The organism is Nocardia sp. NPDC051052, from assembly GCF_044456045.1.
In the GTDB taxonomy this organism is placed as follows: domain Bacteria; phylum Actinomycetota; class Actinomycetes; order Mycobacteriales; family Mycobacteriaceae; genus Nocardia.
Genome location: NZ_JBITFL010000001.1, coordinates 1078957 through 1119704, shown reverse-complemented (window position 1 = coordinate 1119704; position 40748 = coordinate 1078957). Strand labels below are relative to the sequence as shown.

Here is a 40748-nt window from a genome sequence, read left to right as displayed (position 1 = left end):
CACCTGCCCTACGACGAACACATCGCCTGGGCACACCGCGACACAACCGCAATCCGCGAAGCCGCTTGACAAGTTAGGGACCTGGGATGTCTACATGGCGGCGGGCCGCACCCTCGCACGCCGCCGCGACCGCACGTACAGCCATTGCAGTACGCCGGTGCCGATCACCCCGGCGGCCAGGGCGGCGATACCGATCTTCCATCCCGGCGGACGCCAGGTCAGCACCAGTTCGGCGTTCTGGGTACCGGCGGGGATATCCACGGCGACAAACGATTTCGCCACCGTGGTGATCGGAATCCGGTTGCCGTCGATGGTGACGCGGTAGCCGGGCCAGCCGAGCCGGGCGAACACCACGCGGCCACCGCTCGGCGAGCTGACCCGCACCCGGCTGGTGGTGCCGGTCTCGGAGATCGACGCGGCCGTCACGTTCTTCGTCGCCGCGACCCGGCCGTTCACCGTCGAGATCGGCCCGTCCACCCGTTCCAGCACCGAGATGTACTTCTCGTGACCGGGGTAGTCGACCCACTTCCAGCCGTCCGGCGCGGGCTGGTTGCGGGCGTCCGGGAACAGTGCCCGCTGCAACACCACCCGATCCAGCTTCATCAGATCGACGAGGGTGCGCTCGGTGGTCTTCTCCGGGGTGAACATGCGCCGGAACGCGTCCGGGCAGACGCTGCTGTCCCAGCGCATGCACAGCAGCTCACCGAAGTAGAAGTGACCCGTCGGGGTGTAGCCGTTGACGTAGCTCAGTTCGAGCGACTTGGCGTAGTTGCCGAAAACCAGCGAACCGTAGGCGCCTTGCAGGCTCTTGTCCTCCGGCTGGACCAGCCCGCGCTCGGCGAGTTGCAGTGTGGTGCCGGGGAAGTCGGGGAAGGCGGCTTTGGCATCGGATCGGTTGGTCGGCAGGTTCCACGTCATCGGGGTCGGCTGCGCGGACCGCACCTGGAAGAACACGATCGGGAACATCGCGACGATCACCAGCACACACGCCGCGGCGATGCCCTTGATCCGATCCAGCCACAGCACCGCGGCACCGAGCGCGACGACCGCCACCGCTGCGAGCACATGCCAGATCACGTCGTGCGGATCGGCGGAGAACGAGCGCACCCAGAGCAGCAGGATCAGCACCCCCGCCGCGATCCCGCGATTCTTCAGATCACGAGTCGTGCCGTAGCGCGCGAGCAACACGCACACCAGCACCAGCAGCCCGATGGCCAGCATCGGCAGCACCCGCACGGGCCAGCGCAGCGGACCGATAGATCCCGGCCCCGCCGCCCACATCAGCATCATGACCGCGAAGAACGCGACCGCGAACAGGTCTCGCCAACTGTCCTTGGCCCGCCGCCAATCGATGAACGCCAGCGCCGGAATCAGGAACCACGCGATGTAGGTGACCGGCATCGGCTGCACATACCCCCACCAGGAGGTGAACGCGGGATGGGTGCTGGGCAGGCTGGCGTTCAACGATTCCGACCACGGCACCGTCAGGAACTGGTCGTTGATGATCTCCATGGTGCCGCGCCAGGTCACCTTGGCCGACAGCATGCTCGGCAGGAAGGTCAGCAGGCCCGCGAGCCCGGCACAGCCGCCGACGATCGCCAGCCGCGCCACCGGCCACCATTTGCGCTGGTAGATGACCTCACCGACCGCGACCGCGAGCAGCATCAGTGCCGCCTCGACCGCCGGAAAGATGTACTGGGTGGAGATGGTCAGATAGAGATAGACGAAAACCGGAATCGGCCCGCAGTGCCCGATGCGGCGTCCGCTCTGCCCTACATGGTTACGCAAGCTGCCGCCTACGGGCTGACCGCTCCCGCCTGGCCCACGCGTGTAACGCACCGACGAGGCCCACGCGTGCACCAGCCACGCGGTGCCGGTGAGCGCGGTCATCCAGCTGGCCTCATCGAAGAACAGGAAGAAGCCCGACAGCGGGAACGCCACGCCGGCCACCGCCGACCAGGCCGGCTTGCCGCCGTAGGCGAGGCAGATCCGGTAGACGCCCAGTGCGGCGATGATCGCGAAGATCAGTTTGACGACGGTCGCGTACAAGGCCATGTTGTCGACGGACGGCGCGATCAGATCGATCAGCAGCTGCGGCGGGTTGAACAGGCCCGCGTCGTCCATCGTGTTGTTGCCCGACATCCATCGCTCGGGCACCAGCACCGGGAAGGTGCCGTCGCGTAACGCATGACCGAGGCCGACCCACAATCCCGTGTACTGGGATTCGGTGTCGTCGGTGTAGAAATGCCTGGCGTTGGCGAGCAGCACCGCGACGTAACCGAGGATCACGCCGACGGCGGTGATCAGCCCCCAGAGGTAGACGTTGCGGCGCGCGGCGGTGTCGAGATGGTCCGGCCCGGCAGCGTCGGCCCGCGCGGGCGCGGTGGTTCCGGCCGGAACTTCCGCCGCGGCCGGGTCACCCCCCGTGACCTCGGCGGACCCTGAGCGCGTCACCCTCGACACTGCACTATCCGTCACGAGTTCCAAACCCTACACAGCAGTGTGGCGCTTGGCATCCGGCCGCCGACGCGTTGATGATGGGGGCATGCGCACGACGGCAGCGGCAGCTCGGGTAACGACGGCGGCCACAGGGAAACGGCCCCGGATCCGAAACCCGCACCATGCTAGAGTTCTGGGCGGCTCGGGCCCTGCTGTCCAGCGGGAAATACCGGCACGCACCGTCATCGAAAGTCGATCCAGCTGATGCCGATTCCCGCACGCACGCCCCGCCCCGCCGCGGTCACCCCGAACGGCAGGCCGTCCCGGCCACACGCCGTGTCCGTTGTGGTGCCGATCTACCGTGGCGAGGACACCATCGGCGGCCTCGTCGCCGAACTGCACGAGCTGACCCGTCCCACCCAGACCCCCGGCGGCACCACCTTCCAGATCGACGAGATCATCCTGGTGCACGACCGCGGCCCGGACCGCTCCGACGTGGTGCTGCAGGAACTGGAGCTGACCTACCCCGAGGTGCGCACCATCTGGCTCAGCCGCAACTTCGGCCAGGACGCCGCGACCATCGCGGGCATGTCGGCCGCGGGCGGCGACTGGATCGTCACCATGGACGAGGACGGTCAGCACGATCCCCGCTTCATCGGCGCCTTCCTCGACGCCGCGCTGACCGAGCGCGCCGAGCTCGTCTACTCCAAGCCGAGCAACACCCGCCCGCACGGCTTCCTGCGCAACATCACCTCGCGCGGCGCGAAGCTGGTGCTCGCGACGTTGTTCGCGTTCCCCGACTCCACCCGATTCGAAAGCTACCGGCTGATCCGCGGCGCCATCGGCCGCCAGCTCGCCGACGTCGCCTCCAACGGCGTGTATCTCGATGTCGCGCTGACCTGGGTGGTCGGCACCGTCGCGCAGGTACCGGTGCAGCTGCGCGCCGAGGGCCGCGAGGAATCCGGCTACAACTACCGCCGCCTGTTCTCGCTGTTCTGGAAGATGGTGCTGTGCAGCGGAACTCGCGGCCTGCGCCTGGTCAGCCTGCTCGGCGTGACGCTCGGTCTCGGCGGCGGCGTGATGGCCGGCGTGATCGTCTACGAGGCGCTCACCACCGACAACTGGGCGCCCGAAGGCTGGGCCTCGATGATCGTGGTGCTGCTGCTGGTCTCCGGGGCGATCCTGTTCTCGCTCGGCCTCATCGCCGAATACCTCGGGGTGGCATTGCATATCCTCGTCGGTAAGCCGCTCTATCTGACCGTCGATTCACCGACGCCACGGCCGGTAGCGGCGACCAACGACTACCCAGCCAGGGAACTGACCACGACCACCGCGAACAAGGGGAACGACCGGGTTGAGCACTGACCGCATCATCTTCAGCCGCCCGTTCCGGGCTCGCCGCGAACTGGCCAACCTCGAGACGGTGCTCGGCTCCGACCAGAGCCACGGCGACGGGCCGTTCACCGCGACGGCGACCGAGAAGCTGAAGGTCATCACCGGGGCACCGCACGCGCTGCTGACCACCTCGTGCACCTCCGCGCTGGAGATGGCAGGCCTGCTGCTGCAACTGGGCCCCGACGATGAAGTGATCGTGCCGAGCTTCGCGTTCACCTCGACCGCGACCGCGATGGCGTTGCGCGGGGCCACCTGTGTGTTCGCCGACATCGATCTGGACACCGGCAACCTGGACCCGGAGTCGGTCGCGGCCGCGGTCACCGAGCGGACCAAGGCCGTGGTGGTCATCCATTACGGTGGCGTCGCCGCCGACATGGCACGGCTGCTCGCGCTGGCCAATACGCACGGCTTCGCCATCGTGGAGGACAACGCGCACGGACTCGGCGGCCGCTGGCAGGGGCGCCCGCTCGGCACCCTCGGCAGCCTGGGCACGCTCAGCTTCCACGACACCAAGAACGTGCACTGCGGCGAGGGCGGCGCGCTGCTGCTCACCGACGAGATCCTGATGGCGCGCGCGGAGATCATCCGGGAGAAGGGCACCGACCGGGCCCGGTTCCTGCGCGGCGCGGTGGACAAGTACTCCTGGCAGGACATCGGCTCCAGCTACCTGCCCAGCGAGCTCAACGCCGCGGTGCTCGACGCACAACTCGACGAGTTCGACACCATCCAGGCCGGACGGCACCGCGTGTGGGACGCCTATGCCGCCGCACTCCCGGAGTGGGCCGCCCGCAACGACATTCATCTCATGACGGTGCCCGCCGACCGCGAACACACCGCCCACCTGTACTACCTGCGCACACCCACCGAGGAACGCCGCGACGACCTGATCGCCCACCTGCGCGCCCGCGGCATCGTCGCCCCGTTCCACTACGTGCCCCTGGACTCCAGCCCCGCAGGCCTCAAACTCGGCCGCACCCCGCACCCCTGCGTCCGCAGCGCCAAGTTCTCGGGAACCGTTGTCCGCCTACCACTCTGGCCCGACCTCACCGACGAGCAGGTCGGCCGCGTCATCGAGGGCGTCACCGAATTCACCGTCTGACGGTCCGCTCTATCCCGCACATCGTCGGGTGCGCTATCGGAATCAGGGACGGCTCCGGTCTGCGTACGCACGCTCATGCCGGATCGGGTGCCCTGGATTTCCTTCCGGGAAGGTGGGCCGGAACATTTGTCCAATCCACCGGCACCAAGCGGCAGCGATAGTGCATGCATGACTATTTCCAACAACGAGTTACCCGAGGATCCCACCGCGCACCGCCGCGCCGCTGCCGGCCTTCGCCGCGAAACACGCTGCCGCCGAGCCCAACTGAAGCGGACGGAGATTCTTGAATGACGCAAGCCGAACTGTCCGGGGTGCCCGAGACCGCGTTGTGGACGCTGCGTAACCGGGCCGAGGAGGCGCTGCGGCCGGATTCCGGTTACGTGGATACCGAGGCGGTCCGGCTCTACCGGGCGCTGGCCGGGGAGGACTTCGAGCGGTTCGGGCCGCCGAGCCAGGTGCACTCCATCCGGGCGACGGTGATCGACAAGATCATCGTCGACTTTCTCGCCACCCACCCCGCCGGGCCGGTGGTCGCGCTCGGGGAGGGGCTGCAAACGACCTACTGGCGCTTGGGCGAACCGGAGGTCGCCTGGTTCTCGGTCGACCTGCCGGAGATGATCGACGCGCAGCAGCGGCTGCTACCGCCGGCCCCGGGAATCACCCGGCTGGCTTACTCGGCACTGGACCGATCCTGGTTCGGGCACGTACCTTCCGGGCCTGCGGTGATCACCGCCGAAGGCCTGTTCATGTACCTGCCGCCCGGCCAGATCCGCGTGCTGATCGCGGACCTGGCCAGGCACTTCCCCGGCGGCATCCTCCTCTATGACTCCATCCCGCGCGTGTTCAGCGCGCTGACGATGAAGGGGAGGGTACGGCTCAGCGACCGGTACATCGCTCCGCCGATGCCGACCAGCCAGTCCATTCGCCAGGCGCGTCGGCTGCCCGGACGAATCCCGGGAGTTGTTGCCTCCGAAGACCTGATCCCGCCGCGTGGACGGGGCCGATGGGCTTCCCCGGTGCTGCGCTGGGTCGCGAATGCCCCCGTCGCCCGCGCGCTGCGGCCCTCGCTCACCCTGCTCCGTTTCGGCGAGTGATATCTCCAGCTCGAGTCCCGATAGGCCGGTATCACACAGGCGAGAAGGTGTGTGGCGGTTAACTGTTGGCGTTGAGGACGTAGAGCTTTTCGCGGCCGCCTGCGATCAGTTCCTGTCGCACGACCCGCGCGACATAGGGGCGGAAGAACTCGTCGAGGGTGGTTTCGGTGAATCGGTGGGCTTGGGCGCCGTCGCCTGCGTTGGTGAAACGCTGACCGATGGCGGCGAGCACGCGGTTGTTGCTGCTGGACATGTTGCGCACGGGTTCGGCGATGATCACCTGCTTGCGGGCGGCGGACAGCATGCGGTCGAGGACGGGGGTGGCCTGCGGCAGGAAGTGGTAGAGGCTGGCCTGCATCACGACGTAGTCGGCTTCGGGCAGCGGGGCGTCGGAGGTCAGGTTCCAGACCTTGCCCTGGCCGCCTGCCTTGATGAGGGTGGTGACGAACCTTTTGTTGCGGTCGAGACCCGTATAGTCGACCGACTTCTGCCGCAGATAGCGGGTGTAGAGCGTCGCGGGTCCGCAGCACAGATCGACCACACTGGCGCCCACCGGCACTAGCCCCTCGACCGCGCGGTACCGATCCGGGTAGTACCGGCCGTACAGCGCACGGATCAGCAGCTCATAGACGGTGGCGTTGCGATAGATAAGGCTCGTACTCACCAAGTACTCCTGACAAATCGGACAGCAACGTCAGCGTGGGATGGTACGGCGCGAGCCGCCTGCGAGCGCGACCGGGTCGAGCCGCCGAACTGGTGAATCCGGCAGCTCGACAATTCGATTCGCGTCAGCTGTCGCCGAGGATCTTGGGTGCGTCGTCCTCGGTGAGGATCTCGTAGGCGTCGGAAGCCCGGTTATACCACCAGGTGTCGGGTCCGGGCGCCGGACGTCCCGCCGCCTGCACCGCGCGGGTGGACGGCCGGTAGGAGGAGCTGCGCGGGATCTCGTCCACCACGTAGACCAGATCGGGCCGCTGGTCGGGCTCGAGCGCGCGCAGCGCCTCGGTCACGTCCTTCGGCTCCAGCCGGAAACCCTTGCGCACGGAAACCGCGGCCACGGCAATGCAGCGTTTATCCGCCCCATCGGCTGCCGTCCCCCGGGGCTCGCCCACCGCCAACCCGTAGGCGACCTCCATGTCGACCGCGGTGATGTCGTTGAGGACATCCACGATCGGCTGCCCGTACACCGGCCCACGCGAGGTGCGGATCACCGTGTCCTTGCGGTCGATCAGCCAGTAGTCGCCGTCGCTGTCGCGGCGGAACAGATTCTCCGTCGGCATCCACGAGTCGCCGGGCGCGAACACGCCGCGCAGCCCGCCCGCGGAGATGTCCACCCCGTCGGAGGCCTTGCCGAGCATCAACCCGACCTCGTTGTCCGCGCAACGCCGGGCGTAACCCGAACCGTCGACCAGGATCTCCTCGGCGATCGGGTCGTAGGCGACCAGTTCCACCCTGGCGGTGCCCGGCACCGGCCTGCCCTTGCAGCCGCGCTTGACGCCCTTCACGTTGGCCAGCACCACGTCGCCTTCGATGGAGGCGTAGAACTCGAGCACCCGGGCCGGGTCGAACTGCTCGGCGGTGCGCCGCCACAGACCCGCAGGCATCCCGGAACCGATGAACAGCCGGATCGGATGACGATGCCCCTTCGGGAACACCTCGGCGTCGAGGATGTCACGCAGCATCGTCCAGGTGTAGGTGACGACGGTGACGCCGTAGCGGTGCACCTCCTCGGCGAACTGCGCCGGATCCAGCGAACGCGCCAGCGCGATCCGGCTGCCACCCGCGATCGCGCCGCCGAGACTCACCAGCAGTCCGGACGAATGATGCAGCGGCGCAAGGCAATACACCGTGTCCCTGCGGTCGAGGTCGGCGGTGGTCGCGGTGCCGAAGGCGGACAGCGCCCAGCGATGGTTGCTGATGTACTTGGTCTCCAGCCGGTCGCCGGTGCCGGTGACGAGCACGAACGCCAGCTCACGCGCCAACCCGGGATCGGCCCGATACCAAGCGGGCAGCCGCACCTGCGCCGGATCGATCTGCTCGAGGTCGATCACCCTGTCGCTCAACGGAATACCGAGCTGACGGGAATCACCACCACCGAGCACCAGCACGCGCGCGCCGGTACCAACGGCCTGCCGCAGGTTCTCCGGATCCGTGACAACCGTATCGACGCCGGTGATTTCGAGCGCGCGGACGAGCTCGCTACCCGGGGCGAGCAGCACCGCCACCGCGCCGAGCCGGGACAGCGCGGCGATCGTCGCCAACGCACTGGGCCGGGTCTCCATGATCACGCCGACCCGCATCGCGGGCCGGATGCCGACCGAGACCAGCCCACGCACCACATTGTCGATGCGGACGTTGACCGCGGCGTTGGTGTGCACCCGATCCTCGAACAGGAACAGGTCTTTCAGCGGTGCGCGCCTGCCCTGCTCGGCGATCAGCCGCCCCAGCGAGATGCGGGTGTGCGGCTGGATCATGCCGAGCCTGGTCAGTCGCGGCAGCGCCCGCGCGGCCTCACCGGCCAGCTCGACCGAACCGCGGACGGTGTTGCTCGCGATGCCTTCCAGCGCCTTGCCGACGCCCGCACCCGCCTCGGCCAGCGTCGCGGCGGTGTGCACCATCCGGGTGGCCGCCGAGCGCGGCCGATTCGAGTCGACGTGCTCGGCCATCGGATGGATCTCCGGCGGCAGCGTCTTGTCGCGTTCGAGCCAGTCGATCCACTGCCGCACCAGCGGCCAGGTGTGGTTGGTCGCCGTGCTGCCCGCCACCAGGCCGAAATGCCCGGCGACCAGATTGGCCTCGTACACCTCCGCGTTCGGCGCGGCCCGCACGATGCCGCGCACCGCCGCGGGCTGGCCGATGTCGTCGACCTCGCCGACGAACGCGAGGATCGGGCACTTCAGCTCGGCCAGCGACACCGGCTGATCGCGAATCACGAAGCCGCCCAGCATCAACCGGTTGTGCGCGACGAACTGCTTGAGCAGATCCGCGGCGGCCGGACCGGCGTAGCCGACCCAGCCGTCATTGTTCAGGAACCGGCGCTGGCGCTCCTTGGGCAGCAGCGCCTCCCGGTCGTGCAGCTGCCGCAGGAAGTCGATCCTGGCCTTGGCCGTCTTCATCGGGTCGAGCAGCTGGAAGCCGATGCGCACCATGGAATCGGTGATCGGCAGCCGGGTGACCACATGGTCGGCCAGGAAGTCGGCGACGTCGGACACCATCCCGTAGGGCAGCCCGAACGGCATGCCCGCGACCACGTCGACGGGACTGCCGAACGTCACGATGCTCTGCACGCCCTTGCCGTACCGGTAGGCGGCGACCTGGTAGGCGAACATGCCGCCCTGCGAGTAACCCATCAGGTGCACGGCGCTGCCGGTCGCCTCGGTCACCGCGTCGATCGCGCTGCTGACCGCGAGGACGTGGTCGGCGAGGTCACGCTGCCAGCCGCCCTCCTCGCTGGCGGGTGAGCCGAAATCGACCACCCAGCAGTCGATTCCGCCGCGCTGCAGGATGCCGACGGCACCGTCCTCGACGTTCACGTCCCAGATGTCGGCGTTCACCATCAGCGGCGGCACCAGCAGCGCCACAGGTCGGCCCGGGGTGGTGTCGTCGGGGAAGTAGTGCCGCAGCCGGTACATCCGCCTTCTCTCGACCACCTCGAACGGGGACGACTCGACATCGTGGGTCAGCCCGCCGAAGCGGATGACCTCGAGGCCGTTCTGCGCGGTTGCCATCAACCGCTGCACCGATCCGACCAAATCCTTCGCACTGAACTTCAAGATCGCTCCTGGCCCTACCCTAGAACGTGACCCTCATCATCCGCATCCGCGTACACCACCGAAGGGATTCCCTTCGGCCCCCCCTGGAAGTGCGCTGTGATGTGTTCTGACGAGCTTCCCATACCGCGTGTCCATTATGTGGCCGCTGTGACACGATCCATGCGCGTTATGCGGGGTCAGTAGCCGATTACCACCAGATTCACCGGCGGCGAAAGCGGCGGATCGGTGTCGGCGGGCCGTTCTTCCGGCACCAATCCCGATACCGCGCCGGTGCGGTCGGCGCACACGGTAGCTATCCGACGGCGATCTGTCCGCGATTCCCGCATTCCGCCCGCGGAAGTTATGCCCCGGCTATTCGATCGGCAGCGTGTCGTTACCATCCGCCACGGCATCCGCCATTTCCCTGCGTGCGACCCGGCCACCGGCCTACGATCGATGCCGACTGGAACACACTGTCGCGTAAGCCATTTCGCTTGAGTAACGGATTTCACGGGCCGCATTGCCCGCCTGTTCGCTGTGTCGAAATAGCCGTCTCTTGGACAACCATCGCCACGTGTCGCGCCTGATCGGGTCTGGGGCGATCACCTGCCGAGGTGAGGACAACGCATGACCATCCAGATGCCGGTCCACACGGAAAACAACGTACGCAAAAGCCTCAGCACCGCCGCCGCCGCCAAGCTCGCGCACACCACCAAATCCGAACCACAGATGCAGGGCATCAGCTCCCGCTGGCTCACCCGCATGCTGCCGTGGACGCAGGTCGAAGGCGGTGTTTATCGGGTGAACCGGCGGCTCACCCATACCCTCGGCAACGGCGAGGTGGAATTCGACGTCGACGGACCGCAAGCGCGCGTGATTCCCGCGGAGCTACGGGAACTGCCCGCATTGCGCGACTTCGACGACGACGAGATATTGGCCGCCCTCGCGCAGCGATTCCAGCAGCGCGATCTGGAGCAGGGCAGCATAGTCGCCGAATTCGGCACACCGATGCATCAGGTCGTGCTCGTCGTGCACGGCAAGCTGAGCAAAATCGGCGCAGGCGAATACAACGAGCACACCATGCTCGGCATTCTGGCCGGCGGCAACTATTTCGGCGATCAGGCACTCACCGACCCCGAAGCCATCTGGCCGGTCACCGTCAAAGCCGTCACCAAGACAACCCTTCTGGTCCTCCCCCGCCAAGCCCTCGACGATGTACTCGGCAACGCCCCACGGTTACGCGAGCAACTGTCCAGACTGGCCGACACACCGACGTGCCCGCAGAACACCAAGGGCGAGGCCGCCATCGAGATCGCCTCCGGCCATCATGGCGAACCACTACTCACCGGAACATTCGTCGACTACGACGCCGCGCCACGCGAATACGAGCTCAGCCTCGCGCAGAGCGTGCTCCGAGTGCACACGCGCGTTGCCGATCTGTTCAACGACCCGATGGATCAGATCGAACAACAGCTGCGGCTCACCGTCGAGGCGCTCTACGAACGCCGCGAGCACGACCTGGTCAACAGCCCCGAGTTCGGGCTGCTGCACAACTGCGACCTCAAGCAGCGCATCTCGACCGAGTCGGGCCCGCCAACCCCCGACGATATGGACGAGCTGCTCAGCATGCGGCGCAGCACCAAACTCTTTCTGGCACACCCGAAAGCGATCGCCGCGTTCGGTCGCGAATGCAGCAGGCGCGGCCTGTATCCGGATCCCGTCGACGTCGACGGCCACCGAGTACCCGCCTGGCGCGGCGTGCCGATCTTCCCGTGCGGCAAGCTCGCGGTCAGTCCGACCCAGACCACCTCGATCCTCGCCATGCGCACCGGCGAGCAGGACCAGGGGGTGATCGGCCTGCATCAGACCGGCATTCCGGACGAGTACGAGCCGAGCCTCAACGTCCGCTTCAAGGGCATCGATGACCAGTCGATCATTTCTTACCTGGTCAGCTGCTATTACTCGGCCGCCGTGCTGGTGCCGGACGCACTCGGCGCGCTCGACAATGTCTTGGTCGCTCGGCAAACCGACTGATGGAGGGACGAGCCATGTCCATGCTTTCCCGCACCCTGGCGTTGCCCGCTACGCACGAGGTCGCCACCGCGGTCGCCGCACTCCTATCCGACCTCGGTGGTGGAGCACCAATAGCGTTGGCGCACACCGATTTATTCTCACCGGATGGAACACCTGCGCCGGACCGGCCAGAGACTCCCCCGTCGGCCGGGCCCGAGGCGCCCGCACCGGGAAGGCCCGGAGCACCCGCACCAGACGGGCCCGCGATACCCACGCCGGGCGGGCACGCAATCCCCACGGCGCAAGCGGCCGCAATACCCACAGCGGAAGCACTCGGGACACCCGCGCCTAGCGGGCACGCAGCACCCACGGCGCAAGCGCCTGAGACACCCGCGCCCGACCGGAAGCGAATCCTCGGCCCGACCGGACTCGGCACCGCGACGTTACTGATCACGCCGCCCATCGCTACGCCCGGATCGGTTGTCCCGCCGGTCATCTCGACCACGGCATCGGCACCACCGCGCGTGACCACCTCGGCCCCCGCCATCGGCGAGCGAGGGGCCACCTCAACTGAACGCCGCATCCCCACCGGCCCAACCGGATTGGGCACCGCATCGACCCGCCGCAGCAGCTCCGATACCTCGATCCCCGCGCTCTACTGCCCGCCACCGATGCGCGACGACCCGGTGCTCGCCGCCACCGTCAACGAGCTAATCCTCGCCTGGGCCAGCTCGATCGGCCTCTACGAGGGCAAGATGGACGATCTGCGAGACGCCGACTTCGGCCGGTTGATCATGCTCGCCCACCCCGACTGCGACGACCCGGACCGGCTGCTCGCGGCGGCGAAATGCGCGGTCACCGAGTGGGCGATCGACGACTACTACTGTGACGCCGATGCCGACGACACCGCACCCGACGGCACACCGTCGACCGCTGCGGCCGAACTCGGCCCGAGGCTCGAACTAGCCGCTGCCGCAATAGATCCCGTCCATCTCCCGGCCCGTTACGCCGCACGCCTCGAACAAGCGATGGAAGCGGACCCGATCCTGCGCGCGTTCCGCAGCGGCTTCGCGCACGTGGCCGAGTACGCCACACCCGCACAGGTGGCCCGGCTGCGCACGGAGATCGCGGGCTGGTTCATCGCGCTCGGCGCCGAAGCGGGCTGGCGGCAGGCCGGCCGGAAGCCGCAGGCCTGGGAGTACCTCACCAACCGGCAGCCGCACAGCTTCCTGCCGTGCATGGCACCCATCGATGTGGTCGGTGGCTACGAACTACAGCCCGCCGAATACACCGACCCCCGGGTGCGCCGGGTGATCACCACGGCCGCCCTCGCCAGCCAGCTGGTGAACGACCTCTACTCGATGGCCCGCGAAGATCTTTCCGACGGCAGGGAATTCAACCTCCCGACGGTCCTGGTCGCCGAGGAAGGCTGCACCCGGCGCGAAGCGGTGCTGCGCACGGCCGAACTGCACGACGAACTGATGCACCGGTTCGAGCTGGAGGCGGCGCCGCTGGCCGCCTCGGGATCCGCCGAACTAAGCCGGCATCTCACCGGTGTGTGGGCGTGGCTCGGCGGCAGCCGCGCCTGGCACGCCGACAGCAAGCGCTACACGTAGCAACACCTCGAAAGCTGTGACACCGCTAGGGAAATAACCAGTGCTGCAACGAGAGAGGGTGAATTGGCATGACCATTCTCAACCCCGACACCGACGCCGTGCTCCAGACCAGCTACCAGAAATCCGTTGCCGCGTACTGGAACAACAACCCCAACGACGACCGGGTCAACACGAAACTCGGTGAGGTGGACGGTCTTTACCACCACCACTACGGCATCGGCGCACCCGATCTCTCGGTACTGAGCGGGCCCGAGGACACTCGGCAGGACCGAATCGTCCAGGAACTGCACCGCTTGGAGACCGCGCAGGCCCACCTACTCCTCGACCACCTCGGCACGGTGCACCCGGACCAGCACCTGATGGACGGCGGATCCGGCCGTGGCGGAACGAGTTTCATGGCCAATCAGCGATTCGGCTGCCAGGTCGACGGCGTCACCATCTCCGAGTACCAGGTCCGCTTCGCCAACGAGCAGGCCACCCAGCGCGGGGTGGCCGACAAGGTGCGGTTCCATTTCCGGAACATGCTGGAGACCGGCTTCGAGCCGTGGTCCATGCGCGGCATCTGGACCAACGAGACCACCATGTACGTCGACCTGTCCGACCTGTTCCACGAATTCTCCCGGCTGCTCGAGCCCGGTGGCCGCTACGTGTGCATCACCGGCTGCTCCAACGACGTCACCGGCGGCCGCTCGTCCTCGGTCAGCTGGATCGACGCGCACTACGGCTGCATGATCCATCCGCGCAGCGAATACTTCCGCGCCATGGCCGAGAACAACCTGGTCCCGATCGATGTGATCGACCTCACCGCGGCCACCATCCCCTACTGGGAGCTGCGCACGAAATCCGAGCTCGCGACGGGTGTCGAGCGGCCGTTCCTCACCGCCTACCAGGAGGGCAGCTTCCAATACCTGCTGATCGCCGCCGATAAGGTGGGCAGGTGACCGAGACCTACCCCCAGGCGATTACCGACCGCGAGGCCCTGCCCGTCGAGCTCGTCGACGACGCGGGGCACGCGATCGGTACCTGCCCGGTGTCGCAGGCACATCAGGCGCCGGGGCGGCTGCATCGCGCGTTCTCGGTGCTGCTGTTCGATGACGCGGGGCGGGTGCTGCTGCAGCGGCGGGCCGCGGTGAAGACCCGCTTCCCGTCGCAGTGGGCCAACACCTGCTGCGGCCACCCCGCGCCGGGCGAACCCGTCGCGGCGGCCGCGGCGGTACGCCTGGCCGAGGAGATGGGCCTCACCACCTCGTTCACCGAGGTGGGCGTTTATCGCTACCGCGCCGAGGACCCGTCGACCGGCCGCGTCGAGTTCGAGTGGGACCACGTGCTGCTCGGCGAGCTCACCGCCGGTGTGCCGCGGCCCGACCCGGCCGAGGTCGCCGACTACGCCTGGGTCGAGCGCGGCGCGCTGCGCGACGCGATGGCCGCCGATCCGGCGGCCTACACACCGTGGCTGGCCGGCGTGCTCGAGCTCGCCGAGCGGGCGCTCACTGAAACGTGGCAGCGCTGAGCCGGCCGACACCGGTGCGCACCCCCGGACCGAGGCAGCCGCCGACCATCGCGGGCGTCATCATCTCGTAGTCGGCGGTGATCCGAACCTTGCTGCCCTGACCGAGCCCGTCGACGACGTCCAGGGTGCCGATCGTCGGCTGCTGCATGGTCACCGGCCACGGCCCCCACAGCTTGCTCGTCTCGCCGTTCGACCAGAGCACGTCGACGGTGATCGGGCCGTCCGCCGGACGCATGCAGTCCGACGTCGCGATGTGGGTGCCGGTGAAGGTGCCGCCGGTGATGCCATCGGGCCCGCCGGTGCAGTCGCGCAGCACGCCGACGGAGGTGAAGGTGAGCGCGTGCGGTGTCATGTCGATCGCGCCGTCCGCAGCCGTCCAGCGGAAATCGCCGTTCGCGCAGCTGCCCGCGGGCGGCAGCGCGGAGGCGGCAGGAATATCGAACGGGGCGAGCAATGCCGTGGCTACGACAGCGCTGGTGGCGATCTTCCCGAGCATCGACAACCTCTTCTCGCGGGCGGCGGACCTGCCGAAACGGGCGGAGCACGAGCACGGTGAGACTCCCATACCGTCCGTGCTGTTCTAGTCCGACACACTCGGGACCGAGCCTGGATAGATTCAGCCGAGCACATCGGTAAATGCGCATATCTAAGTAAGACAATGTGATAAACCCTGAGAGAAATCATAGGAAGGGCACAGGCTATGACCAGGTCGGCCTTGCATTGTGGGATGCGTTGGAGTTGTCCGCGAAGTGAGGTGTGCGATGGTCGAAATCGAGGTCACGGGTACGACCGTGACGATCCAGGTGGTCGGCGGGCATCAGGTACTCGCCCTGCGTGAGCACATCAGCTTCGACCTAGCGAACATCACCGCGGTCACCAAGGCCGAGGTCGATCGGCGCCCACCGTGGGTGCGTGCGCCGGGCACCTTCTTCCCCGGCGTGATCGCGGCGGGCACGTTCCGAGGCAAGGGCCGTAAAGAGTTCTGGGACACCAGATTCGACGGACGCGCACTGCGCTTCGAGCTGGCCGGGGCCCCCTTCACCCGGATCGTCGTCGATGTCGATGACCCGGATGCGGCGCTGCGGGACCTGCAGACCGCCGTCGCGGCTTGAGTTTTCGGAGTTACCGGCTCCGCGCGCTCCCCCAACCAGCCAGTCCCGTGGGAGGGCATTGTCGTTGGTGTGTCCCGTCCGTGTAATTCTGTTCGGACACGTGACGACAGAGAGTTTCCGATGACGGTTTCGGCAGCACAGTTCGTAGATCGCCGGTTCGCGACCCTGGTCGCCGAGTTCGACCGGCTTTTCCGGCGACCCACCGACGGTGGCGGGGCCCTCGCGGTCTACCTGCACGGCGAACCGGTGGTGGACGTCTGGGCCGGGTACGCGCGACCGGAGGTGCCGTGGGAACGGGACACCGTGGCCATGGCGTATTCGACCGGCAAGGGTGTGGCGAGCACGATGCTGCATCGGCTCGCCGAGCGCGACCGGGTTGCCTACGACGAGCCCGTCGCGACGTACTGGCCCGAGTTCGGTGCCGCGGGCAAGCAGCGCATCACCGTGCGCGAATTGCTCAGTCACCGAGCGGGTTTGCATCGGCTGCGCGGGCTGCTGCCCGGTCCATACGACCGATTCTTCGATGACGCGGCGGTCACGGCGGCACTCGCCGCGGCGGCGCCGGATCCGCGACACCTGGTCACCAGCGGCTATCACGGAATCACCTTCGGGCACTTGGTCGCCGAGCTGGTGCGTCAGATCACCGGCACCGAGTTCACCGAGGTGCTGCGCACCGAGATCGCCGAACCGCTTGCCGCCGAAGAGCTCTGGTTCCGGATGCCGGATAGCGAGCGCCATCGCATCGCGACCAACTTTCCCCGGCTGACGGTCGCGGGCATGAGCTGGGAGAACAGCTCCCGGTTGCTCGGCCGCACCAGGTTCTCGGCCGCCATGGACACCACCCCGACGGGTTTCGCCGATCTGGTTTCCGATCCGCGCCTGCATGATTCGGTGATGCCAGGCCTCAACGGCGTGTTCTCCGCCCGTTCCCTCGCCCGCGTCTACGGCGCGCTCGCCAACGGCGGCGAACTCGACGGATATCAGCTGTTGCGCCCGGAAACCATCGAGCTGATCACCCGACGCCAGGTCTTCACCCCGGATTACGTTCTCGCCCTGCGCGTTCCGTGGGCGCTCGGTTACCACGCCGTCCCGATGAAGCCGTCGAAGGCCGATCCGATCTCCGCCTTCGGACACTTCGGCCTCGGCGGTTCCGGTGCGTTCGCCGACCCGGCCACCGGCATGTCCCTCGGCTTCGTCACCAACCGGCTGGGCGGCCGCCTGACTCCCCTGGGCGACGCCCGCCTGGCCCGCCTCGGCGCGGTCGCCCACAATCTCGCGAAAGCCGCCTGACCCCCGCAACCGAAGGCCCCCTTCAGTCGTCAAGACACGATGAAGGGCCCTCAGTCTGGGGCCGGCGCCGACCGAAGGCGGCCTTCAGTCTGTGTGACGGGACGAAGGGCGCCTTCGGTCAGTCTGGGGGACGAGACACCCGCTGGGGAATCGTCGGACGTTTCGGTCGCGGGGTGGCAGCATGTGCGGCATGGAGTTGGTCGGGATGGAACGAATCACCGCTGCTGCGGAGTTGCTGGCGCCGGTGATTCGGAAGACGCCCATCGTGGCGTCGCGGGTGCTGTCCGAGCGCGCGGGCGCCGAGGTCTGGTTGAAGTGCGAGAACCTGCAGCGGACCGGGTCGTTCAAGCCGCGCGGCGCCTACAACCGGATTGCCAATCTGCCCGCCGCGGATCGTGCGCGCGGAGTGGTTGCGGCGAGCGCCGGTAATCACGCGCAAGGGGTCGCCTGGGCGGCCACCTCGCTGGGCATCACCTCGACGGTTTTCATGCCGGTGGGTGCCTCGCTGCCCAAGCTGGCGGCCACCAAGGCCTACGGCGCCGAGGTGCGGCAGGTCGGTGAGACCATCGAGGACGCGTTGGACGCGGCCATGGAACTCGCCGACCGCACGGGTGCGACGCTGATCCATCCGTTCGACCACCCGGACATCGTGGCCGGGCAGGCGACGGTGGCACTGGAGATCCTGGAACAGATCCCCGACGTGGGCACGGTGCTGGTGCCGACCGGTGGCGGCGGGCTGCTGGCCGGCATCGCGGTGGCGCTGCATCAGCTGGCACCGCGGGTGCGGGTGATCGGAGTGCAGGCGAAGGAGGCGGCGGCCTGGCCGGGTTCGCTGGCGGCGGGCAAGCCGGTGCGGGTCGGACGGATGTCGACGATGGCCGACGGTATCGCCGTCGGGCAGCCGGGGCAGGTGCCGTTCGCGCATGTGGCCGAGCACGTTTCGACGATGCTGACCGTCGACGAGGACTCGCTGTCCAAGGCGCTGCTGCTGTGCCTGGAGCGGGCCAAGCTGATCGTCGAGCCCGCGGGTGCGGCGGCGGTCGCGGCGTTGATGAGTTGTGCCGCAGCGGATCTCGCCCTCGAGGGCCCGGTGTGCGCGGTCCTGTCCGGCGGCAATATCGACCCGCTGCTGCTCACCCGGCTGATCGGCCATGGACTCAGTGCGGCGGGACGCTACCTCGCTGTGCGCGTGACGATTTCGGATCGACCGGGCGGCCTGAGCACGCTACTCGGGGTGGTCGGTAAGACCGGCGCCAGCGTGGTCGACGTTTCGCACGCACGCACCGGCGCCCGGCTCGCGCTCGACGAGGTCGAGGTCTCGCTCACTTTGGAAACCCGCGGCCCCAACCACCGCGACGACGTCCTGAACGCCCTCGCCAACGCGGAATACGCCGTCCGAGTCGAGGACTGACGACGACCTCGCCCTGGCCGGATCCAGGGACAACCCGGTCCAACCATGACGAGGCCGGTCGAATGACTTGCCGCACAGGCGATCTCACATCCCAGCTGGATGGATAACCGCCGGGCGACGCTAACTGCCGAAGAACATGAATGGGCTGACGATGGCTGCCATCGGGATCAGCGCCATGTCCATGATCGAGCCGCCGATCGGAATAGCGATGGCCAGGAAAACGGCCGTCAACATTGCGAGGCTGTTGCCCACGATCGATCCAATCATTCCCTCTGCTCCTTCTGTTCGATACTTCCGGTAGCTGTCGAGTTTCACGAAGACTCGAAGTGCCATAAAGCAGTGAACTGGGTAGAGGCCACCTCGCCATGGGGCCGAGGTGCACGGACGCCTATCGGACGGGCGCCGCGGATCATAATAATGCACAGCTGGTCCGTTTTGGGTGTTTCCAGAAGTTTGCTGATGACCCCCGAACCGGCGCGGAGCCGGGGTCGCACCCGTGCCGACCGGACGCGGTGGCGTCCGGTCGGCCCCTCATCGGGTGGCTGTCAGCACTTGCGCTTGTAGAAGTACTTCGAGTTGGCGTCCATGTCCGCCTGGGTGATCGCGATCATGTCGGTCTGAATATTGCGGGTGACCGGCTTGCCCTCGATGGCCGCGGCCGCCTGGTCGACGCCCTTGGCGCCGATGCCCGCCGGGTCCTGGGCGATCAGCGCTTGCACGGTACCGGCTTTCAGGTCCTCGACCTGCTTGGGGCTCGCGTCGAAGCCGACCACCTTGACCTGACCGAGCTTGTTCGCGTTACGCAGGCCGGTGGCCGCGCCCTCGGCCGAGCTCAGGTTGGTGGCGAAGATACCGGCGAGATCGGGGTGCGCGGCCAGCGTCGCGGTGACGATCGACGCCGCCTGGGCGGCTTCGTTGTTGTTGTACTGCACGCCAAGCGAGGTGATGCCCGGGAAGCTCTTCACCGCGTCCTCGAAGCCCTGCGCTCGCGCGTCGGTGGTGGAGGTGCCCGCCTTGGTGTTGATCACCAGCACCGGGCCCTTGTCCCCCACCAGTTTCGCCAGGGTCTGCGCCGCGAGGGCGCCGCCCTTCTTGTTGTCCGACGAAATCGAGGACAGCGCAACGGAAGTGTCGTCGAGCGCGGTGTCGACCTCGACGATCTTGATGCCGGCGTCCTTGGCCTGCTTGATCGGATTGGCCATGGCGGTGGCGTGCGTCGGGGCGATCAGGATGCCGCCTGGCTTGTTCGCCACCACACCGGTCAGCACCGGGGTCTGGGAGCCCGCGTCGAACTTGGTTGGCGCCTGCGTGTCCAGCTTGTAGCCGAGCTTCGTGGCTTCGTCCTGTGCGCCGCACTGCATCGAGATGTAGAACGGCTCGTCGGCGACACCCGGAATCAGCACCAGCTTCTTGCTGTCCGTGCTGCCCGAATTGCTCACCTGCCCACTACAAGACACCAGCAGCGCGCCGACCGACACCATCGCGCCGATCACCACCGCTGTCCGCTTGGCCACCCTCATTGGCTTACCTCCACCGTATTTGTGTTGTTGCACTATCGAATTCCTATTTCCGATCGCGGGCCCTGCGGCGGAGCTGGTCGAACCAGACCGCCGCGACGAGCACCACGCTCACCGCGATCGGCTGCCAGAACACCGGCACCTGCGCGATGACGAACCCCTTCTTCAGCACCGACGGAATGAACACGCCGATCACGGTGCCGACGATCGAGCCGACACCACCGAAAAGGCTGGTGCCGCCGATCACTACGCCCGCGATGGCATCCAGGTTGTCGGTGGTGTGCCCGCCGATGGTGGTGGTGCCGAAGTAGGCCAGATTCATGAAGCCCGCCAGACCGGCGAGCACGCCGGTGAGCAGGTACACCGTCACCAGATGCCGGGTGACCGCGATGCCGGACCGCCGGGCGGCCTCCTCGTTGGAGCCGATGGCGTAGGTGTAGCGGCCGAACCGGGTGGTGTGCAGCACCCAGGCGGCGAGCACCGTCACCACGGTGGCGACCAGCACCAGGTTCGGTATCCCGCCCAGCGTGGTGCCGAAACCGAGTGTGTCACGCAGATTTTCGGGCACCGTCCGGGTGTCGACGCCGCCGGTGATCAGCTGGGCCGCGCCGAGCGCGGCGCCGAACGAGCCCAGGGTGACGATCAGCGGCGGAATCTTGGCCTTGGCCACCAGCAATCCGTTGATCAGCCCCCAAAGACCGCCGCCCGCAATGGAAAGCAGGAAACCTACGCCGATGATGCCCCAGCCCGCGCCGGTGGCGTCCTGGTCCGGGCTCAGCCACTCCATCGATTTCGCGCCGATCACGCCGGAGAAGATCAGCACCATGCCGACCGACAGGTCGATGCCGGAGGTGATGATCACGAACGTCATCCCCACCGAAAGGACAAGCAGCACCGAGGTTTCGATGAGCAGCGTCTGGAAGGTGAACCGGGTCGGGAACGCGTCGGGCCGCAGCACGCTGAACACGATGCACAACGCGACAAGCACCACGCCGATCCACACCGTGCTCGCACCCATCAGTCGCTGCAGGACAGTGCGTTCCGGTAACCCGGCGCCACCGTTGCCGTTCCCGTCGACATCGACGGACTTGACCTCACTCATGCGACATCCTCGCGAGACATGGAGCACTGGCGTCTCACGCCGCACCCTCCTGTGACAGCGCGCCGGTCATGGCGCCGACCAATTGCTCGAGCGTGGCCTCGGCCGCGGTGAACCGCGCCACCCGCCTGCCGAGCCGGAGTACTTCGATGCGGTCTGCGACCGCCAAGACCTCCGGCATGTTGTGACTGATCAGCACCACCGCGATGCCCTCGCCTGCGACGCGCCGGATCACCTCCAGGACCCGCTCGCGCTGCACCACGCCGAGCGCGGCGGTCGGCTCGTCCATGAACACCACCTTGCTGGCCCACATCACCGCCCTGGCCACCGCGACGCTCTGCCGCTGCCCGCCGGACAGCGAGCCGATCGGCACGTCCGAGCTCTGCAGAGTGACGCCGAGGCGCCGGAAGTGTTCGACCGCTTGGGCTCTCATGGCGGTACGATCCAGCATGCCGAGCTTGCCCGGCAGCCCCTTGCGCACCAGTTCGCGGCCGAGGAAGAGGTTCGCGGCCGGGTCCAGATCGGGCGCCACCGCGAGATCCTGATACACCGTCTCCACGCCGAGTTTGCGCGCGGCCGTCGGAGTATTCAGCACCACCGGCTTGCCGTCCAGCAAAATCCGCCCGGAATCCGGCTGCTCGGCGCCGGAAAGGCATTTCACGAGCGTCGATTTACCCGCGCCGTTGTCGCCGATCAAGGCGACGACTTCACCGGCGCTCACCGCGAAGTTCGCGCCACGTAACGCCTCGACCCCGCCATAGCGCTTCACCAACCCCTCGGCTTGCAGCACGACGGCGGAAGCACCTGCGGTTTCGGCCGGTTTCGCGGCATCGTCCGAGGTCATCGGCCACATCCGTGCGCGCACAGCTGAGCAAACGTCCAGTCCATCGCCCGATGCTACGTTCGCCCCTCATCTCGTGGGACGTATTCGGGAAAATGCGGAAGGCGCAACGGAACTCGGTTTCCGGGCGAGAAAACAATGCACGGAATGCCCACGTTGGCAGGTTCCTCGGGTAAGGCGCGCCAATGCTGCAGTTTCAGCGCTGAAAGTCGAGGAGATTTCCCGGGAACCAACTGGCTGCGTCGCACGTCAAAGAAAATGCACAACAGTCCTGTCGTCGAGTAGAAGGAGTTGCCAATGGACCGTGGACGCCCGCGACCGGACCCGGGCCCCGGATGAGCCCGCGCACCGCAGCGCGACATCTGCTGGCGGACGACCAGCAGACCGAACCCGCGCCACCCAGTTACCCTGGGGATATGAGCAGCATGGACGCCGATGTGACCCTCGCCGAGTTCGAGGTACTGGAGCGCGCATCGTCCGAGGAGGTCGACGTCGAGCTGATCAATGGAAGGATCTACGTGGTTCCGGTTCCGGATGGCGAGCATGACGAGTACGCCAGCACAATCGGCGATCAGATTCGCGACCATTGCCCAGAGCTGCGATTACTGCACGAGCGGGGTCTGCGCATCCCCTCTTATCGCGCGAGCCGCGCTCGCGTCGATGGGGCGGTTGCACCCCGTGGGTACTTCCGTGACCAGCCGCCATGGTCGGATCCCGCCGGAGTCGTGATGATCGTTGAAATCACCTCGGGTCGGGAACGTGACGCCGACGTCGATCGCATCGAGAAGCGCGACGCCTACGCACAGGCCGAGATCCCGACCTATCTGCTCGTCGACCGTCACCGTGGCGAAGTACTGATCTACTGGGAGCCAGCCGACAACGAATACCGGCGTAACGCCACCGCGAAATTCGGTGCGCCGCTACGACTGCCGGCACCGTTCAACTTCGACCTGGATACAAAAGAGTTCCTCTGATCGACACCAGGTTCGGGGTGCCGATCGTTCTCGATGACGGTCGGCACACCCGCTAGTTCAGTGTTCACCACCGAGTTCGAGGGCGAGGACGCCGATAATGACGAGGCCGATGCCGCCGACTTGGATCAGGGTCAGGCGCTCGTCGAGGAAGAGCACGCCGATGAGGGCGATGGCGGCCACGCCGACGGCGGACCAGATGCCGTAGGCGACGCCGATTTGCATACCGCGCTTCAGCGCCAGTGAGAGAAACCAGAAGGCGCTGCCGTAGCCGAGCACAACCAGGATCGACGGAATGAGCTTGGTGAATCCGTCGGAGACCTTCAGCGAGACGGTGGCGGTCACCTCGGACGCAATGGCGATGGCCAGCAGCAACAGGGTCATGGCGGCAGCGTATCGAGTGCCGCAGAATAGCGGGGCGGCGCGCTGCCGAATGTGCAGTGGGCGGGGCGAACTCGGTGATCGTGGCAGCCGCGGGGTGGCTCGGCGATCGAACGATGGGGAGGTGGAGATCGGATGAATTCGGTCGTGCTGTTTATCGGGCTGGGCGTGGTGCTGATGGTCGGGCTGCTGATCGTCTTTGCCGTGCTGTCGATTCATGCCGAGCGACAGCGCCGGAATCGATTGCAAGCGTGGACAACAGCAAACGGATGGAGCTTTACCCAGCATGCCCGCGCGGACTGGACGGCCAGACTGCCCGGCCGCAACAAGGGTGGTCTCGGGGCGATGCTGACCGGGCCGATGGGCGGGCGGTGGGTGACCGTGGCGGACTATCACTACACGACAACGTCCACCAGCTACTCATCGGACAACAGCAGCACGACATCGACTACCAAACACCACTACATCGCCGTCGTCGTGCAGCTGCACCGACCATACCTACCGATCGCGGTCGAACCGCGCGGTCTGCTCTCGCAGCTCGGCCGCTCACTGTTCGGCGACAAACCCACCGCGACCGGCAACGCGGCGTTCGACGCCCGCTTGCGCATCCGCACCAGCGACCCCAACTACGCCCGCTGGCTGATCAGCAAGCCGTTGATCGACGCTCACGTGGCCAACGTCGCACCACCCTGGAGCCTCGCCGGACAGGACTTACTCTCCTACCGGACGGGCCGCCTGCAGAACCCCGAGCAGATCCCAGCCCTCGCAGCTCCGCTCCTCCACATAGCGGACCTACTCCCGCGCTGAGCTGACCCAACAGCCGCACCCGCACTCAGGATCTGGATGCGCCGGCGGTCAGCCCAGCCAGGTGCGGAGTTGGGCTGTGGTGGTGGCGATTTCGTTGAGTTGGACGGTTACCTGGGTGGCCGCGGTGCCGCCGCGGGCGTCGCGGGAGGCGATGGAGCCTTGGACGGTGAGGACCTCGCGGACCTTCGGGGTGAGGGCCGGGTCGATGGCGGCGAACTCCGCATCGGTGAGTTCGTCGAGGCCGACGCCGCGGGATTCGGCGGCGCGGACGCAGGCGCCCGCCGCCTCGTGCGCGACGCGGAACGGAACACCCTGGCGGACCAGCCATTCGGCGATGTCGGTGGCGAGAGTGAAACCGGCGGGGGCAAGTTCGGCCATCCGGTCGGTGTGGAAGGTGAGCGTCGAGACCAGACCCGCGATGGCGGGGAGCAGCAGCTCCAGTTGGGCGACCGAGTCGAACAGCGGTTCCTTGTCCTCCTGCAAGTCTCGGTTGTAGGCCAGCGGCTGCGCCTTCAGCGTGGCGAGCAACCCGGTCAGGTTGCCGATGAGCCTGCCCGCCTTACCCCGGGTGAGTTCGGAGACGTCCGGGTTCTTCTTCTGCGGCATGATCGAGGACCCGGTGGACCAGGCGTCGGCGAGCGTGATGTAGCCGAATTCCGGTGTGCTCCAGAGGATCACCTCTTCGGCCATCCGACTCAGGTCGACGCCGATCATGGCGAGCACGAACGCGGCCTCGGCGGCGAAATCACGCGAGGAGGTGGCGTCGATCGAATTGGCGGCGGACGCATCGAAATCCAGTTCGGCGGCGATCGCCTCGGGATCGAGGCCGAGCGACGAACCGGCCAGCGCGCCGGAACCGTACGGCGACACCGCCGCTCGCTTGTCGAAGTCGCGCAGCCGATCGATGTCGCGCAGCAGCGGATGCGCGTGCGCGAGCAGGTGATGCGCGAGCAGCACGGGCTGCGCGGCCTGCAGGTGCGTCTTGCCCGGCATCACGGCGTCGGGATGCGCGTCCGCCTGCGTCACCAGCGCGTCGACCACGTCGAGCACGCCGACCGCGACCCGGCGCACGCCGTCGCGCAGCCACATCCGAAACAGCGTGGCCACCTGGTCGTTTCGGGAGCGCCCGGCCCGCAGCCGCCCGCCGAGCTCGGTGCCGACCCGGTCGATCAGCCCGCGCTCCAGCGCGCCGTGCACGTCCTCGTCGGAGTCGGCGGGGGCGAACGCGCCCGAATCCACTTCCGCGGCAAGCTGATCCAGCCCGGCGAGCATCCCGGCGAGGTCGCTCTCGGAGAGCAGTCCGGCCTTGTGCAGCACCCGCGCGTGCGCCTTGGACGCGCGAATATCGTACGGCGCCAGGACCCAGTCGAAGTGGGTCGACTTGCTCAGCGCCGCCATCGCCTCGGCCGGTCCGGACGCGAAGCGCCCGCCCCAGAGCGCACCGGTGTTCGTGCTGCCGCTCTGCGTCATGGTGTGCTGTCTCCTCCGGGTCGGGTTGCGGTCATCAGTAGGTGGGTGCGCATATCCGCGGCGACGTCGTCGGGCACGTCGCGGCCGCGATCGATCAGTACTCGCGCCGGGTCCGCGCGGGTTGCTGTCCAGCCGTGCGCGGTGAACCACTGCACCGGGTCGCTGCGGCCTTCGGTGGGATACCACAGCCGGTCGACGTCGACCTCGATGTCGAGCGCGGCGAGTACCTGCTGCCTGGCGGCGTCGGTTCGGCGCAGGCCCGGCGCCCGCTCCGCCGTCGTCATGTTGACCGCGACCCGGCTGCCCGGCGCGCTCAGCGTGACAATGTGCTCGAACAGCCGGTCCTGCGCGTCGACCGGCAGGTAACGCAGCAGCCCTTCGGCCAGCCACGCGGTCGGCTTGTGCTGGTCGAAACCGTTGTCCCGCAACGCCGCAGGCCAATCCCCGCGTAGATCGACGGGCACCTCGCGGCGCTCGACGGCGGCCGTGACGCCCTGCTCGGCGAAGGCGGATGACTTGAACTGCAACACCTTCGGCAGGTCGAGCTCGAAAACCGTGGTGCCCGCGGGCCAGTCGAGCCGGTGCGCCCTGGCATCGAGCCCGGCCGCCAGGATGACGATCTGCCGGATGCCCGCGCCGGCGGCCGCCTCGAAATAGCTGTCGAAATAGCAGGTACGGGCGACCAAGAGATCACCGAGCGAACCGTAGGATCGCATAGCCGACACCTCGAGGTCACCCGCGCCTGCGCTGAGCCGAGTCCACACGGGCGAGCCGACCGCCATCACCAGCAACCCGGCGTACGGGTCGTGGAACAGCGCGTCCGCCCGCCGGGTTTCGCCGGCGCGCAGCACCGCGACACCGAGTGCCGTCGCACCCACACTGCTCACGATGTCCCAGCTGTCACCCTCGGTCCGCATCGTCGCTCCCTTCGAATCGAGCCGACGCATCGGCCGACCCCGACACTACGGGCGATTCCTGAGTGATCGGCTCGGCGGCCGAGCTCGCGCCTACTTCTGGTTCAGGTCCCGCCGCGCGGCGACCTTGGAGGACAGTCCGTGGATCTGCACGAAGCCCTTGGCCAGCGACTGGTCGAAGGTGTCGCCCTCGTCGTAGGTGGCCAGGTTGAAGTCGTAGAGCGACTGCTCCGAGCGCCGTCCGTTGACGACCGCGTTGCCGCCGTGCAGCACCATCCGGATGTCGCCGGAGACGTGCTCCTGGGTTTCGCCGACGAACGCGTCCAGCGCGCGCTTGAGCGGGGAGAACCACAGGCCGTCGTAGACCAGCTCGCCCCAGCGCTGCTCGACCTGCCGCTTGTACCGGCCGAGCTCGCGCTCGACGGTGACGGCCTCGAGCTCCTGGTGCGCGGTGATCAGCGCGATGGCGCCGGGCGCCTCGTAGATCTCCCGGCTCTTGATGCCGACGAGCCGGTCCTCGACCATGTCGAGCCGGCCGACGCCCTGGCGGCCCGCCCGGTGGTTCAGCTCGACGATGGCCTCGAGCACGCTGACCGCGCGGCCGTCGATGGCGACCGGGATGCCCTTCTCGAAGGTGATGATGAGCTCGTCGGGCGCCTCGAAGTTGACCGTGGCGTCGGCGGTGTAGTCGTAGACGTCCTTGGTGGGCGCGTTCCAGAGGTCCTCGAGGAAGCCGGTTTCCACCGCGCGACCCCACACGTTCTGGTCGATCGAGAACGGGGACTTCTTGGTGACGTTGATCGGCAGCGAGTTCTCCTCGGCGAAGGCGATGGCCTTCTCCCTGGTCCACGCGTAGTCCCGGACCGGGGCGATCACGTTCAGGTCCGGCGCGAGCGCGCCGATGCCGACCTCGAAGCGCACCTGGTCGTTGCCCTTGCCGGTGCAGCCGTGCGCGACGGTGCTGGCACCGTGGAACTTGGCGGCCTCGACGAGGTGCTTGACGATGAGCGGGCGGCTGATCGCCGACACCAGCGGGTAGCGGCCCATGTACATGGCGTTCGCCTGGATGGTCGGCAGGCAGTAGTCGTTGGCGAACTCGTCGCGCGCGTCCACCACGATGGCCTCGACCGCGCCGCAGTCCAGCGCTCGCTGGCGCACCACGTTCATGTCCTCGCCGCCCTGGCCGAGGTCGATGGCCACGGCCACCACCTCGGAACCGGTCTCCTTGGCAATCCAGCTGATCGCCACGGAGGTGTCCAGCCCACCTGAGTAGGCGAGTACGACGCGTTCGGACATGGTCTGTGTGCTCCTCGGTTTCGATGCTTGTCTTCGAAAGTACGGACCGGCTTCCCGCCGCAGCGGCCCGCACGTCCTACAAATGATTATGCACGATGATGCAAGCCCATTCACCACGGGGGTCCGGTGCGCTCCCCCGCCGCCCCGGATCGTTCGCGAAAGTCACTGCCCATCAAGCGAATTACCCCCTTGGCGAGCCCTGCCCCGTGTGCGACCCTGAAGAGCGGAAACCTCGAGCGGGTAGAAGGACGGACGCAATGCTGCACCTCATCGCGCAAGAATTCAGCACCCTCGGCAACGATGTCCTCAACATCGGACGGGCCGTCGTCGACCTCGTCCAGGACATCATCAACGCGGGCACACCGGGCAAAGGGCCGGGTGGCGGCGGCAACGGCCAGTACCCGTTCTCCTGACCGCCGTCAGGCGATCTCCTCGATCTTCGCGGCCAGTTCGGCCCCGGTCAGTGGCTCACGGGCGATGACCGCGATGGTGTCGTCGCCCGCGATGGTGCCGACGATGTACGGCAGTGCCGCGCGATCCAGCGCGCTGGCCAGGTAGTGCGCGGCACCGGGTGGGGTGCGCAAAACCGCGATGTTGCCGCTGTGGTCGGTGGAGACCAGTAGATCGCCGAGCAGCTTCGCGAGGCGATCGGTGCCGCCGATGACGCCGCGGATGGGATTGCCGTCCTCGGGGACCACATAGACGCCCGCACCACCGTCAGCGGCGCGCAGTTTCACCGCGCCGAGCTCGTCGAGATCACGCGAGAGGGTGGCCTGGGTGGTCTCGATGCCCTCGGCGGAGAGCAGCGCCGCCAGTTCGGTCTGGCTGCGTACCGCGTGCGCGGTCAGCAGTTCGACGATGCGGGACTGGCGCCCGGCCCGGGTGCGAGCGATCTCCGGGCCCGTCTTACCCGGTTCCGGATGCGCGACACTCACGACCGCACCTCGATGCTCGATCGCCGACCGTCCGCCACCTCGCAGGCACTCGGCTCCGTCGTGCGCGAACGCACGCCGTGTCCTCGGTTCGCTCGCGCGTACTCGCTCACGCCGCACCGTCACTTCGCTTGGCCAGCAACCACACCAGCAGCGCCTTCTGCGCGTGCAGCCGGTTCTCCGCCTCGTCCCACACCACGCTGTGCGGACCGTCGAGGACCTCGTCGGTGACCTCCTCGCCGCGATGGGCGGGTAGGCAGTGCAGCACCACGGCATCCGGCTGTGCCCGCGCGAGCAGATCGCTGTTCACCTGGAACGGGCGGAACGGCCCGACGCGGTCCAGACCGTCGTTCTCCTGACCCATCGAGGTCCAGGCGTCGGTCACCAGCGCGTCGGCGCCGTCGGCCGCGGCGATCGGGTCGCCGGTCAGCGTGATGGTGGCGCCGGTCTCGGCGGCCCGCTTGCGCGCGGCCTCCAGGATCCACGGCAGCGGCTCGAAACCCGTTGGCGCGGCGATGGTTACGTTCAGCCCGGCGGTGACGCCACCCAGCAGCAGGGAGTGCGCCATGTTGTTCGCGCCGTCGCCGAAGTAAGTGAGGTTGCGGCTCGCGAGGCCGCCCTTGCGCTCGGCGAGCGTCTGCAGGTCGGCGAGCACCTGGCACGGGTGGAACTCGTTGGACAGCGCGTTCACCACGGGAACCGTTGCGGTCGCGGCCATTTCGTCGAGCCGAGACTGCTCGAAGGTGCGCCACACGATCGCGTCCACGTAACGTGAGAGCACCGTCCCGGTGTCGCCGAGGGTTTCCTCCCGGCCGAGCTGGGTGTCGCGCCCGTCCACCACCACCGCGTGCCCGCCGAGCTGGGCGATGCCCACCTCGAAGGAGAACCGGGTGCGGGTGGAGTTCTTCTCGAAGATCACCCCGACGCCGCGCGGGCCTTCCAGCGGACGCTGGGAGAACGGCGCGTGCTTGAGTTCGGCCGCGAGGGTGAGGATTTCGGCCTGCTCGGCCGGGCTCACATCGTCGTCGCGGAGGAAGTGCCGTACCGCGTGCTGTGCTGAAGTCATTGCGCCGCAGCCTCCTTCGCATCTTGGGTCGCCGCGTCCAGAATTTCCGGCAGATCGGCGACGAAATTGTCGGCCTGGGTCTCGGTGAGGATCAGCGGCGGCGCGAGCCGAATCACGTTGGGCTTGGCCGGGTTCACCAGATATCCGGCCGCCCGGGCACGCGCCTCGACGTGGGCGGAGACATCGTCGGTGAGCACGATGCCGAGCAGCAGCCCGGCGCCACGCACGTGCGCGACCAACGGATGCTCCAGCAGTTCGATGCCGTCGACGAGCCGCTTGCCGATCGACTCCACGTGCGCGAGCAGGTCTTCTTCGTCGATGGTGCGCAGCACCGCGAGTGCGGCCGCCGCGCAGACCGGATTGCCGCCGAAGGTGGTGCCGTGCAGGCCGGGCGTGAACAGTTCGGCGGCCGGGCCGGTGGCCAGCACCGCGCCGATCGGCAGCCCGCCGCCGAGTCCCTTGGCGAGGGTGATCACGTCGGGCACGATGCCAACGGCCTGATGCGCGTAGAACTTTCCGGTCCGGCCGATGCCGGTCTGCACCTCGTCGAGGATAAGCAGCGCGCCGTGCCTGCTGGTGATCTCGCGAGCCTTGGCCAGATAATCGATCGGCGGAACGACGACGCCGCTCTCCCCCATCATCGGCTCCAGGAACACCGCGGCGGTGTCCGCGTCGACGACGGCCGCCAGCGCCGCGGCGTCACCGTAGGGCACGTGCACGACACCGGCGGGCATCGGCTCGAACGGTGTCCGCTTGGCCGCCTGCCCGGTGAGCGCGAGCGCGCCCATGGTCCGGCCGTGGAACGCCTCCTCGCACGCGATCATCTTGCGCCGCCCGGTCAACCTGGCGATCTTGAATGCCGCCTCGTTGGCCTCGGTGCCCGAGTTGCAGAAGAAGGCGCGGCCGCTGTGTCCCGCTTCCGAGGAACCGTCGCCGAAGTGCGCGAGCAACCGCTCAGCCAATTCGACAACCGGTTCGTTCACATAGAGATTCGAGGTGTGCCCGAGCGTGCCGAGCTGCTCGGTGACCGCGGCCAGGATGGCCGGGTGCGCATGACCGAGGCTGTTGACCGCGATGCCGCCGAGGAAGTCGACATAGCGGTTGCCGTCGGCGTCGTAGACCACCGCGCCCGCCCCGCGCACCAGCGCGAGCTTCGGGGTGCCGTAGTTGTTCATCATCGCGGCGGTCCACCGCGTCTGGAGGTCTTGGTCTGTACTCATTTTTTCGTTCCGTCCAGCGAGCCGACCCCGTTCGAGGACGGGGCGAGCGTCACCATCGTTCCGATTCCTTCTCCGGTGAACAGTTCCAGCAGCATGGCGTGCGGGACGCGACCGTCGATGACGTGCGCGCTCGGCACCCCGCCCCGCACAGCGCGCAGGCAGGCTTCCATCTTCGGCACCATGCCCGCGTCCAGGCGGGGCAGCAACTCCGCGAGCGCGGCCGTATCGATGCGGGTGATCAGCGAGTTGCGGTCGGGCCAGTCGGTGTAGAGGCCCTCGACGTCGGTCAGCACCACCAGCTTCTCGGCGCCGATGCCCTGGGCCAGCGCGGCGGCGGCGGTGTCGGCGTTGATGTTGTGCACCACGCCGTCCGCGTCCGGCGCGATGGTGGAGACCACCGGGATGCGGCCCGCGCCGATGAGGTCGAGCACCGCGTCCGGGTTGACCGAGGTGACGTCACCGACCAGGCCGATGTCGGTCGGTACGCCGTCGACCTCGACGGTGCGGCGGGTCGCGGTGAACAGATTCGCGTCCTCGCCCGAGATGCCGACCGCGTACGGGCCGTGCGCGTTGATCAGCCCGACCAGTTCGCGACCGACCTGACCGAACAGCACCATCCGCACGACCTCCATCACCTCCGGGGTGGTTACCCGGAAGCCGCCGCGGAATTCGCCCGCCAGCCCCAGCTTTTTCAGCATCGCGCTGATCTGCGGGCCGCCGCCGTGCACCACCACCGGGTGCACACCGACGGTGCGCAGGAAGGCCATGTCGGCGGCGAAGGCCCGCTCGAGTTCCGGGTCGACCATGGCGTTGCCGCCGAACTTCACGACGACGATTTTGTCCCGGAACTTCTGCAGCCAGGGCAGCGCGTCGGCCAGGACGTGTGCCTTGTCCAGCGCCGAAAGGTCCTCGTGGAGTTGGCCCGTCATGAGCTGTAGGCCGAATTCTCTTCGACATAGCCGTGCGAGAGGTCGGTGGTGCGGATGGTGGCCTGCGCGGCACCGACATTCAGGTCGATGCGGACCTCGATGTCCATCCCGGACAGGTCGACGTCGCGGGCGCCGGGCGCGCCGACGCCGTCGATACAGACCGGATTTCCGTTGAACGACACCGAGATCCGGTTCGGGTCGAGGGTGATGGGCGCCATGCCGACCGCGGCGAGCACCCGGCCCCAGTTCGGGTCGGAGCCGAAAAGCGCTGTCTTGACCAGACTGTCGCGCGCGACGGTGCGGGCGGCGGCCACCGCCTCGTCCTCGCTGACCGCGCTCGCGACCGTGACCAGCACCCGCTTGGTGACGCCCTCGGCGTCGCCCATCAGCTGGGCGGCCAGGTCGTCGCAGACCGCGAGGACGGCGGCGTCGAGGTCGGCCTGGCTCGGGGTGACCTCGCTGGCACCGTTGGCCAGCAGCAGCACGGTGTCGTTGGTGGAGCAGGAGCCGTCGACGTCGAGCCGGTCGAAGGTGCGCGTGGTCGCGTTGCGCAACGCCTGGTCCAGCTGGTCGGCGGTGACGGCGGCGTCGGTGGTCAGCACCACCAGCATGGTGGCCAGCGAGGGGGCGAGCATGCCCGCGCCCTTGGCCATGCCGCCGACGTTCCACTTGTCGCGATGATGGAAGGCGGCTTCCTTCGGCACCGTATCGGTGGTCATGATGGCGTGCGCCGCGTCGAGGCCGCCGGACAGGCCGCCGCCCATCTCGTGCACGATCTCGGTGATCGCGGGCAGCAGCTTGTTCATCGGCAGCCGGTCACCAATCAAGCCGGTGGAGCAGACGGCGATTTCGCCGGCGCCGGTCTCGGAGCCCCAATTGCTCAGTGCGGCAGCGAGTTCCTCGGCGGTCTTGTGCGTGTCCTGGAAGCCGCCCGGCCCGGTGCACGCGTTGGCGCCGCCGGAATTGAGGATCACCGCGCGCAAGCGGCCACCGGACAGCACCTGCTGGGACCACAGCACCGGGGCGGCCTTCACCTTGTTGCGGGTGAAGACGCCCGCCGCGGCGTATTCCGGGCCCTCATTGAAAACCAGGGCCAGGTCCGGCTTTCCGCTCGCCTTGATGCCTGCCGCGATACCGGCCGCGCGGAAGCCGAGCGGCCCCGTCACGCCCTGGTTCCGCACCAGCTTGCCGGTCGATGTCGCGGCGGATGTCGTCACGGTGCCACTCCTACGGTGGAAAGTCCTGCGGTCTCGTCGAATCCGACGGCCAGGTTCATGGATTGCACCGCGGCGCCCGCGGTGCCCTTGGTCAAGTTGTCGATCGCGCCGATCACCACGAGCAAGCCCGCGTCGGCATCCACCGCCACCTGCAGGGTGACGGCGTTGGAGCCCAGCACCGAACCGGTCTGCGGCAAGACACCTTCCGGCAGCAGGTGCACGAAAGGTTCGTCGCCATAGGCTTTTTCGTAGACGGCACGCGCCTGCGCGACGTCCACCGAGGTCGGCGCGGTGCAGGTCGCCAGGATGCCGCGCGGCATCGGCGCGAGCACCGGCGTGAACGACACGGCGACGTCGATACCGGCTGCCGCGGACAGGTTCTGGATGATCTCGGGGGTGTGCCGGTGCGCGCCCGCGATGCCGTAGGCCCGCGCCGAACCCATCACCTCGGAGCCGAGCAGCCCGACGTCGAGCTTGCGTCCGGCGCCCGAGGTTCCGCTCACCGCGACGACATGCACCCTCGGCTCGATGATCCCCGCCGCAACGGCGGGTGCGAGCGCGAGGCTGGCCACCGTCGGATAGCAGCCGGGCACCGCGATCCGGCTCGCGCCGCGCAGTTTCTCGCGGCCACCGGGCAGCTCGGGCAGGCCATAGGGCCAGCTGCCCGCGTGCTTGCTTCCGTAGTACTTCTCCCACGCCCGCGCGTCGGTCAGCCGGAAATCGGCCCCGCAATCGATGATCACCGTCGATGCGGGCAGCTGCTCCGCGATGGCCGCGGACTGTCCGTGCGGCAGCCCGAGGAACACCACATCGTGCCCGGCCAGCTCGTCGACGCTGGTCGGCGCGAGCAGGCGATCCGCAAGCGGCAGCAAATGCGGCTGCAGCGCCCCGAGCGGGCTCCCGGCGTTCGCGCCCGCCGTCAGCGCCCCGATCTGCAGGCGCCCGGCTCGATACGCCGGATGCCCCAGCAGCAGCCGCAACACTTCCCCGCCCGCGTACCCACTCGCCCCGGCCACCGCGACCCGCAACGCGGGCGCGCCTGGCTCCGGCGCGTGCACCGAATCAACCATGTGATGATTATGCACGACTATGCAATCTCATTCACGAGGTGGGGTAGTGAGCCAGCCCTCGATGGTCGCCCGGGCCAGGCTGCGCATCCGTTCGCCGTAGGCCGGATACCCGTCGCCGACGTAGCCACCGGAGCCGTCGGCGAGGTCGTGGACGCTCAGCGCGAAGCGGCCGGGGAAGGCCGACCGCGGCAGCGCCACATACGGCTGCAGCGGCGTCATATCGAATCCGCGCTTGGCCTTTCCATTGCGGGCGACCTGATGCCGAGCGAACCAGCCGGTCGCGTCGACCCCTTTGTCGACATAGAACTGGATTATCCGAAACTGCACGTCGGCATGCGGTGCCAGGAAGTGCGAACGATGTTGCAGCACGAAGGCGCACACCAAGGGCAGGTGCCATGGGTACATCGCCGCATCTTCCTGTTCGGCCTCGAGCACCTCGTGCCAGACCTCCAGGCACGGCGCCGCCGCACCGCACTCACACGCCTCTGCCGCTGCCACGTTTCGAGCGTAGCCAAGCCGACGACTTCGTAGCTTCCCACCGTCTGCCGCATCGGCCTTCGTCGCCGAGAACACGCGCCCGCCGACGACTGGGGAACCGTCGTGCGCACAAGTTGTTAGCATCATCGCCGGGAGTAATCCCATTGAACCAGTGGGCATTTCGGACCCCATGCGGACAGGCCCACAGCGCAGGAACGAACCCGCCATTCGGCGTGAAGAGCTAGTTCATGATCGGCCCCGTTGCCGCGCGTCAACTCCCGACTCGACGCCCCCGAGGCTCCCGCGCGGTCAAATGACAGTACGTATCTTTCACGTATTCCACTGTGGCACAACAGATTTGATCGATTTCCCCAGTGCGAATCTTGCTACCATCGGTGCCGTCGACGTCGACTGGCCAGGCCAAGACAAAGCCCCGGCGCGACCCACAAGGTGCCCGGGAGCGACCACGTTTCACGAGATACGTGGGTGAAGGCTCTACGAAAGGCAGATCATGAAACACATCGGAGGCGCTCTCGCCGCGGCCGGCGCGGTTCTCGCATTGGCTCTCGGCGGAGCTACCACTGCTCATGCCGATCCCGATCCGGGCACCCTGGAGGCGAAGGGCACGTTCATCTACACCCACCACGGCGACCACAAGCGGCTCGAAGACCCCAAGAACAACAAGTGCTACCGCATCGAAGGCAAGGGCTTCGCCGAGAACAAGACCAATCGCGTCGCCGAACTCTTCCGCGGCGACGACTGCGACGGCAGGGTCGTGAACGCGATGGGCCCCGGCGAGCGTGAGCGCGATGTCGAGTTCCGCTCAGTGAGATTCATCAAGTAACCCCGACGCAGCACCAGTCCACCCCCGACACCCGCGCAAGTGGAGGGGGTGGACGTCTCGGCGTCATTCGTTAAACTCGCAGTGTCGGCAAGTCTCCCCGGTGCATTCGAACGCCCGGGTCGAGTACGACTCGTTCGCGGCTCCCACGGCAAGTCAGATGCGCTGTAGCGCACGCCATCGGCAACGCCGACCGCGTCGACATCGTCTGGCCAATCATCTTCGGCCACAAACAAACCCGCCACAAGGAGGCAACCATGACTACCCCTGCCCGAATCACCGCCGGACCCGAGCGGACGCTGCTGGAGAACACCCTCGATCGCGGCAGGGCCGCACTCGTCGAGAAGGTGCGGGAACTCTCGGCCGAACAGTCCCGCCGTCGGCTCGTCGCCTCCGCGACAACGCCGATCGGACTGATCAAGCACGCGGCCGCGGCGGAACGGATCTGGTTCCAGCACTATCTGGCCGGCCTGCCCGAAGCCGAATGCGACGGTTACGCAACGCCAGGAGCCGGCAGTTTCGCCGTCTCCGACGACGAGACGCTCAACGACGTGATCGCGGAGTTCGAACGGGCCAGCCGCAGATCCGCGACGATCGTGGCACCTTACGACCTGGCGCACACCGTGCACCATCCGCGCGCCGGAATCGTCAGTGTCCGTTGGATTTACCTGTTCCTGATCGCGGAATACGGGCGGCACACCGGCCACGCCGACATTCTGGTAGAGCAGATCAACGACCCGATCACAGCGTGAACCCGGACATGGCTCGACCCCGGGATTTGTTTCCGCTGATACGCGGACCCCGGGGCCGTTGCCTTTAGCGGTGTCAGGCCGCGACGTCGTGCCGGATGATGATGTTGCCGAACGAATTTCGCGCGTACACCTGCACGGTGTCGACCGTGTCCGAACCGGCGACCGGTGCCATCAGGTTCTGCACGGTGCCGGACACGGCGTTGGTTTCCAGCCGCACCGCGCTGCCCGGTCGGATACCTACCGCCAACTCGCCCATCGAGGTCTCCAGCCGGAGCACCCCGCGCGACGCGTCACCGATGCGGATATCGCCCTTGGCTACCTTTGCCGTCACCGCACCGCGCGGGCTCTCGACCGCGATGTCACCGGCGGCGATCGCCAGCACGGACTCGACGAATTCGCCGGTGGCCAGCAGTTGGCCAACGCCCGCAGTGGCTTTCAGCCGGGAGCCGGTCGGCACCTCGATGAGCACCTCGATCGAGGGGTTGCCACCCAGCGGCGAGTAGGTCCGCCACCCGCTCGGCGTCCGCACAGTCAGGACGCCTGCGGCGAAATCGACCTTGGTCTGCGCGGCGACGCGCACATCGGCCTTCTTGGCCGCGTCGGTCGGCCGGACCTCGACGTAGGTGTCGGTGCGGTCCGAGGCGATCACCTGGACGTTGCCTGCGGGCACCTCGACGGTGACGGTGATCGGTTCCGGGGTCTGGAAAGTAGGCATGGCTGTACTCCTCGAGTGGGTGAAATGTATTGGGGGTCTAGTAAGTTCGATCAGGCCTGGTCGCCGAACACCGCGTTGACGAGCCGCTGCCGCACCTGCAGGAACGTCGCGGACATTTCGGCGAAGTCGACCTTCGCGTCGCCGGTGGTGATCGAGGCGGTCATGGTCTTGCTGCCGTCGGGCGTGCTGTACATCAGTGCCGCCCAGCCGAAGAAGCCGCCGTTGTGCGTGTAGAGGATGTCGCCGCCGTCGGTTTCCTCGACGAAAAGCCCGAGGCCGTACTCGTTCTTCGGCAGACCCGTCGCACGCGGGGTGCGCATCTCGGCCAGCAGCGGAGCAGGCAGAAGCTTGCCGCTCATCAGCGCGGAAATGAACGTCTGCAGGTCCGCGGTGGTGGAGATCATGTCACCGCCCGCGGAGATCCAGGACGGGTTCATGCTGCTGGTGTCGACCACCTTCCACGCATCGCCGTCCTGGTACGCGTAGTAGCCGTGCGCGTGTGGCTCGGGGATCTCCGTCTGGAAGTCCGGCACCACGGTGCCGGTCAGTCCGAGCGGACCCAGGATCAGCCGGTGCATTTCCTCGGCCAACGACCGGCCGGTGACGCTCTCGATCACCAGTCTGGCCAGCACGTAGTTGGTGTTCGAGTAGCTCCAGTCGGTGCCGGGCTCGAACCGGGCGGGCTTGGACAAGGCCAGCCGCACCAGCTCCGCGGGCGGGTAGCTGTGGAACAGGTTGTCCACCCATTCCTGGCCCTGCCAGGGGATTCCCGGCACGATCGTCCCGTCCGGGAAGTACTCGCCGGTGAAGTTGAACACGCCGCTGGTGTGCTGCAACAGCATTCGCACGGTGATCCGCGGGTCCAGCTCGAACTGGGGCAGGTAGTCGGCCGCCGGGGTGTCCAGCCCGATCTTGCCCTCGGCCACCAGTTGCAGAACAACGGTCGCGACGAAGGTCTTGGTGTTGCTGCCGATCCGGAACAGCCCGTTCGTCGCCGGTTTCGCGTCCTCGCCCAGCTTGCTCACTCCGGCGCTGCCGACCCACTCGCCCTGCTCGTCGCGCACCCGCAGCTGCACTCCGGCGTAACCGGCCTCGACGGCCTCCTGGATCACCTGCTGCAACTCCGGGCGATTCGGCGCGGTGGTCGTCGTGGCCGCTTGGGTGAACTGGATTGTCATGGTTCCTCATCTCTGGTCTGTGCCGTTCGATGGGAACAACATTCGCCAGCCGCCCTGACACCGGACCGTCACGGGGCTGACGCGGCCTCTGACACGCTCGAACACCGGCCTGACAGACGGACGTCAGGCCTGGTCCCGAGGGTCGTCGGCCACCGTCAAGACGCGAGCGTGACCGAAACCAACTGACTCCAGCTCGCTTCCGTGCTCTCCCGGGCCGCCGCCTCGAACCCCGCGTCGCCGAGGCGGCCGCGCACTGCCTGCTCGATCCTGGCCACATCCGGATGCGAACGGTCCGGCAGACCGCGCACACCCGCGCTCGCCGCGAGCAGCCGCGCCGCCTGCTCGTACTGTTGCCCGCGCAGCGCCAGATCCGCCGTTCCGACCAGCACCTGCGCGATCAGCATCGGATGCCCCGCCTCCGACACCGCATGGAAGGCGGCGGCGCGGTGTTCCCTGGCCTCGTCGATGTCCTCGGCGAGGTAACCGAGCATGTCCTGCACCATCGCGCGGACGATGGCCCGCTTACCGATATCGCCGAGCTGTCCTGTCGCGACGGCGAGTTGCTGTCGGGCCTGTTCGGCATCGCCGCTCCAGCGGGTGAGCTCCGCCTTCGACAGCGCGAACTCGGCCAGCGCGTTCGGCCAGGCGACGCGTTCCGCCGCACGCTGCGCCTCGGCCATGGCGGCCGCGCTGGACTCCACATCGCCTAGTAGCCAATACAATTGGGCCTGCCGCGACCGCATCGACACGACATCCTCGATGGCACCGACCTCGGTGACGACCGTGATCGCCTGTTCGTAGTACTCGCAGGCGGCGGCGAACTCGCCGCGCATGGCGATTCGATTCGCCAGTTCGGTCAGGGCGAACGAAATACCGAATCGTTCGCCGAGCGCCCGGAACTCGGCCAGCGCCAGCGCGAGATATTCGTCGGCCTCGCGGCCGCCCTGGCCGAGCTGGATCCGCATCTTGCCGAGCTGCAGCCGGGCCAGTGCGCGCACCCAGGGATCCTTGTCATCCAGCAATGATTCCCAGGCGGACAAAACCGCGGCCGGGTCCCGCAGCATGCGTTCGAGCGGGGCGACCAACCCCAGCGCCGGGTGATGGTCCAGGGTCCGCTGGCTGATCTCGTATGCCTGGTGGATCCACTCCGCCGCCTGGTGCTCGTCACTCTGCTGACCGCCGGTCACGAACTGCACAATGAGCGCGTACACCCAGGCCCTGGTCTCGTCGGGCACCTCGCCAGGCAGGGCGACGGCGGCCATGATCAGCTCGTTGCCCTCCATTTTGTGGCCGCCGAGCCACCAGTACCAGCCCGCACCGGCGGCGAGCCGCATCGCGTCGGCCGCTTCGCCCGCCGCGAGCGCACCGCGCATCGCGGCCGCGATGTTGTCGTGCTCGGCCTCGAGGGCGGCGAGCCAGGCCAGTTGCTCGGCGCGACGCAGATGCGGCTCCGCGATCTCGGTGAGTTCGGTGAAGTAGGTCAGATGCGCGCGGCGGGTCAGGTCCGATTCGCCTGCCCCCGCGAGACGTTGCTCGGCGTATTCCTTGATGGTGCCGAGCATTCGGTAGCGCGGCACGCTGTCGCCCACGGTGACCAACAGCGATTTCTCGACCAGCGCGGTGAGCAACTCATCCACCTGATCCCGCTCGACTTCCGTTCCGGCACAGACCCGCTCGGCCGCTTCCAGGCTCGCCCCGCCCGAGAACACCGAAAGCCTGCGCAGCACAACCCGTTCGGCGTCGGTGAGCAGCTCCCAGCTCCAGTCGACCACCGCGCGCAGCGTCTTGTGCCGCGGCAGCGCGGTACGGCTGCCGCCGGTCAGCAGGCGGAACCGGTCGTCGAGCCGGTGGGCGAGCTGATCGAGGGACATGGTGCGCAACCTGGCCGCGGCGAGTTCGATGGCCAACGGCATTCCGTCCAGCGCCCGGCAGACGCGCACCATCGTCGCCAGCGTGCCGGCGTCGGTGCCGAGCTCCCTGCTCACCGCGCTCGCCCGATCACGCAGCAACCGGATCGCCGGCGCGGCCTCGATCTCGGCGGGGTCGGCGTCCACCGCGGGCAGCACCAACGGCAGGACCGGCCACAGTGCCTCACCGGTGATGCCGAGGGGTTCCCTGCTCGTCGCGAGGATCCGCACCCGCCTGCATTCGCCGAGCACCCGATGGGCGAAGCTCGCCGCGGACTCGATCACGTGCTCGCAGTTGTCCAGGATGAGCAGCATCGACCGATCGCGGATCGCGGCGATGACCCGGTCCGTCGGCTCCATGTCCGCCGCGTCGCTGAGCAGCGCGTCGCGCAGTTTGAGGGCGGACAGCGTCGCCTG

At 67.7% G+C, this 40748-nt stretch carries 37 protein-coding genes (1 of these 37 running past the window's edge); 15 read left to right on the top strand and 22 right to left on the bottom strand.

Features of this window, described 5'->3' with window-relative positions; translation table 11 throughout:
* Window positions 1-90: 90 nt before the first annotated feature.
* Window positions 91-2289, bottom strand: coding sequence for a hypothetical protein (locus ACIBCN_RS05040; RefSeq protein WP_396990198.1), 2199 nt, complete (start codon window positions 2287-2289; stop codon window positions 91-93).
* Window positions 2290-2703: 414 nt separating this feature from the next.
* On the opposite strand from ACIBCN_RS05040, the gene ACIBCN_RS05035 reads away from it, so the two are divergent.
* From ACIBCN_RS05035 to ACIBCN_RS05025, 3 genes are all read left to right on the top strand, one after another.
* Window positions 2704-3804, top strand: coding sequence for a glycosyltransferase (locus ACIBCN_RS05035; RefSeq protein ID WP_396990140.1), 1101 nt, complete (start codon window positions 2704-2706; stop codon window positions 3802-3804).
* Window positions 3794-4933: a dTDP-4-amino-4,6-dideoxygalactose transaminase gene (gene rffA, locus ACIBCN_RS05030; protein WP_396990139.1), complete on the top strand. Its 1140-nt coding sequence runs from the start codon at window positions 3794-3796 to the stop codon at window positions 4931-4933. Before ACIBCN_RS05035 ends, rffA begins: the two co-directional genes overlap by 11 nt.
* Window positions 4934-5220: 287 nt before the next feature.
* Window positions 5221-6027 (top strand): class I SAM-dependent methyltransferase, encoded by an 807-nt coding sequence (locus tag ACIBCN_RS05025; RefSeq protein WP_396990138.1) that lies wholly within the window; start codon window positions 5221-5223, stop codon window positions 6025-6027.
* A gap of 58 nt (window positions 6028-6085) precedes the next feature.
* Here ACIBCN_RS05025 and ACIBCN_RS05020 read toward each other — a convergent pair whose 3' ends face one another.
* Both ACIBCN_RS05020 and ACIBCN_RS05015 read right to left on the bottom strand, forming a co-directional pair.
* A complete protein-coding gene (locus ACIBCN_RS05020; RefSeq protein WP_396990137.1) occupies window positions 6086-6691 on the bottom strand; it encodes a methionine biosynthesis protein MetW in 606 nt (201 codons plus the stop codon).
* A gap of 124 nt (window positions 6692-6815) precedes the next feature.
* Window positions 6816-9800: an acyl-CoA synthetase gene (locus ACIBCN_RS05015; RefSeq protein ID WP_396990136.1), complete on the bottom strand. Its 2985-nt coding sequence runs from the start codon at window positions 9798-9800 to the stop codon at window positions 6816-6818.
* A 606-nt stretch (window positions 9801-10406) separates the two neighbouring features.
* On the opposite strand from ACIBCN_RS05015, the gene ACIBCN_RS05010 reads away from it, so the two are divergent.
* From ACIBCN_RS05010 to idi, 4 genes are all read left to right on the top strand, one after another.
* Window positions 10407-11813, top strand: coding sequence for a family 2B encapsulin nanocompartment shell protein (locus ACIBCN_RS05010; RefSeq protein ID WP_396990135.1), 1407 nt, complete (start codon window positions 10407-10409; stop codon window positions 11811-11813).
* Window positions 11813-13408, top strand: a complete 1596-nt coding sequence (locus ACIBCN_RS05005) for a family 2 encapsulin nanocompartment cargo protein terpene cyclase (protein ID WP_396990134.1) — start codon at window positions 11813-11815, stop codon at window positions 13406-13408. The genes ACIBCN_RS05010 and ACIBCN_RS05005 overlap by 1 nt, the downstream gene beginning before the upstream one ends.
* Window positions 13409-13476: 68 nt before the next feature.
* Complete coding sequence (locus ACIBCN_RS05000) at window positions 13477-14349, top strand: geranyl diphosphate 2-C-methyltransferase (protein WP_396990133.1); 873 nt, start codon at window positions 13477-13479, stop codon at window positions 14347-14349.
* Entirely contained in the window at window positions 14346-14918 is a 573-nt protein-coding gene (gene idi / locus ACIBCN_RS04995; RefSeq protein WP_396990132.1) for an isopentenyl-diphosphate Delta-isomerase, read from the top strand. Before ACIBCN_RS05000 ends, idi begins: the two co-directional genes overlap by 4 nt.
* Here idi and ACIBCN_RS04990 read toward each other — a convergent pair.
* The gene (locus ACIBCN_RS04990; protein WP_396990131.1) at window positions 14896-15414 is read right to left on the bottom strand and encodes a hypothetical protein; all 519 of its coding nucleotides are present in this window, start codon (window positions 15412-15414) and stop codon (window positions 14896-14898) included. The genes idi and ACIBCN_RS04990 overlap by 23 nt on opposite strands.
* Before the next feature lie 265 nt (window positions 15415-15679).
* Here ACIBCN_RS04990 and ACIBCN_RS04985 point away from each other — a divergent pair, with 265 nt between their 5' ends.
* The 3 genes from ACIBCN_RS04985 to ilvA all read left to right on the top strand — a co-directional run bounded on the left by ACIBCN_RS04985 (window position 15680) and on the right by ilvA (window position 18731).
* A complete protein-coding gene (locus ACIBCN_RS04985; protein WP_396990130.1) occupies window positions 15680-16030 on the top strand; it encodes a hypothetical protein in 351 nt (116 codons plus the stop codon).
* Between the two features lie 120 nt (window positions 16031-16150).
* The gene (locus ACIBCN_RS04980) at window positions 16151-17320 is read left to right on the top strand and encodes a serine hydrolase domain-containing protein (protein ID WP_396990129.1); all 1170 of its coding nucleotides are present in this window, start codon (window positions 16151-16153) and stop codon (window positions 17318-17320) included.
* A 181-nt stretch (window positions 17321-17501) separates the two neighbouring features.
* Window positions 17502-18731, top strand: coding sequence for a threonine ammonia-lyase (ilvA, locus tag ACIBCN_RS04975; RefSeq protein WP_396990128.1), 1230 nt, complete (start codon window positions 17502-17504; stop codon window positions 18729-18731).
* A gap of 120 nt (window positions 18732-18851) precedes the next feature.
* Here ilvA and ACIBCN_RS04970 read toward each other — a convergent pair whose 3' ends face one another.
* The 4 genes from ACIBCN_RS04970 to ACIBCN_RS04955 all read right to left on the bottom strand — a co-directional run bounded on the left by ACIBCN_RS04970 (window position 18852) and on the right by ACIBCN_RS04955 (window position 22191).
* Window positions 18852-19046: a hypothetical protein gene (locus tag ACIBCN_RS04970; protein ID WP_396990127.1), complete on the bottom strand. Its 195-nt coding sequence runs from the start codon at window positions 19044-19046 to the stop codon at window positions 18852-18854.
* A 230-nt stretch (window positions 19047-19276) separates the two neighbouring features.
* Window positions 19277-20251 carry an ABC transporter substrate-binding protein gene (locus ACIBCN_RS04965; RefSeq protein ID WP_396990126.1) on the bottom strand — a complete coding sequence of 325 codons (975 nt, stop codon included), beginning with the start codon at window positions 20249-20251 and terminating at the stop codon, window positions 19277-19279.
* 43 nt (window positions 20252-20294) lie between these two features.
* Window positions 20295-21350, bottom strand: coding sequence for an ABC transporter permease (locus ACIBCN_RS04960; RefSeq protein ID WP_396990125.1), 1056 nt, complete (start codon window positions 21348-21350; stop codon window positions 20295-20297).
* A gap of 34 nt (window positions 21351-21384) precedes the next feature.
* Window positions 21385-22191, bottom strand: coding sequence for an ATP-binding cassette domain-containing protein (locus tag ACIBCN_RS04955; protein WP_396990124.1), 807 nt, complete (start codon window positions 22189-22191; stop codon window positions 21385-21387).
* Between the two features lie 434 nt (window positions 22192-22625).
* Here ACIBCN_RS04955 and ACIBCN_RS04950 point away from each other — a divergent pair, with 434 nt between their 5' ends.
* Complete coding sequence (locus ACIBCN_RS04950; protein ID WP_396990123.1) at window positions 22626-23162, top strand: Uma2 family endonuclease; 537 nt, start codon at window positions 22626-22628, stop codon at window positions 23160-23162.
* A 57-nt stretch (window positions 23163-23219) separates the two neighbouring features.
* On the opposite strand, the gene ACIBCN_RS04945 is transcribed toward ACIBCN_RS04950, so the two are convergent.
* Window positions 23220-23543: a DMT family transporter gene (locus ACIBCN_RS04945; protein ID WP_396990122.1), complete on the bottom strand. Its 324-nt coding sequence runs from the start codon at window positions 23541-23543 to the stop codon at window positions 23220-23222.
* 132 nt (window positions 23544-23675) lie between these two features.
* Here ACIBCN_RS04945 and ACIBCN_RS04940 point away from each other — a divergent pair, with 132 nt between their 5' ends.
* Entirely contained in the window at window positions 23676-24347 is a 672-nt protein-coding gene (locus ACIBCN_RS04940) for a hypothetical protein (RefSeq protein ID WP_396990121.1), read from the top strand.
* Window positions 24348-24395: 48 nt separating this feature from the next.
* Here the strand turns inward: ACIBCN_RS04940 and argH are convergent, their stop codons facing one another.
* From argH to ACIBCN_RS04925, 3 genes are all read right to left on the bottom strand, one after another.
* Window positions 24396-25817: an argininosuccinate lyase gene (gene argH, locus ACIBCN_RS04935; protein WP_396990120.1), complete on the bottom strand. Its 1422-nt coding sequence runs from the start codon at window positions 25815-25817 to the stop codon at window positions 24396-24398.
* Window positions 25814-26734 carry an SAM-dependent methyltransferase gene (locus tag ACIBCN_RS04930; RefSeq protein WP_396990119.1) on the bottom strand — a complete coding sequence of 307 codons (921 nt, stop codon included), beginning with the start codon at window positions 26732-26734 and terminating at the stop codon, window positions 25814-25816. Before ACIBCN_RS04930 ends, argH begins: the two co-directional genes overlap by 4 nt.
* A 90-nt stretch (window positions 26735-26824) precedes the next feature.
* Window positions 26825-28027, bottom strand: coding sequence for an argininosuccinate synthase (locus tag ACIBCN_RS04925; protein ID WP_396990118.1), 1203 nt, complete (start codon window positions 28025-28027; stop codon window positions 26825-26827).
* Window positions 28028-28284: 257 nt separating this feature from the next.
* On the opposite strand from ACIBCN_RS04925, the gene ACIBCN_RS04920 reads away from it, so the two are divergent.
* Window positions 28285-28440, top strand: coding sequence for a hypothetical protein (locus ACIBCN_RS04920; RefSeq protein ID WP_396990117.1), 156 nt, complete (start codon window positions 28285-28287; stop codon window positions 28438-28440).
* A 6-nt stretch (window positions 28441-28446) separates the two neighbouring features.
* On the opposite strand, the gene ACIBCN_RS04915 is transcribed toward ACIBCN_RS04920, so the two are convergent.
* The 7 genes from ACIBCN_RS04915 to ACIBCN_RS04885 all read right to left on the bottom strand — a co-directional run bounded on the left by ACIBCN_RS04915 (window position 28447) and on the right by ACIBCN_RS04885 (window position 34959).
* Window positions 28447-28962 (bottom strand): arginine repressor, encoded by a 516-nt coding sequence (locus ACIBCN_RS04915; protein ID WP_396974223.1) that lies wholly within the window; start codon window positions 28960-28962, stop codon window positions 28447-28449.
* Window positions 28963-29068: 106 nt separating this feature from the next.
* On the bottom strand, window positions 29069-30025 hold the full coding sequence (gene argF / locus ACIBCN_RS04910; protein ID WP_396990116.1) for an ornithine carbamoyltransferase: 957 nt from the start codon (window positions 30023-30025) through the stop codon (window positions 29069-29071).
* Window positions 30022-31245: an acetylornithine transaminase gene (locus tag ACIBCN_RS04905; RefSeq protein ID WP_396990115.1), complete on the bottom strand. Its 1224-nt coding sequence runs from the start codon at window positions 31243-31245 to the stop codon at window positions 30022-30024. The genes argF and ACIBCN_RS04905 overlap by 4 nt, the downstream gene beginning before the upstream one ends.
* Window positions 31242-32174, bottom strand: coding sequence for an acetylglutamate kinase (gene argB, locus ACIBCN_RS04900; protein ID WP_396990114.1), 933 nt, complete (start codon window positions 32172-32174; stop codon window positions 31242-31244). The genes ACIBCN_RS04905 and argB overlap by 4 nt, the downstream gene beginning before the upstream one ends.
* Window positions 32171-33391, bottom strand: a complete 1221-nt coding sequence (gene argJ / locus ACIBCN_RS04895) for a bifunctional glutamate N-acetyltransferase/amino-acid acetyltransferase ArgJ (RefSeq protein ID WP_396990113.1) — start codon at window positions 33389-33391, stop codon at window positions 32171-32173. Before argJ ends, argB begins: the two co-directional genes overlap by 4 nt.
* Entirely contained in the window at window positions 33388-34461 is a 1074-nt protein-coding gene (argC, locus tag ACIBCN_RS04890; RefSeq protein ID WP_396990112.1) for an N-acetyl-gamma-glutamyl-phosphate reductase, read from the bottom strand. The genes argJ and argC overlap by 4 nt, the downstream gene beginning before the upstream one ends.
* Before the next feature lie 27 nt (window positions 34462-34488).
* A complete protein-coding gene (locus ACIBCN_RS04885; protein ID WP_396990111.1) occupies window positions 34489-34959 on the bottom strand; it encodes a DUF5946 family protein in 471 nt (156 codons plus the stop codon).
* A 490-nt stretch (window positions 34960-35449) separates the two neighbouring features.
* Between ACIBCN_RS04885 and ACIBCN_RS04880 the strand changes: the two genes are divergently transcribed.
* On the top strand, window positions 35450-35782 hold the full coding sequence (locus ACIBCN_RS04880) for a hypothetical protein (RefSeq protein WP_396990110.1): 333 nt from the start codon (window positions 35450-35452) through the stop codon (window positions 35780-35782).
* 254 nt (window positions 35783-36036) lie between these two features.
* Window positions 36037-36531: a DinB family protein gene (locus ACIBCN_RS04875; RefSeq protein ID WP_396990109.1), complete on the top strand. Its 495-nt coding sequence runs from the start codon at window positions 36037-36039 to the stop codon at window positions 36529-36531.
* Window positions 36532-36604: 73 nt separating this feature from the next.
* On the opposite strand, the gene ACIBCN_RS04870 is transcribed toward ACIBCN_RS04875, so the two are convergent.
* The 3 genes from ACIBCN_RS04870 to ACIBCN_RS04860 form a co-directional block, all read right to left on the bottom strand.
* Window positions 36605-37246 (bottom strand): hypothetical protein, encoded by a 642-nt coding sequence (locus ACIBCN_RS04870; RefSeq protein ID WP_396990108.1) that lies wholly within the window; start codon window positions 37244-37246, stop codon window positions 36605-36607.
* Window positions 37247-37296: 50 nt separating this feature from the next.
* Window positions 37297-38424, bottom strand: coding sequence for a serine hydrolase domain-containing protein (locus tag ACIBCN_RS04865; protein WP_396990107.1), 1128 nt, complete (start codon window positions 38422-38424; stop codon window positions 37297-37299).
* A 155-nt stretch (window positions 38425-38579) separates the two neighbouring features.
* Window positions 38580-40748, bottom strand: partial view of a BTAD domain-containing putative transcriptional regulator gene (locus ACIBCN_RS04860; RefSeq protein ID WP_396990106.1) — the 3' portion only. The gene runs 996 nt beyond the window's last position; only the last 2169 of its 3165 coding nucleotides appear in the window; the start codon falls outside the window, past its right edge — the gene reads right to left on this strand; its stop codon occupies window positions 38580-38582.

Excerpts from the sequence above, each read along its gene's own strand:
- ACIBCN_RS04875 (WP_396990109.1), top strand. The coding sequence starts at position 36,037 with ATGACTACCCCTGCCCGAATCACCGCCGGACCCGAGCGGACGCTGCTG.
- ACIBCN_RS04920 (WP_396990117.1), top strand. The coding sequence starts at position 28,285 with ATGCTGCACCTCATCGCGCAAGAATTCAGCACCCTCGGCAACGATGTC.
- ACIBCN_RS04965 (WP_396990126.1), bottom strand. The coding sequence starts at position 20,251 with ATGAGGGTGGCCAAGCGGACAGCGGTGGTGATCGGCGCGATGGTGTCG.
- ACIBCN_RS05005 (WP_396990134.1), top strand. The coding sequence starts at position 11,813 with ATGGAGGGACGAGCCATGTCCATGCTTTCCCGCACCCTGGCGTTGCCC.
- ACIBCN_RS04905 (WP_396990115.1), bottom strand. The coding sequence starts at position 31,245 with ATGAGTACAGACCAAGACCTCCAGACGCGGTGGACCGCCGCGATGATG.
- argH (WP_396990120.1), bottom strand. The coding sequence starts at position 25,817 with ATGACGCAGAGCGGCAGCACGAACACCGGTGCGCTCTGGGGCGGGCGC.
- ACIBCN_RS04880 (WP_396990110.1), top strand. The coding sequence starts at position 35,450 with ATGAAACACATCGGAGGCGCTCTCGCCGCGGCCGGCGCGGTTCTCGCA.
- ACIBCN_RS04925 (WP_396990118.1), bottom strand. The coding sequence starts at position 28,027 with ATGTCCGAACGCGTCGTACTCGCCTACTCAGGTGGGCTGGACACCTCC.
- ACIBCN_RS04960 (WP_396990125.1), bottom strand. The coding sequence starts at position 21,350 with ATGAGTGAGGTCAAGTCCGTCGATGTCGACGGGAACGGCAACGGTGGC.
- ACIBCN_RS05025 (WP_396990138.1), top strand. The coding sequence starts at position 5,221 with ATGACGCAAGCCGAACTGTCCGGGGTGCCCGAGACCGCGTTGTGGACG.
- ACIBCN_RS04930 (WP_396990119.1), bottom strand. The coding sequence starts at position 26,734 with ATGCGGACCGAGGGTGACAGCTGGGACATCGTGAGCAGTGTGGGTGCG.
- ACIBCN_RS04940 (WP_396990121.1), top strand. The coding sequence starts at position 23,676 with ATGAATTCGGTCGTGCTGTTTATCGGGCTGGGCGTGGTGCTGATGGTC.
- argC (WP_396990112.1), bottom strand. The coding sequence starts at position 34,461 with ATGGTTGATTCGGTGCACGCGCCGGAGCCAGGCGCGCCCGCGTTGCGG.
- ACIBCN_RS04865 (WP_396990107.1), bottom strand. The coding sequence starts at position 38,424 with ATGACAATCCAGTTCACCCAAGCGGCCACGACGACCACCGCGCCGAAT.
- ACIBCN_RS04980 (WP_396990129.1), top strand. The coding sequence starts at position 16,151 with ATGACGGTTTCGGCAGCACAGTTCGTAGATCGCCGGTTCGCGACCCTG.
- argF (WP_396990116.1), bottom strand. The coding sequence starts at position 30,025 with ATGACTTCAGCACAGCACGCGGTACGGCACTTCCTCCGCGACGACGAT.
- ACIBCN_RS04990 (WP_396990131.1), bottom strand. The coding sequence starts at position 15,414 with ATGCTCGGGAAGATCGCCACCAGCGCTGTCGTAGCCACGGCATTGCTC.
- ACIBCN_RS05010 (WP_396990135.1), top strand. The coding sequence starts at position 10,407 with ATGACCATCCAGATGCCGGTCCACACGGAAAACAACGTACGCAAAAGC.
- ilvA (WP_396990128.1), top strand. The coding sequence starts at position 17,502 with ATGTGCGGCATGGAGTTGGTCGGGATGGAACGAATCACCGCTGCTGCG.
- ACIBCN_RS05035 (WP_396990140.1), top strand. The coding sequence starts at position 2,704 with ATGCCGATTCCCGCACGCACGCCCCGCCCCGCCGCGGTCACCCCGAAC.
- argB (WP_396990114.1), bottom strand. The coding sequence starts at position 32,174 with ATGACGGGCCAACTCCACGAGGACCTTTCGGCGCTGGACAAGGCACAC.
- ACIBCN_RS04945 (WP_396990122.1), bottom strand. The coding sequence starts at position 23,543 with ATGACCCTGTTGCTGCTGGCCATCGCCATTGCGTCCGAGGTGACCGCC.
- ACIBCN_RS04985 (WP_396990130.1), top strand. The coding sequence starts at position 15,680 with ATGGTCGAAATCGAGGTCACGGGTACGACCGTGACGATCCAGGTGGTC.
- ACIBCN_RS04870 (WP_396990108.1), bottom strand. The coding sequence starts at position 37,246 with ATGCCTACTTTCCAGACCCCGGAACCGATCACCGTCACCGTCGAGGTG.
- ACIBCN_RS05000 (WP_396990133.1), top strand. The coding sequence starts at position 13,477 with ATGACCATTCTCAACCCCGACACCGACGCCGTGCTCCAGACCAGCTAC.
- ACIBCN_RS04955 (WP_396990124.1), bottom strand. The coding sequence starts at position 22,191 with ATGACCTCGGACGATGCCGCGAAACCGGCCGAAACCGCAGGTGCTTCC.